This is a genomic window from Curtobacterium sp. MCLR17_036 (genome assembly GCF_003234445.2).
Taxonomy (GTDB): domain Bacteria; phylum Actinomycetota; class Actinomycetes; order Actinomycetales; family Microbacteriaceae; genus Curtobacterium.
This window is the reverse complement of the sequence record NZ_CP126269.1, coordinates 2,159,251-2,216,921: the sequence shown is the minus strand read 5'-3', so window position 1 is coordinate 2,216,921 and position 57,671 is coordinate 2,159,251. Positions and strand designations below refer to the sequence as shown.

The window sequence follows — 57,671 nt, the reverse complement described above, 5'->3', positions numbered from 1 at the left end:
CCGGCCGAGGTCGCCGGCGGTGGCACCGGCCCAGAGGCCGTCGCCCTCGTGGGTCAGCTCGACGTCGTCGCCGTCGGGGCGGACGATCCGGACGGCGCGGGCCAGGTGGCGGACCACGCGGACGCTCGTGCCGCCGTCGACGGGGTGCGGCCCCAGGACGTCGTGGGGCTGCGACCAGCGGCCCTCGGCGACCTGCTGGCGCAGCCAGTCCTCGATCGGGGCCGGACGCGGGCCGGACACGGCCTCGGAACCGGCAGCGGGGGTGGCGGCCGACCCACCGGGTACGGAGGTCGGCGGCACGACGGGTGTCGGGCCTCCCGGCTGGATCCCGGGGCGCACGGGAGCCGCGGCGGCGACGGGGCCGCGCGGGTGCGCCGCGTCGCCGGGGTGTCCGGCGAGGGTGGCGGACTCGTGCACGTCGCGGTCCGGGGACTCGCGCGGTGCGGCCGGGGCACCGGGCAGGTCCTCGTCCGGAGCGGACACCTTGGGCTCGTACCGGGGCGCCGGTGCGGCGCGCGGCGGGACGGGCGGGGGCGGCGGCTGGACCGGCGGCACGGCCGGCCCCCGGTCCGGGGTCGGGGCGGAGGAGGCGGTCGGGTCGTTCGTCATCGGTGGGGTCCTTCCACGACGAGCAGGTGCACGGGTTCCTGGAACGCGTCCAGGCGGACGTAGTTCGACGATCCCCAGACCCAGCGCTGCCCGGTCACGACGTCGCGGACGTCGAACTGGCCGTCGGCCGGCAGGCCGAGCGCGGCGAGGTCCAGGTGGACCGTCGTCTCGCGGGCCGAGTGGGGGTCGACGTTCGCGACGACGATCACCGTGTCGTCGCGGCCCGAGCGGTTGAACTCGCCGGGCAGGTGCTTCGAGTACACGACGGTCGCCGGGTCCTCGGCGGTGTGCACGTGCAGGTTCCGCAGCTGGCGCAGCGCGGGGTGCGCGGCGCGCAACCGGTTGAGCATCGTCACGTACGGGGCGAGGGACGCGCCCTCGGCCTCGGCGAGCGCGAAGTCGCGGGGCTTGTACTCGTACTTCTCGTTGTCGATGTTCTCCTCGGAGCCGGGACGGGCGACGTCCTCGAAGAGCTCGTAGCCGGAGTACATGCCCCACGTCGGCGCACCGGTCGCGGCGAGCGCCGCGCGCACCTTGTAGCCGGCACGGCCGCCGTACTGCAGGTACTCGGTGAGGATGTCGGGGGTGTTCACGAAGAGGTTCGGGCGCAGGTAGTCGCTCGTCTCGTGCGAGAGCTCCTGGAAGTACTCCTCGATCTCCTCCTTCGTGTTCCGCCACGTGAAGTACGAGTAGGACTGCTGGAACCCGGTCTCGGCGAGGGCACGCATCATCGCCGGGCGGGTGAACGCCTCGGCGAGGAACACCGTGTCGGGGTGCTCGTCGCGGACCTCGCGGATGACGCGCTCCCAGAACCACAGCGGCTTCGTGTGCGGGTTGTCGACGCGGAAGATCTTGATGCCGAACGCCATCCAGTGGCGCAGCACGCGGAGCACCTCGGTGACGAGGCCCTCCGGGTCGGAGTCGAACTGGATCGGGTAGATGTCCTGGTAGCGCTTCGGCGGGTTCTCGGCCGTCGCGATGGAGCCGTCGGCGCGCTGCGTGAACCAGTCCGGGTGCTCGGTGACCCAGGGGTGGTCGGGGGAGCACTGCAGGGCGAAGTCGAGCGCGACCTCCATGCCGGTGTTCTTCGCGGTCTCGACGAAGTCGCGGAAGTCGTCCTCGGTGCCGAGGTCCGGGTGGATGGCGTCGTGCCCGCCCTCGGCGGAGCCGATGGCCCAGGGGCTGCCCGGGTCGTTCGGGCCCGGGGTGAGCGTGTTGTTCGGGCCCTTGCGCGCGGTGGTGCCGATCGGGTGGATCGGCGGCAGGTAGACGACGTCGAAGCCCATCCGGGCGACGGCCGGCAGGCGGCGGGCCGCGGTGCGGAAGTCGCCGCTCTTCCAGGAGCCGTCGGCGTTCTTCTTCGCGCCTTCGCTGCGGGGGAAGAACTCGTACCAGGCGCCGACGCCGGCGCGGGTGCGTTCGACGTCGAGCAGCTGCGTCGGCGAGGACGTGCGGAGCGAGGTGAGCGGGGCGTCCTCGACCTCGGCGACGATGCGCGGGTCGTCGACCGCGGCGAGGCGCTCGGCCGGCTCGAGGTCGGTGTCGCGGACGCGCTCCGCGGCGCGGGTGGCTGCGGGGGAGCCGGTCTCCTCGGCGAGGCGGTCGAACAGCACGGCGCCGTCGAGCAGGGTCGCCTCGGTGTCGACGCCGGCGGCGATCTTCAGCCGCGCGGCGTGCAACCACGTGGCCCAGTCGTCGGAGTACGACTCGACGTGCCAGGTCCACACGCCGACGTGGTCGACCTGCACGGTCGCCTCGTAGCGGTCGGTACCGGCGGAGACGAGCGTCAGCGGAACGGTGCGGGTGCCACCGTCCGGGCGTTCGAGGACGAGGTCGGCGCCGATGATGCCGTGTCCTTCTCGGAAGACGGTCGCACCGAACGTGATCACCTCGCCGTCGAAGGCCTTGGCGGGGAACCCGTTCGGGGTCCGTGGGGCGAGCTCGGTGATCGGGATGCGCCCGATCTTCGGGCGTCGGGGTCGGTCTGCGATGGCCACGGAGGCGACGCTACCCGGAAGGGGGCGTGTGTTCCCCGGAGACGCGCGTCGTGTGGACGGCGCGCCGACCGTCCGTGCTTGTGGAGGGACGGACGGGAGGCGCGGGTCGGGGCCGCCACGGGCCTCCCGTCCGTCCGTCGGCCGGGCCCCGGACCGCGCCCCGCTGTGGTCGTCGCACCCCGTCGCTCCGGGGCACGACGACCGCAGCGGGGCGCGGCGCGCAGGAGGCGCACGCCGCCCCGCCGGCCGGTGCCGCGCGCGCCGGCCCCGGCCGCGGCCCCGGCGCCTACGCCACCTCGAACAGGTGGATGCCCGGGCCGTACGCCGTGAACACCTGGCCGGCGGGCCGGAGTCGCTCGTGGTCGCGGTGCTTCTCGCTCGACCAGGCCAGGCGGTACCCGAGGACGTCCTCGCGCACCGGCAGGGTGAGGTCGCGGGTGCGGCCGCTGCCGTGCACGACGACGAGCACCCGGTCGGCGGGCTCGTGCTCGGGCGTCGACTCGACGAAGTACTGCAGGGCGCGGTGCACCGGCTGGTCCCAGCCCTCGACGGTCATCGGGTGGCCGTCCGGCCCGTACCAGGTCATCCGCGAGGCACCGGGCGTCTCCTGCCCCTCGACGCCGAAGCGGGTGGGGCGGAGCGCCGGGTGCGCCTGCCGCAGTCGGGCCAGGGCCGCGACGGCCTCGGTCATGGTCTCGGCGTCCTCGTCGTCCGACCAGTCGACCGGGGTGAGGTCGTCGGACACCACGTAGGCGTTGTTGTTCCCGTGCTGGGTGCGGCTCCGCTCGTCGCCCGCGGTGAGCATCGGCACCCCGGCCGAGAGCATGAGCGTCGCCGCGAGGTTGCGCATCGACCTGCCCCGCGCGGCCCGGACCCCGCGGTCGGCGGTGTCGCCCTCGGTGCCGTGGTTGAACGAGCGGTTGTCGTTCGAACCGTCGCGGTTGTCCTCGCCGTTGGCCTCGTTGTGCTTGCCGTCGTACGACACCAGGTCGAGCAGGGTGAAGCCGTCGTGGGCGGTGACGAAGTTCACGCTCGCCAGGGGACCGCGGTCGGCACCGAACGTGCTCCGCGACCCGGTCAGCGCCTCGGCCAGCCCGCCGATGCCGGTCTGCGGCAAGCCGGTGCGGCGCTCCTCGGCGATGTCGGTGAGCCAGAACTGCCGGACCGTGTTGCGGAACCCGTCGTTCCACTCGCTCGTCCGGGGCCCCGCGGCTCCGAACGCGCCGGTCTTCCAGCCGTCCGGACCGACGTCCCACGGTTCCGCGATCACCAGGGTGTCCTGCAGGTCGGGGTGGTTCCGGATCCGCTCGAGCAGCGGGTGCGACGGGTCGAACCGGTGCTCGCCGTCGCGGGCCAGTGCGGCCATCAGGTCGAAGCGGAACCCGTCGACCTGCACCTCGCGCGCCCAGTAGACCAGGCTGTCGACGATGAGGTCCGCCGTCGCCCCGACCGAGGTGTCGAGCGTGTTCCCGCACCCGGTGGTGTCGTAGTAGCCGTCCCGGTAGGGCGGCGCGGAAGCCGCCCAGCGGTAGCGGTTCGCACCGTCGATGCCGCGCAGGCTCGTCGTCGGACCGCCGAGGCCCTCTTCCGCGGTGTGGTTGTAGACGACGTCGAGCACCACCTGGATGCCGGCCTCGTGGAGCAGCCGGACCATGCCCTTGAACTCGCGCAGGACGGCGTCGGCGCCCTCCTGCTGCGCGGGCGCCGAGGCGTGCGCCGCGTGCGGGGCGAAGAACCCGAGCGTGTTGTAGCCCCAGGCGTTCTGCCGGCCGGCGTCGCGGAGCCACCGCTCGGTGTCGAACGCCTGCACCGGCAGCAGCTCGAGCGTCGTGACCCCGATGCGGTGCAGGTGCGCGATCGTGCTCTCGTGCGCGACCCCGGCGTACGTGCCGCGCAGGTGCTCCGGCAGGTGCGGGTTCGCAGCGGTCAGGGTGCGGACGTTCGCCTCGTACACGACGGCACGGTCGAGCGGGACCCGCGGCTTCACGACGCCGCCCCAGTCGAATGCGTCGTCCACGACGACGCTCGTCCACCGGGGACCGTCCGCCTCGTCGTCCCCCGTCGGCAGGATCCCGCGGGCGTACGGGTCGAGCAGGGGACGGGCCGGGTCGAACCCGTGCCGCGGCCCGACCGGTCCGTCGACGAGCAGGTGGTAGCGGTCGCCCGGAGCGACGCCGGGGACCTCGCCGGTCCACACGTCGGTCCCCGCCACGCGGTCGAGCGGGTGGCGGGTCACACCGCCGTCGGACGCTGCCGCCACGACGAGCACGACGCTCGTCGCGGTCGCCGAACGCAGGGAGAACCGCGGCACGGAACCCCCGAGGGAGAACCCCGGCGTGTGGTCGGTCGCTGTCTGGTGCACGCGACCAGGGTACGAGGACCGGCGCGTATCCTGGACATCGCTCATCCCAAGGAGTGCTCGTGTCCGTCTACCTCGACCACGCCGCGACGACGCCGATGCTGCCCGCGGCGCTCGCCGCGTTCACCGACGCGCTCGGCACCGTCGGCAACCCCTCCTCGATCCACAGCGCCGGCCAGCGCGCCAAGATGCTGCTCGAGGACGGCCGCGCCGCCGTCGCGCGCTCGCTCGACGCCGACCCGGTCGAGGTCGTCTTCACCTCCGGCGGGACCGAGAGCATCAACCTCGCCGTGAAGGGCCTGTTCTGGGCACGCCAGCGCGACCGCCGGCGACCCCGCATCGTCGTGCCGGGCGGCGAGCACCACGCCACCGTCGACACCCTGACCTGGCTGGAGACGCACGAGGGCGCGGTCGTCGACGTGGTCCCGCTGGACGCGCAGGGTCGCGTCGACCTGGCCGGACTGGAGGCCCGACTCACCGACGCCTCGGACGTCGCCCTGGTCACGTTCCTGTGGGCGAACAACGAGGTGGGCACCATCCAGCCCGTGTCGCGGATCGTCGAACTCGCGCACGCCGCCGGCGTGCCCGTGCACAGCGACGCGGTCGCCGCCTACGGGCAGGTGCCGGTGTCGTTCGCTGCCTCCGGCCTCGACGCGCTCAGCGTGTCCGCCCACAAGATCGGCGGCCCCGTGGGCATCGGCGCACTCGTGCTCGGACGCAAGGCCACGGTCGAACCCCTCATCCACGGCGGCGGGCAGCAGCGGCAGGTCCGGAGCGGCACGCAGGACGCCCCCGCGGCCGCGGCGTTCGGCGTCGCGGCGTCGACGCCACACGCCTCGGTGCAGGCCCTGCGCGACCGCCTGGTCGCCGGTGTGCTCGCGGCGGTGCCCTCGGCCGTGCTCATGGGCGACCCGGTCGACCGGTTGCCGGGCAACGCGCACTTCACGTTCCCCGGCTGCGAGGGGGACTCGCTCCTGTTCCTGCTCGACGCCGCCGGCGTCGCGGTCTCCACGGGTTCGGCCTGCCAGGCGGGCGTGCCCGAGGCGTCGCACGTGCTGCTCGCCATGGGGCTGACCGAGCAGGACGCCCGTGGGGCGCTCCGGATCACCCTCGGCCACACGTCGACCGAGGCCGACGTGGACGCGTTCCTTGCCGCCCTGCCGGACGCCGTCGCGCGGGCTGGTGCCGCCGGCATGGCGTCGCGGGAGCCGTTGCTCGGGCGCTAGCCCGGGGTCCGCGCTCCGTCCCTCCGGCCGAGGCCGCGCTCCCACCGATCGAGCCAGGGGATGAGGTCACGGAGGTCTCCGGTCTCGATCGAGACGGACGCGGCAGCACGCGCATCGGGACCGGCGTTCAGGGCGAACGACGTGGGGACCGAGCCGAAGAGCGGGAGGTCCGACCGGCTGTCGCCGACGGCGCAACACCGGTCCGGCGCAACACCACGCTGCGCGGCCAGCGCGAGCGCGCGGTCCCGCTTGCCGTACTCGTCGAGGTGTTCAGCGACGGTGCCGTCGTGGACCGTGCCGTCGACGCCGACGCGCGGACCGCCGTTCGCCGTGAAGCCGTGACGCCTCGCGATCGACGCACCGACCGGCTCCCAGGCCAGCGACGCCAGGACGGGTTCGACCTCGTGGTGCGCACACCACGCCACGACGTCGTCGATGCCGGCGATGAGCGGGAGCTCGTCGAGCCACCCCGCGATGGTCCGGACCTCCACGTCGCGCCACCCGGCCGCGTCGACCACACTGACCTCGTGGTTCGTGGCCTCACCGGCCGCGTACCGCGCCTCGGCGGCGTTCAGCTCCTCGAGGTGTCCGAGCCGCTCGGCGAGGAAACTGCTGCTCGACCGCGACGGGACGAGCGTGCCGTCGATGTCGAAGAAGACGATGCCGCGCGGGCTCATGCCCGGAGCGTACCGACCACGGCTCCGTCTCGGGGGCGAGGGACGGCGCGCTGTCGGACTCCACTGCCTGCGCTGTCACCACCACGACTGCTCGGCGTCCTGTTCGTCAGGGTCACGATCGCGCTCGTGATCCACGCCGGCCAACGGGCCTTCGGGGCCCTCAGGTCCGTCTGCGCGGCCGTCGTCCTGGTCAGCGCGCGGGTGGGACGACGGCGGTCGCGGTTCCACGGCCGACGCCGGAAGCGTGCGACGAGCACTGTCGGCGCCGCGCGACGTCGGGGAGCATGGGGGCATGGACCGAGTCGCACTCCGTGACCCCGAGGGGGTGCGCTTCGTCCCGGACGTGCCGTCGGGCGACGCAGCCCTCGTCATCGCGGGCTCGAGCGGCCGGGTCGACGTCGACCGCGCGGCCTGGTTCGCGGCGCACGGCTTCGTCGCCGAGTCCTTCCGGTGGTTCGGCGGCCCCCGACAGCACGACGGTCCGTGGGAGGTCCCGCTCGAGTCCTTCGTCGACCGAATCGAACGCCTGCGGACCACGAGCGACCGGGTGTGGGTCGTCGGGACGTCGCTCGGGTCGGAGGCCGCCCTGCTCGTGGGCGGGCAGCCGGGGGTCGCCGGGGTCGTCGCGTTCGCGCCGTCGGACGTCGTCTGGTCGTGGCCGGACGCCAGCGGCGTGCCACGCTCGCACTGGACGCTCGGGGGCGAGCCGCTGCCCTTCGTCGCCGTCGACCCGGCCGACTCCGACCGGGAGGTTCCGCCGAGGTTCCGACCGCGCTACGAGCGCTCGTACCGACGGGACCCGGCGCGCACAGAGCGTGCCACGATCCGTGTGGACGGCATACGCAAGCTCCTGCTCGTCGCAGGCGGGGACGACCAGGTCTGGCCGAGCCGCGACAGCGCCGACCGGATCGTGGCCCGGCGGTCCGCCGCAGGGCTCGGGACGGTCCTCGTCACCGCAGCAGCAGCAGCCGGTCACCGTACGGTGCTGCCCGGGGAACCGGTCCTCACAGGCGGGCAGACGATGCAGCGCGGCGGCAGCGGGGGGGGGGGCACACGCCCCCGCGTCCGGACCGGTGCGTAGGGTCGAGAGCGTGATGGCGACCTCGGACAGCGGTGCCGCGCGGGACGGCCGGTGGGCGGTCCCGCTCCGACGGGTGTTCCCGTGGTGGAACCTCGGCGGAGCGGTGGTGACGTTCGCCGCGCTGGTGCTGCTGGAGCCGTCGGTCAGCACGGCGTTCGTGGCCTTCTGGGGTCCGGCGACCGGGCTCGCGATCCAGGACCGACAGCGAGCCGCGCGGGACCGAGCCGACCGGGGGCTCTCGCTGGACCGACGGTCCCTCGCCGGTCCGCCGTGGCGTGAGCCGCTGTACGCCGCGCTGCTGACGGCGTTCGCGGTCGGGGCCGGCCTGCTCGTCCACGCGGTCTTCATCGGGTGGTCCGGGACGGCGGCGCTCGGTGCCGGCCTCCTGCTCGCGAGTGCGGCCGCGGGTGCCGCGCTCGTGCTGGTCGCCCGGGCCCGCCACCGGCGTCGGCCGACCGGACCGGAGGCGTGACCCGCACCGCTCGGTGCGGGCGCGGGGCGGACGCACCACGGCGCGGACCGCGACCGGCGTGCCGGAGCCGCACCGGGCCTCCCGACCGGTCCGACGTCTCGGCCGTCGCTCGGTACGACCGGCGCGTCGCTGGCGCGACGCGAACCCGCCGGCCACGCCGGTAGGATCGATGACCATGGTCGAACTGGACTTCTCCGAGCAGCTCTCCGCCCTCCGCGTGACGTTCGGCAACATCCGCTCGGTGGTCGACGTCGACCGCCTGCAGCGCGAGATCGCCGAACTCAGCGAACAGGCCGGGGCCCAGGACCTCTGGGACGACGTCGAGCACGCGCAGCAGGTGACGAGCGCGCTCTCGCACCGGCAGGCCGAGCTGAAGAAGATCACCGACACCGAGGCACGCATCGACGACCTCGAGGTGCTCGTCGAGATGGCGAACGAGGCCGAGGACCAGGAGGCCGCGGACGAGGCGGCCGCCGAGCTCAAGGCGATCCAGAAGACCATGGGCGACCTCGAGGTGCAGACCCTGCTCGACGGCGAGTACGACGACCGACCGGCCGTCATCACGATCCGTGCCGGTGCCGGTGGCGTCGACGCCGCGGACTTCGCGGACATGCTCATGCGCATGTACCTGCGCTACGCCGAACAGCACGGCTACAAGACGACCGTGATGGAGACCTCCTACGCGGAAGAGGCCGGCATCAAGTCGGCCACCTTCGAGGTGGACGCTCCGCACGCCTTCGGCACGCTGTCGATCGAGGCCGGCACGCACCGACTCGTCCGCATGTCGCCTTTCGGCGCCGCCGGCAAGCGCCAGACCTCGTTCGCCGCGGTCGAGGTCATCCCGCTCATGCCGGAGACCGCCGTCATCGACATCCCCGAGAACGACATCCGCGTCGACGTGTTCCGCTCGTCGGGGCCCGGTGGGCAGTCCGTCAACACGACCGACTCCGCGGTGCGCCTGACGCACATCCCGACCGGCACCGTCGTCTCGATGCAGAACGAGAAGTCGCAGATCCAGAACCGTGCGGCCGCCATGCGCGTGCTGCAGTCGCGCCTGCTCCTGCTGAAGAAGGAAGAGGAGAACGCGAAGAAGAAGGAGCTCGCCGGCAACATCACGGCGAGCTGGGGCGACCAGATCCGCTCCTACGTCCTCGCGCCCTACCAGATGGTGAAGGACCTGCGGAGCGAGCACGAGGTGAACAACCCCTCAGCCGTGTTCGACGGCGACCTGGACGGGTTCATCAACGCCGGCATCCGGTGGCGGAAGCAATCCGACGGCTCCTGAGCCGCGCGCCTCGCTCGTGTTCCAGGCAGGGCGACCTACCCTGATCCGGTCATGATCAAATTCGACCAGGTCACCAAGGTCTACTCGGGCAACCCGAGTCCGGCACTCGACAACCTCACCCTCGAGATCCTCAAGGGCGAGTTCGTGTTCCTCGTCGGCGCCTCCGGGTCCGGCAAGTCCAGCTTCCTGCGCCTCGTGCTCAAGGAGGAGAAGCCGACGAGCGGGCAGATCCACGTGCTCGGGCAGCGGCTCGGCGCACTCGCGTCCCGCAAGGTGCCGTACTTCCGGCGGAACCTCGGCGTCGTCTTCCAGGACTTCCGCCTGCTGCCGAACAAGAACGTCTTCGACAACGTCGCGTTCTCGCTGCAGGTGATCGGCAAGAGCAAGGGCTTCATCAGCGAGGCCGTCACCGACGTCCTCAAGCTCGTCGGGCTCGCCGGCAAGGCCACGCGCATGCCGCACGAGCTCTCCGGTGGTGAGCAGCAGCGCGTCGCCATCGCGCGCGCCGTGGTGAACAAGCCGTCGGTGCTCCTCGCCGACGAGCCCACCGGCAACCTCGACCCGACCACGTCGGCGGGCATCATGGCGCTCCTCGAACGCATCAACCAGGGAGGCACCACCGTGCTCATGGCGACGCACGACGCCAGCATCGTCAACCAGATGCAGCGCCGGGTCATCGAGCTCTCGAACGGCACCGTCCTGCGCGACGAGCAGTCCGGCGGCTACCAGACCCAGGCCGTGCCGATCCAGCGTGGTGCCGGTGTCTCGAACACCACCGGCATCCAGACGATCCCGGGGCTCATCCGATGAGGCTCGGACTCGTCATGTCCGAGGTCGGCTCGGGCCTGCGCCGCAACGCCTCGATGGTGGTCTCCGTCGTCCTGGTGACCTTCATCTCGCTCACGTTCGTGGGCACCGCGATCCTGCTGCAGATGCAGATCAACCAGATGAAGGGCTACTGGTACGACCGGGCGCAGGTCGCGGTGTACCTGTGCACCGACACCGACACGACCGGCAACTGCACGGGGGCCAAGGCCACCGAGGACCAGCGGAAGCAGATCCAGTCTCAGCTCGAGTCGTCGACGCTGCAGCCGTACATCGAGAAGACGTACTACGAGGACCAGGACCAGGCGTTCGCCCGGTTCAAGCAGCAGTTCAAGGACTCGGCGGCGACGGAGTTCGTCAAGCCCGAGTACCTCAACGAGACCTTCTGGGTGAACCTGAAGAACCCGTCGCAGGCCGACGTCCTGGTCGAGAGCCTGTCGAAGGTCGCCGGCGTGCAGAGCGTCGTCGACCAACGCGGTTACCTGCAGCCGATCTTCAACCTGCTCAACGCGGCCTCCTACACGGCGATCGGCGTCGCGGCGCTCATGCTCGTCGCCGCGGTGCTGCTCATCGCGACGACGATCCGGTTGTCGGCGTTCAGCCGACGGCGGGAGCTCGGCATCATGCGCCTGGTCGGCGCGTCGAACCGGTTCATCCAGACACCCTTCGTGCTCGAGGGGGTCATCGCGGCCGCCATCGGTGCGGTCCTGGCCGGCGGTGCGATCACCGCCGTGGTCTGGTTCTTCGTCCGGAACTTCCTGGCCGAGCGCTTCACCGGGACGGCCTTCATCGGCATGGGGGACGCGGCGATCGTCGTGCCCGCGGTCATCGTGATCGGGGTGCTGCTCGCGGCGGTGTCGGCGTCGATCGCGATCCGGCGCTACCTGAAGGTCTGAGCGCCGCGCCGCGCCGCCGGCCGCCGTGCCTCGCCGCGACGTCGGCGGCGGTGCCTCGCCGACGGCGGCGTCCTGCCGGCGCCGGCGGTCTCCTGTCGACGCCGGCGGTCTCCTGCCGACGCCGGCGGTCTCCTGTCGACGCCGCCGGTCTCCTGCCGCCGCCGGAGGTCTCCTGCCGACGTCGGCGCGCCGGGAAGGTGCACGGGGCCGACGGTGTTCGGTAGTCTGTAGGGCTGCGCAGTGCAGCGGCCGAATCGAGAGGAGTCCGTCATGGCGAAGGAACGCGGGGAAAAGATCGTCGCGACGAACCGTCGCGCCCGGCACGACTACCTCATCGAGGACACGTACGAAGCGGGCATGGTCCTGTCCGGCACCGAGGTGAAGTCCCTGCGCATGGGACGGGCGTCGCTGGTCGACGGGTACGCCTACATCGACGGTGGCGAAGCGTGGATCGACGCCGTGCACATCCCGGAGTACACCGAGGGCACGTGGAACAACCACTCGCCGCGACGGAAGCGCAAGCTCCTGCTCCACAAGCAGCAGATCGTGAAGATCTCGCACAAGACGGCGCAGGGCGGCTACACGCTCGTGCCCCTGCAGATCTACTTCCACGACGGCCGCGCCAAGGTCGAGATCGCCGTCGCCAAGGGCAAGCGCGAGTTCGACAAGCGGCAGGCCCTGCGTGAGAAGACCGACAAGCGCGAAGCCGAGCGGGCGATGCGCACGCGGAACCGCGTCGGCGAGTAGCGTCGGAACACCTCGGTCGACTAGACTGGGGGACTGCTCCTCCGGGGGCATCGGCAACTCAACAGCGTGACAGCGGCTCGCACGTCCGGCCCGCATGGGGATGATCGGTTTCGACATTGCCTGTGTGCCGACGGGAAGCGGGCCGAGGACCCACGGTCATCTCGTGAACGATCCGTGGAAAACAACAAGTGCCAATTCCAAGCGCACTGACTTCGCTCTCGCTGCGTAAGCAGCCCAGCACATGAAGTCCGTCGGCCAGGTGACCGTCCCCTAACCTGATCCCGGCGTCATCCAGAGGACTTGCTGCACGGTTGCGCCTCAGGGCCGTGCGGGACTTGCACTGAGACTGGGCCCGTCGTCCTAGAAGCCGGTAGCAAAGGACGGGGCCGAGCAGAACGAATCATCCGGATACGCCCGTAGAAGACGTCGAATTGCAGCGATGGACGGGGGTTCGATTCCCCCCATCTCCACCATTCGCCGGCCGTCGAGCCGCTGTCACGCCGAGTCTCCACGACGAACGCCCCGCCACCGTCCTCCCCGGACGGTCGCGGGGCGTTCGTCGTCCTGCCACCCGGCCGGACTACGCTCCGGGGTCGGATGCGGGACCCCGCCCGCGCCGAACCCGAACGAGAGGCCAGCACGTGGTGCAGGAGATCGCGATCCGAGTCCGACTGCAGGAACAGGAGCGGGTGGGACTCGCCGAGTACGAGCGGATCGTCGGGTCGGTCGCCACCGTGGCTGCCCTGACCGCCTGGCTGCCGACGCCCGACGCCCGCCTGGTCGTCCGCGGGCGCGGTGCCGAGCCGGTCCGGCTCGAGACGGTGTCGTACGGATCGACGTTCGAGATGCTCGTCGTGCTCGACCAACGCAGTGCCGCGGTGGAGCGTGCCGCCGCAGCGGTCGCCTCGCTCGTCGCTGCGGTGCGCGACGAACCGGTCGCCGACGACGCCGCCGGTGTCGCGGGGGAGCTCGACCGCCTGGACCGTGCCGCACCCCGGGGCCGCTCGGTGCCGGAGCGGACACTCCGCGCCTTCCTCGAGGGGGCGCGCGCGGACGTGCTCGCCCGGAAGAGCACGACGCGCCTGCGGGCGGCGTCGGCGCTGGTCCGGCTCGCCGAGGACGGAGCCGAGGTGACGGTCGAGCGGGTGGAGGACGCCCTGGCGACCGAGCTCACCGAGGAACCCGTCGACGCGCTCGAGGACACCGGCTCGGTGGTCGTGGTGGAGCCGACCGCAGCCGAGCAGCCCGTGGTCCCGGCGATGGACGAGCAGCAGTCCACCGACGAGCAGGAGCAGTCCGAGCAGCAGGAGTCGGGTAAGGACAAGAAGCCCGGCGGGAAGAAGTCGGACAAGCCCGACAAGAAGAAGTCCGACAAGAAGAAGTCCGACAAGAAGAAGTCGGACAAGAAGAAGTCGGACAAGAAGAAGTCCGACAAGAAGAAGTCGGACAAGAAGAAGTCCGACAAGAAGAAGTCCGACAAGAAGAAGTCGAAGCAGCGCTAGCCGCCCCGCCGCCCTAGAAGTCGAACAGGTTCGCCCGGATCCCTCCGGCGCCGTACTCCCGTCGCAGGAGTCCACGGCGTCGGAGCGCCGGCACCAGGTCCCCGAACATCCGGTGGACCTGCGCCGGGTGCAGGTCGCCGGAGAAGATGATGCCGTCGTTGTCGGCGTCGCTGCCGAGCTCCTCGATGAAGTCCGCGAACTCCTCGGCTGTGCCGACGAAGCCGTCGCGTTCGGACACCCGCCCGAGCCGGGCCTTCCGCGTGAGCAGTTCCCGCAGCGGGGCGTCCGGGGTGTCACCGACCAGGCCACGGACGGTGCCGGCGGAGACGTGGTCGCCGAAGGTGCCGGCCGGGATCGGAGCGTCGAGGTCGAGCGAGAGCAGGTCGGTCTCGGAGTCGCTCGACCAGGCGACCGCAGCGGCCCGCAGGTCGGCGTCCGTCGGGTGCGCGGACGCCTCGACGAGCCGGTCGGCCTCGGCGGACGACGACACGATGACGGGCTTGAGCACGAACAGCACGCGCAGGTCGGACGGGGAGCGGCCGGCCGACGCCGCGGCGTCCGTGACCCGGCTCCGGTACTCGCGGACGGCCGACGCAGACAGCGGAGCGAGCGCGAGCTGCACGTCCGAGTGGGTACCGGCGAACCCGAGGCCTCGGCCGGAGCCACCGGGGGACACCACGACGGGGTCGGTGTCCAGCGGCAGGGCGTTGAGCGGCCCGTCGACCGTGAAGTGGGCGCCCTCGTGGTGGAAGGCGTCGAGCGCATCGCCGTCCGCGAAGGTCCAGTCCGACGCGTCGCCGACGTACCCGGAGCCCCAGGAGTGCCAGAGCCGCCGGACGAGCGTGAGCCACTCCTCGGCCCGGTCGTAGGCCTGGTCGTGCGGGATCGGTGCCAGGCCGACGTGCCGGGCGCTGCCGGTGTCGGTGACGACGTTGATGCCGAGGCGGTCGCCGGACAGGTGCGCGAGCGTCGCGAACTGCCGTGCCGCCAGGTAGGGCGGGGTGATGCCGGCGTTCACGGTCGGGGCGATGCCGATGTGCGACGTCGCGGCGAACAACCACGGCGCGAGCAGCAGCGGGTCGTGCTTCGGGCCGCCGTAGGCCTGCCGAATCCGCAGGTCGAGCGTCGCGGGGTCGCCGAGCGAGACGGCGTCCTCGGCGATGACGAGGTCCATGCCGGCGTGTTCGAGTGTCCGGACCGACTGCTGGTAGAGCTCCGGCTTCGTCCAGTCGTGGCCCCAGTCCCAGTCCGACCGGCCCCACGCCTGCGGTCCGAAGCCGCGCGAGAAGAAGTACCCGAAGTGCTGCAGCGCCGCCACGGTCAGACCGCCCCGGCGACGACGTGCTGCGTGGCGGTGCGCCCCGACGGTCCCCGGACCGCCGCGAAGCCGCGCTCCAGGTCCTCGACCAGGTCCTCGACGTCCTCGATGCCGACGGACAGCCGGACGAGGCCGTCGTGGATGCCCAGGTCGGCACGTTCCTGCGGCGTGCGGCCGGCGTGCGTCGTGGTCGCCGGGTGCAGGATGAGCGAGCGGACGTCGCCGAGGTGGGTCATCCGGCTGAACAGCTGCACCGCGTCGATGAAGGCGTGTGCGGCGGGCTCGCCGCCGGCGAGCGTGAAGGAGAAGACCGACCCGGCTCCCCGGGGCAGGTACCGCTGGGCGAGGTCGTGGAACGGACTGGAGGCCAGGCCTGCGTGGTCGACACCCGTCACGTCCGGTTGCTGGTCCAGGAAGGTCGCGACGGCCAGCGCGTTCGCGCTGTGCCGTTGGACGCGCAGGGACAGGGTCTCGAGGCCCTGGCGGAGCAGGAACGCGTTGAACGGGGACGCGGTCGGCCCCATGCGCGAGGCGACGTCGTCGCGCGTGGCGGTGATCCACGCGCGGGCGCCGTGCCGCTCGACGTAGCTCGCGCCGCCGAGCGACCGCTCCGGGCGGGTCAGGTGGTCGAAGCGACCGGGGGTGGCGGACCAGTCGAACGTGCCGCCGTCGACGACGACCCCGCCGAGGCCCGACCCGTGGCCGGACAGGAACTTCGACGCCGAGTGCACGACGATGTCGGCGCCGTGCTCGATCGGCCGGACCAGGTACGGCGTGGCCAGGGTGTTGTCGACGACGAGGGGCACGCCGGCGCGGTGCGCGGTGCCGGCGACGCCGGCGATGTCGAGGACGTCGTTCTTCGGGTTCGGGATCGACTCGGCGAAGAACGCCTTCGTGGTCGGGCGGACGAGCCGGGCCCACGCGTCGAGGTCGCGCTGGTCGGCGACGAAGTCGACCTCGATGCCGAGTCGGCCGAGGTTCTGCACGAGCAGCCCCCTGGTGCCCTCGTAGATGCTCCGGGCGCTGACGACGTGGTCGCCGGCCTGCAGGAGTCCGAGGAACGTGATCGCCGCGGCCGCTTGACCGCTGCCGACGAGGATCGCCTCGACGCCGCCCTCGAGCAGCGCGATGCGCCGCTCGACGTCGGCGTTCGTCGGGTTGCCGAGGCGCGTGTACGTGTAGCCGTCGTCGGTGCCGGCGAAGCGGTCGCGGGCCTGGGCGGCGTCGTCGAAGAGGAACCCGGAGGACATGTGGATCGCCGGCACGCGGGCGCCGTGGGCGACGTCGGGCACGACGCCGCCGTGCACCTGCTCGGTCGTGAAGCCGCGGTGGTCGTTCGGCACGGGACACCTCCTGGGTCGGGGACGCGGTCAGCCTCGCAGTCCCGGACCGGGTCGTGGTGAACACGACGTCCGGTTACGACGGCGGCCTCCGACGGTCTTCCCAGGCGTGGTGGTGCCCGGGGCTGCGATGCTGGTGCCTTGACCACCGCAGCCCCGCCCCTCGTCTTCGTCGCGCTCGTCGTCGGCGCCGTCCTGCCGTTCGTGCCGCTGGTGGGCCGCGTCGCCCGGATCGCCGCGACCATCGCGCACGAGGTCGGCCACTGCGTCGTCGTCGTGCCCTTCGGCGGGCGCATCCAGCGAATCGACCTGCACCCGGACGGCTCCGGCGAGGCCTGGGTGCAGCTCGGCCGGGTGCCGTCCGGGGTGCGGTGGCTCGTCCGCGTGCTCAACCTGTACGCCGGCTACAGCGCGCCGCTCTGGGCGGGGGTGCTGCTCGTCACCGGGGTGCTGCACGGGTCGCGGTGGCTGCCGGTGGTGGTGCTCGGGGTGATCGGACTCGTCGCGCTCGTCTTCGTCCGGAACTGGTTCGGGGTCCTCGTCGTCGTCGGTTTCGACGCACTGGCGCTGTGGGTGGCGCTCCGGCCGTCGGAGACCACGGTGCTCGTGGTGGCCGCCGTCGGCGCGTTCTTCGTGGTCGACGGGCTGCGGTCGGTCGTGCGGGTCGCCGGGTGGCTGCTGACGGGCGCCCGGGTGCAGACGGACTTCCACATCGCCGCCGCCGAGATGCGGGTGCCGGCCGGGCTATGGTTCCTGCTGTTCGTGCTCGTGAACGCCGGAGCGGTGTGGCTCGCGCGCGGGCCGTTGCTCGCGGTGTGGGACACCGTCGTCAGCGGCGTCCGCGCGCTGACCTGAACGCGCACTGATCTGAACGCGCACTGACCTGATCGAGCGCCGCACTGACCGAGCGCCGCACTGACCGAGCGCCGACCTGGACCGAGCGCCGACCAGACCGGTCACGCGGCGGACCGGCGACTGGCGACCGGCGCGGCTACTCCGCGCTGACCGCGGCGGTCGAGCGGAGCTGCTTGTCGACGGCGCAGCCGAGTCGCAGGGCCAGGCCCCTGGCGAGCATCTGCAGGGGCACGACGGCCTCCACCGGTCCCCACGCGGCGGAGCCGACGCCCCGGGGGCCGAGGGCGGGCACGTCCGAACCCGCCCCGCCGATGGTCACCACGAAGCCCCCGCGCGCCCGGACCGCGGCCACCGCGGCCAGGGTGTCGGGCTCGCCCTGGTCGATGACGACCACCGGTGTGCCCTCGTCGACCAGGGCGAGCGCCCCGTGCTGGAGTTCGCCGACGGGGTGGGCCTCGGCCCACCGCGAGCTCAGCTCGGTGAGCTTCAGCGCGCCCTCGGCGGCGTACGGCAGTGCCGCGCCGCGGGCGGTCACGAGGAACCCGCCCGCCCGTGCCACGCTCGCGACGAGCAGCGGCATCCGGTCGGCGGACACCTGTTCGGCGTGGACGAGCCGGGCGGGCAGGTCGGCGAGCTCGTCGACCAGCAGCCGCGCACGTGCCGGTTCGATGCGGCCGGAGGCGACCATCGCCGCGACCATCGCCGTGATGCCGACCACGACCTGCGCCGTGAACGTCTTCGTCGGCGCGATGCCGACCTCGGCTCCGGCCCGGGTGTCGAGCACGGCGTCCGCCCGGTTCGCCAGGGACGAGTCGGGGGTGCTCGTCAGGGCGAGCACCGGGTACCGGTCGTCGAGGACGTCGAGCGCGCGGAGCACGCCAGCGGTCTCCCCGGACCGGCTCACCGCGAGGACGAGCGTGCTCGGCCCGAGCACGGCCTGGTCGGCCTCGCTGGCGACGACGACGTCCGTGGGGACGCCGCCGATGCCGCGCACCGCCGCGGCGATCGCCTCGCCGGCGTGCCGGGAGCTGCCGCACGCGACGACGGCCAGGCGGTGGAAGCCGGGCAGCCCGAGGCGCACCCACGCGCTGCCGTCGGCCGTGTGCGGTGCGACGCGCCGCAGGATCGACGCGACGACCGCGGGCTGCTCCGCGATCTCCTTCGCCATGTGGTCCGGGTGGTCGCCGCGGCCGGGCGTCGTCGCCGCGAAGGGTGTGGGGGTCGGGAACGGCACCGGGACGGCGACCCCGCCGGACGACCAGTCCCAGGCGTCGCCGAGCTCGACGACGTCGCCGTCGCGCAGCGCCACGAACGTCTCGCACCACGGGGCGATCGCCGCGACGTCGCTCGCCACGAAGTCGCCGAGCAGCGACCGAGCCGCCACGAGCGGGGAGCCGTCGGCGGCGACGACCATCCGTCCGTCCCGTGCGTCGAGCACGGCGACCGCCCACGACCCCTCGAGCTGTGCGGTCGCGACCTGCACGGCGAGCATCAGGTCGGGATCGACCGCGAGTGCCCGACCCACCAGGTGCGCGACGACCTCGCCGTCGTCCGCGGTCCGGAACCGGTGCCCCTGGGCGGTGAGCGTCCGGCGCAACCGTCCGGCGTTCGCGACCACGCCGTCGTGCGCCACGCTGATCCGGTCGGAGCAGCCGCCGTGCGGGCGTGCGGAGCCCACCCCGGCGACCGAGCGGGTCGCCCCCGTGCCGCCCCGGACGGTCCGGACGGCGGTGGCGGCGGAGACGCCGGCGGGGTGTCCGAGCCGGGCGAGCCCGTCGAGCAGGTACGGGGTGGCGTCGTCGGTGACGCGGACCGCGATGATGCCGCACATCTGCTGTCCCTTCGGTGGGGAGCGTGGGGTGGTGGACCAGGAGCGGGGCGGCACCGACCGCCGTCGGGTCTGCCGCGGGTCCGGGACCGCCCGTCCGGCGGTCACCGCCCGGGGATCAGGGTCGGACGGGTCGTCGGGTCGAGCGGTTCGGGTACCGGACTCGGGTACGCGGTCGGGCCCCACGAGGGGGCACGGCGGTCGGTGCAGGAGCAGCATCGCCGCGCGCCGCGACGGCGGCAACGGCCGCGCGCGCCTCTTGCGGTTCACCGCGCCCGGCGTGCGACGGGCCGCGGGCCCGTGCGGGGTCCCGCAACGCGACCGGTCCCGCGGGATGGCCGGGGGTCGCGGAGACGGGTCGTGACGGACGGGAGGCCCGGTACCAGCTGGCACCGGGCCTCCCGTCCGTCCGTCGGTCGCCCGGGGCGACCCGTGGTCACCCCAGCAGCGCGACCAGGTGCGAGCGCGAGCGCGCGCCGACCTTGCGGTAGATCTGCGTGAGCCGCAGCTCCACCGTCCGCTGCGACATGAACAGCGACGAAGCGATCTCGCGGTTGCGGTAGCCCTCGGTGACCTTCTGCACGACGGCGCGCTCCTCGGCGGTGAGCGACGTCAGCACGGCCGACGCGTCCGGAGCGCTCCGCGGCGTGCCAGGGGACGTCGGCGCGGACGCGAAGCCGGACCGCAGCGACGACACCGGACCGGACTGGGGGAGCACCATCGTCGGCGAGGGCGTCACGAGCGGACGTCGCAACCCGGCGGCCTCGTACGCCGCCGCCGCTGCCGCGCCCAGCCGAGGACGCTCGGCGGGGCTGCCGACCGCGGCGAGCGCCGCGAACGTCCGGGCACGCTCGAACTGCGAGTCGTGCGGCTGGAACAGCTCGAGCGCGCGGCGCCTGGCGGTCTCCCGCGTGGCGTCGTCGGCGACGAGCGCCAGGCTCCGTGCGAGCACCAGTGCGCCCCACCGACCCGGGCGGGCGTGGTGGTCCGCCGCGAGCCGCGCGGTCACCGCACGGGCGTCGTCGAGGCGCCCGAGCCGCGCGTAGGCCTCGACGAGGTCCCCGAGGTGGCGCAGCAGCGCCGGGTTCCGCAGCGGGCGTCCGATCGCGTCGGCCGCCTCGAGGGCGGTCACGGCCTCGTCGAGCCGGCCGTCGAGCAGCAGGATCCGCCCGCGGAGCGCGTGCAGCTTCGCCGTCGCCCCCCACAGCCGGCTCGTCGTGCGGTGTCCGAGGCAGCGCGCCAGGACGTCGAGGGCGTCGGTCGACCGGCCCTCGGCGAAGTGCCGCCACGCGATCGCGATCGCCCGCGACGGCTCGCGCAGTCGCTCGACCACCGGCGACCCGGCCTCCCACACGTCGATCGCGCGGAGTGCCTGGCGGAAGTTCCCGGAGCGGAGCTCGTTCTCGGCCGACAGGTACCGTGCGGCCTCGGTCCAGACCGGGGCCACCTCCTGCCCCCGTGACAGCACGAGTGCGAACACCCGTCGGGCGCTGCGGTACCGCTCGCCGATGCTCAGCGCGTGGGCGAGCAGCAGCAGGGCCGGTTCGGACATGGCCAGGAGCTCGGACGTCGCGAGCCCGTCGTGCAGCTCGACGTCCGGCGGCAGGACACCGTCCACCGCGGCGATGAACTCGCGCACCGAGGTGGTGACCTCGAGCGTGTGCGCGGACGCCGCGGGGGCGAGCGCGTCGGACCGGGCCAGCAGGTCCTTCGCCTGGTCGAGCTCCCACGCCTCGGCACGGAACGACGCGACCATCGTCAGCAGCCCGGCGATCCCGCCGACCTCGTCCCGGTCACCGCCGCTCACCGGGAACAGGAGCTCGTCGGCGTGCACGGCGTCGCCGCTGAGGTACTGCACGGAGTACTGCAGACGGAGCCGTCGGGTCTCGTGCGCCGTCGTGCGGAACGGCCGGATCGCCGCGAGGTACCGCGCCGCGGAGCCGAGCAGCCGGTTGGCGAGCAGGACCTCGGCGACACCGAGCAGCGCCACCTGTTCGGGCTCGCCGCCGTCCCCGACGTGCAGGGCGCGCTCGGTGAGGGTGATCGCTGCGTGCAGGTTGCCGTCCACCACGTAGGAGCGTGCGGCACCGAGCAGGGCGACGACGTCGGGGACGCCGTCGACGAAGCTCCGGTGCCACGCGGCGGCGCGCGGGTCCACCTCGGTGCTCGCCGTGGCGAGCGCGGTGTGCGCGGAGCGGCGGTCGCGCGCCGGCATGCGCCAGTACAGCGCGGACCGCACGAGCGGGTTCCGCACCGTGACGCTCTGGCCACGGACGGTCACGAGTCCGGCGCCGACCAGGTCGTCGAGCTCGTCGCGGTCCCACGCCGAGGTCTTCGCGACCGGCACCAGGGACAGCTTCGCGAGGACGTCCAGGTCGCGTCCGTCGGCCGACCCGAGCGCGCGGGCCGCGACGGCGAGCGTCGTCGGCGTGGGACGGAGCGGCAGCACGACGGGCTCGACGCCCGTGAGCTGGTCGTGGGTGAGCGCCGCGAGCTGTTCGCGGAGCGCGCCGGGGTTGCCACCGGTCTCGTCCGCGATGACGGCGAGCACGCCGTCGTTCGCGTCCGTGGGGGCCATCGCCCGGGCGAGGGCGAGGGCTTCGTCCGCGGCGAGCGGCTCGACGCGGAGCACCGGCAGGGCCGCGAGCGGACCGTCCGAGGGCACCGAGCGGACCGTGGCCACGACCCGCAGGGCGGTGCCTGCGAGCCGGCCGGCCAGGAAGGCGATGAGCTCCTGGCTCTCGGCGTCCATGCGGTCGAGGTCGTCGATGAGCACGAGCGTCGGGGGCAGGGTGAGGGCGTGCACGGCGTCGAGGAAGTGGTGCGCCGCCGCCAGGCCGGGGGCAGGGGCAGCCGGCACGCCGTCCACCTGCAGCAGGTGGGCGATGTGTGCGGTGGCGCGGGGGTCGTCGAGTGCCGTGAACAGGGAGGTCACCCCGGCCAGCGGCCAACGGGACTCACTCCCGTTGACGCCGACCCGGACGACCGGCAGGGAGACGCGGTTCGCGACCGCGTCGAGGACGCTGCTGCGTCCGGAACCAGGATCGCCGACCACGACCATCGCGGACTCCCGGGGGAGTACGGCGAGGGTCGCGATCCGGTCGACCTCGAGGCGTCGACCGGTGAGTGCCATGACTCACCGGCCTCCGGGTCCGGAGGCGGAGACGACGCGGGGGATGCCCGGCGACGCGGCGACCGGGGAGGTCGCGGAGACGGTGCGCGGGCGGGAACTGTCGTGGATCGGATGCGGTCGTCGAGTGAGGGTGCACTCGGTTCCGCGTGGGAACGATGATGTCATCGTCTGTATCACCCCTCGGGTTAGGGTCTTCCGGACGAATCGACGGGTCCGGGTCGGCCGAGGATCTAGGGAATCCCCGGGCTTCGTCGAACACGCCGTCGGATGCACGATAACCCAGGTCCCGCCCGTCCGAGCCATCCGCCAGGACACCCGTCCCCCTGGCGTGCCCCCAGTCCGGGGGGTCTGTGTGCGGGGCGTCGCGGGTGGCCGTCGGGCTGTTCGCTCGGGCGTGTCGCGATGTGGGGTACAGACCTGTCCGGTCCCCGTCACGACCACCGGGGTGTACCACGGACGTGATGTCCACCGCTGACCAGACCGACGCCCACCTCGACGACCGGACGAAGTGGCGTGCCTTCGCCGTCTGCGTCGCTGTCGCCGCCCTGACGATCCTCGACCTGTCCAAGGTCAACGTCGGCCTGCCGTCGATCGAGCAGTCCCTCGGGGCGTCGAGTTCGTCGCTGCAGCTCATCGTGGCGGGGTACGCGCTCGCCTTCGGGCTCGCCCTCGTGCCGGCCGGTCGGCTCGGCGACCTGAAGAGCCGGCGCCTGCTCTTCATCGTCGGACTCGTCGCGTTCACCGGATCGAGCCTGCTGTGCGCGATCGCCCCGACGATCCAGGTCCTCATCGTCACGCGCATCCTGCAGGGCTTCGCCGCGGGCACCCAGATGCCCCAGGTGATCGGCCTGGTGCAGCAGCTCTTCCGGGGCCCCGAGCGCGGCCGGGCGTTCGGGCTGTTCGGCGCGATGATCGGCATCTCGACCGCCCTCGGCCCCACCATCGGCGGCGGCCTCATCGCCATCGGCGGCGAGGCGTCCGGCTGGCGGCTGCTCTTCTGGATGAACGTGCCGCTCGGCATCGCCGCCCTCGTCTTCGCGATCCGGCTGCTGCCGAAGGGCGCGCAGGGGCAGGCGCGCGACCGCGAACTCGACATCGTCGGCATCCTGCTGCTCGGTGCCGCGATCATCACGCTCATGCTGCCGTTCGTGCTCACCACCGGGTCGGGCGACTCGGGCGTGCGCTGGTTCTGGCTCGTCGGCTTCGCGGTGTTCCTCGGCCTGTTCCTGCTCTGGGAGCGTCGCTACCGGCAGCGGGGGAAGTCGCCCGTCGTCCACTTCGAGCTGTTCCGACTGTCCTCGTACCGCAACGGGCTGTCGATCGTGGCGGTGTACTTCGCGGCGATCCCGGCGTCGTTCCTCATGGTGACGCTGTTCCTGCAGGAGGGGCTCGGACTCTCGCCGCTGTTCGCCGGCATGGTGAGCATCCCCTTCGCCGCGACGAGCGCCGTCGGCTCGTACGTCGGCGGCCGCATCGTCGACCGCGTCGGCCGGGCGCTCGTCGTGTTCGGCTTGTCGGTGGTCGTCATCGGGTTCGTGCTGCTCATGCTCGCGGCGACGCTCACCCCGCCGTCGGTCACGCCCTGGGCGATGGCCGGCGCCTTCCTGGTCGGCGGCCTCGGCGGCGGCTTCGTCGTGTCGCCGAACCAGACCCTGACCCTCGCCGAGATCCCGGTCGAACAGTCCGGGGTCGCCGGGTCGATGCAACAGCTCGGGCAGCGCGTCGGCACCGCCATCGGCACCGCGGTCGCGACGAGCGTGTTCTACGGCATCGTCCGCGGAGCCGCGTCGGGCTCCGGCTCCGGCTCCGGCGGACGGCTCGACGCGTACCACGACGCGTTCCGGAGCGGGACGACGTTCACGGTGTCCTTGATGGGGCTCGCCCTCGTGCTCGCGGTGGCGGACCTGGTGGTCCGGCGGCGTGCGGCTCGGCGTTCGGAGGCGGCGGCCGCCTGACGGCGCTGCGCCGTCCGCCTGGCGGCGCTGCGCCGTCCGGCGGGCGGACTGCTCGCCGTGGGGCTCCTGCGCGCCGTGCGTGGTGCCGGCGGCTGCGTCGGGGTGCCGGTGGGTGCTCCGGGGTGTTGGTCGGTCCGGCGTGGTGCGTGCGTTGCCGCTGCGTGTCGTGCGTCGGGCAGCGTCCGCTCGTCGGTCAGCGGCGGATGAGCTCGACGACCGCGTCGTGCACCAGGCCGTTCGTCGCGAGCGCGCTGCCGTGCCACGGCCCGGGGTCGCCGTCGAGCGACGTGAACCGGCCGCCGGCCTCTTCGACGATGGGCACGAGCGCCGCCATGTCCCACGGCTTGAGGTCGGGCTCGCCCGCGATGTCGAGCACCCCCTCGGCGACGAGCATGTACGACCACATGTCCCCGTACGCCCGGGTCCGCCACACCCGTCGGGACAGCGCGACCAGGGTGTCGAGGCGGTCGTCGTCGTCCCACTGCTGGATGCTGTTGTAGCTCAGGCTGGCGTCGGCCAGCTCGGCGACGCCGGACACCCGCAGCACGCCGTCGAACGAGTGCGCGCCGAGCCCCTCGGCGGCCCACCAGCGCTTGCCGAGCGCCGGGGCGCTCACGACGCCGAGGACCGGGCGGCCGTCGACCGCGAGCGCGATGAGCGTCGCCCACACCGGCACCCCGCGCAGGTAGTTCGCGGTGCCGTCGATCGGGTCGACCACCCACTGGCGGTGTCCCTCGCTCGTCGCCTCGGCCCCGGTGTCGGCGGTGGTCTCCTCGCCGAGGAACGCGTCGTCCGGTCGCTCGGCCGCGATGCGCTCGCGCAACGCGCGCTCGACGGCCTGGTCGGCGTCCGTGACGTGCGTGCTGTCGGCCTTCCTCGACACGTGCAGGTCCGCTGCGCGGAACCGCTCGAGGGCGATGCCGTCGGCGGTGTCGGCGAGGGAACGGGCGAAGTCCAGGTCGGCGCGGAGGTCCACGGGTCGAGCGTAGCGGGCGCGACCGCTCAGGCGGCGACGACCTCTTCCTCCTCGAGCCGGCTGACCTCGCGTTCCCGGGCGATCCGGGCCCGGCGGGCCACGAGGCCGTGCACGAGGACGCAGAGCAGGACGGCAGCGGCCAACCACAGCCCGAGCACCAGCCCGCTCCGGCCGAGCGACGCCCCCGGGAAGTACTGCAGGTCCTGCGCAGCACGGAGCCACGCGGCACCGCTCCAGAAGGTGTTGAGGGCCGCGAAGAACCCGGGCTGGAACGCCGGCTGGAAGATCCCACCCGACGACGTGAAGTTGAGCATCACGAACAGCATCGTCAGCACCGGCGTCGTCCACCGGCCGAGCAGCGGGTGCAGGCCGACCCCGAGCGCCACGATGACCGCGTCGTACAGCCAGGCGAACAGGAACACCTGCCACTGGTGCGTCGTGAGCACCCCGTAGACCGGCCCCGCGACGACGACACCGATGCCCGCGACGACGCCCGAGGTGGCGAGGCCGATGACCACGGTCCAGAGCGGACGCAGCCGCGTGGCGAAGGCAGCCACCGCGATCGCCGAGGCGTAGCCGCCGACGCTCAGGGCGACGAGCAGGAAGAACAGGCCCTGACCGGTGGTGTCCTGCTCGCCGGTCGGCACGACGTCGACGACGCGGAACGGCACGTGCTGCTCGAACGCGATCGGCAGGAACACCTTCTGGGCGGCGCTCGCGGTCGTCTCCGACGCGGCGGTCGACACGTACAGCGTGGCCGCGGTCGTCGTCGGGGCGTAGACCGCCGCGAGCTCGCGGTCCCGCACGAGCCGCTCCGCCTCGCCGGTGCTCCCGACGACGTGGGCGACGAGGGCGCCGTCGGACCCGTCGGTCACGGTCTGCGCGAACACCTGCGTCGCCGCGCCCTGCCCGACGACGCCGACGGGGAGCTCGTGCGGGGTCGGGGCGTGGAACGCGCCGAGGTAGGCCAGCCCCATGCCGGCCGCCAGGAACAGCGGCACGAGGATGTGCGACCCGAACGTCAGCAGCATCCGCCCGAGGCCCGCGGGGCGCAGCACGTCGTTCGGGCGCTGCGGCCTCGGGGCGCGGGAGGACTTGTGGGTGGGGGTGTGGTGCGTGTGCGACGTCGTCGTCGGACCGGTGGAGGACGGGGCGTCGACAGCGGGGGTCGGCGCAAAGTTGTACTTTGCAACTTCAGACACGAGGGCCAACTGTACACCGCGGGGTCCGGGGTGCGGCCCCGTGCGCCGGTCCTGTCCCGTCCGGTGAGATCGCACATGCGCCCGGTACCGCTCGTGCTCAGCGGCCAGAAGTGCGATCTCAGCGACGGCGGACGGCGGACGGCGGACGTCGGCCGAGGTAGCACGACCCGCCGCGGGTCGGGCGCCGAGGTCGCGCAGAGTGCCGGCCGTCGGGGCCGAGGGGAGCACATTTCGCGACCCCGACCCGCCAGCGCCTCGAGGCCCGGCACCGGCCGTCCCGAGCCCGAGCCCGAGCCCGAGCCCGGCGGCCGCGCCCGAGGTCGCACGACCCGCCGCAGGTCGAGCGCCGAGGTCGCTCGGAGTGCCGGCTGCCGGCGCCGAGCGCGGCACATTTCGCGACCTCGCGCCCGCGCACGCCAGCCGACCCGACCCGCACCCTGGCCGCTTACACGGCGCCCGAGGTCGCACGACCCGCCGCCAGTTGCGCGCCGAGGTCGCACGCAGTGCCGGCTGCCGGGGCCAAGGAGCGCACATTTCGCGACCTCGCGACCACGACCCTCGGCGCCCAGCGACCCTCGGCGCCCAGCGACCTCGGCGCCCGTGACCTCGGCGCCCGTGACCTCGGCGCCCCCAGCGGCGACCCCGCCCCGGCGCCCTACTCCGACCCGGGGTCGGCGGCGCCCATGCCGGTCAGCAGCGCGCGGAACGAGTCGAGCCGCTCGACGCCGGTCGGGCCGAGCTCCCCGTCCTGCACCCGGTCGACGATCTCCCAGTCGTGCGCCTGCGCCAGCGGGATGCCGTCGCGTGCGGGCAGCACCGGGACGGCGTGCGACGCGAACGCGCGGAAGACGTTGGCAGGGTCGACGTGGCCGAGGCCGAACGACCGTACCCCCGGGGTGTCGATGATCCAGCCGCCGTCGCGCACCTGCAGGGCGATCGACGACGACGAGGTGTGGCGGCCGCGGCCGGTCACCGCGTTCACGACGCCGGTCGCCCGCGTGGACCCGGTGATCGCGTTGACGAGGGTCGACTTGCCCACGCCGGAGTGCCCGACGGTGACGGTGACCTTGTCGTCGAGGACCTCGTGCAGGGCGTCGAACGGCACGTCGTCGGACCGGCTCGTCACGATCCGCAGGGAGAGGCACGCGAAGTGCGCCAGGAACGCGGTCGGGTCGGCGAGGTCCGTCTTCGTGATGCAGAGGACGGGGTCGAGCCCGGCGTCGAACGCCGCGACGAGGTACCGGTCGATGAGCCGGGTGCGCGGCTCGGGGTCGGCGGCGGCCACCACGATGAGCATCTGGTCGGCGTTCGCCACGATGACGCGCTCGACCTCGTCGGAGTCGTCGGCGCTCCGGCGCAGCAGGGTCGTGCGCTCCGCGACCTTCACGATCCGCGCCAGCGAGCCCGGATCGCCGGAGACGTCGCCGACCAGGGAGACGCGGTCGCCGGTGACGACGGACTTCTTGCCGAGCTCGCGGGCCTTCGTGGCGGTGATGACGCGGTCGTCGACCAGGACGCCGAACCGCCCGCGGTCGACGTTCGTCACCCACCCGACGGGGGCGTCGTCGTACGTCGGCCGGGTCTTCGTGCGGGGCCGGTTGCCCTTCGGGTTCGGGCGCACCCGGACGCTCGACTCGTCGTACTGCCCGTACGGCTCGTCCGCTTCGGAGTCGTCGCCGTCGACGTCGTCCCACCAGCTCACGGTCGGTCCCCGTCCGTCGCGGGAGCCGACGACGCCACCAACGCCGCCCACAGCTCCGGGAACTGGGGCAGCGTCTTCGCGGTCGACCCGATGTCGTCGACGGCGACGCCGTCGACGACGAGGCCCACGATCGCCCCCGCGGTCGCCATCCGGTGGTCGTCGTACGCGCCCCAGTCGCTGCCGTGGAGCGGCGCCGGCTCGATCCGCAGGCCGTCGTCGAGTTCGTGCACCGTGCCTCCAGACCGGTTGACGTCCGCCGCGAGCGCGGCGAGCCGGTCCGTCTCGTGCCCCCGCAGGTGGCCGATCCCGGTGACCACGCTCGGTCCGTCCGCCAGCGCGGCCAGCGCGACGAGGGCCGGGGCGAGTTCGCCGCCGCGGCTCAGGTCGAGTTCGAGCCCCGGCAAGGAGGCCCCACCCCGGATCCCGACGCCGCCGTCGACGACCAGGTCGTCACCGTCACGGGCCACGCTCGCCCCCCACAGGGGCAGGAGCGTCTCGAGGTCGGCACCGACCTGCGTCGTCTCGGTGGGCCAGGTGCGGATGCGGACGGTGCCGCCCGCGACGAGCGCGGCGGCCGCGAACGGCGCGGCGTTCGACAGGTCGGGTTCGATCGTGACGTCGCGGGCCGCGATCGGCCCGGGGTGCACGACCCACTCGCCGACCGACGGCTCGTCGACGGTGACGCCCCGGGCACGGAGCGCGGCGACGGTCATCTCGATGTGGGGCAGGCTGGGCAGTCGTTCGCCGACGTGGGTGAGGTGCAGGCCCTCGTCGAAGCGCGGCGCGGAGAGCAGCAGCCCGGACACGAACTGCGAGGACGCCGACGCGTCGATCTCGAGCGCCCCGCCGCGGACCGACCCGGTGCCGGTCAAGGTGAACGGCATCGCCCCGTCGCCGTCGTCCGTGACGGCGACGCCGAGGTCGGCGAGCGCGCGGATGATCGCGTGCATCGGACGCTTGCGGGCGTACGGGTCGCCGTCGACCGTGACGGGGCCGACCGCCAGGGCGGCGAGCGGCGGGACGAACCGCATCACGGTGCCGGCGAGGCCGCAGTCCAGGCGGACGTCGCCGTGCATCGGGGCCGGCGTGATCCGCAGGTCGGGTCCGTAGGGGTTCGGGGCCGCGCCGTCGACGGGGGCGACCTCGTCGATGCCGACGCCGAGCTGCCGGAGCGCGGCGATCATGAGGGCCGAGTCGCGCGAGTGCAGGGGGAGTCGGATGACCGACGGGCCGTCGGCGAGGGCGGCGAGCACGAGCTCCCGGTTCGTCAGCGACTTCGACCCGGGCAGCGACACGTCGCCGCGCAGGGGCCCGCGGGCGAGCGGGGCGATCCAGGGCCGTGCCCCGTGCTGGGAATGCGTCGTGTCTGCCATCGGTTCACCAGGGTACTGAACGCACCGGGAGGATCAGTGGCGACAGCAACACTCGTGCGAGCGCGCACCGGCACGGCCACCGTGCTGACCGCCGTGCCGACGACGCTCGGCCTAGACTTGGCCGCGATGACGACCGACGAACCGCAGGCAGCACCGCACCACCTGGTCGAGGAGACCGAGGTGCAGCTCGACGCCGTGGCCGAGGAACAGGCGGCGGCTGAGCCGGTCGACGCGAAGACCGTGTCCGAGTCGGAGCTCCGGACCCTGTTCGAGGACCAGGCCCTGCCCTTCATGGACCAGCTCTACGGTGCGGCGATGCGGATGACCCGCAACCCGGCCGACGCCTCCGACCTGGTGCAGGAGACCTTCGTCAAGGCGTTCGCCGCGTTCCGCCAGTTCAAGCAGGGCACGAACCTGAAGGCCTGGCTGTACCGGATCCTGACGAACACGTTCATCAACACGTACCGCAAGAACCAGCGGAACCCGTACCAGGGCACCATCGACGAGCTCGAGGACTGGCAGCTCGGCGGCGCCGAGAGCGTCACCCAGTCGATCTCCGCCCGGTCGGCCGAGGCCGACGCCATCGACCACCTGCCGTCGTCCGCCGTGAAGGACGCCCTGCAGTCCATCCCGGAGGACTTCCGGATGGCGGTCTACTTCGCCGATGTCGAAGGGTTCTCCTACCAGGAGATCGCCGACATCATGAAGACCCCCGTGGGGACGGTCATGAGCCGCCTCCACCGTGGTCGCCGGCTCCTGCGCGGGCTCCTGGCGGACCACGCCCGTGAGACCGGCATCGTCCCGGACGCAGCGTCGACGGCGACGATGCGCGGACGAGGCCGCAAGACCGCCGCGGCCCAGGGTCGCGTCGAAGGGAAGGAAGCACGATGAGCGGGTGCGACTGCTCGAAGGCGAAGGCCGAGCTCGAGGAGTTCCTGCACGGCGAGCTCTGCCGCGAGGACGCGGCGGACATCCGTGAGCACATGGACGGCTGCGAGGACTGCACGACCGAGCACCGCGTCGGCGTGGTGCTCATCGAGACCGTCCGCCGCGCCTGCAAGGAGACCGCTCCGGAGCAGCTGCGCGGCGAGGTCCTCGCACGCATCCGCCAGGAGCAGGCGACGCACTGACCGTGGCTGCACGGCGCCGCCGGGTTCAGCGCCCGGCGGCGAACCGCTCGGCGACCTCGTCGGCGGTGAGCGCGTGGTCGTGCACCCTGGCGGTGTCGACGTCGCCGTCGAACGCGTAGCCCGCGCTCGCCGGCCAGCCGGACAGTGTCTGCCGCCCGGCGCGCCAGTGGCCGCTGTACTGACGGAGCGTGACGGCATCCGCTCTCGTGCCCTGTTGCACCCCGTCCAGCCAGAGGGTCATCGAACGGGGTTCGAACGCCCCGACGGCGTGGTGCCACTCGCCGTCGGCCACCACAGTGCCCGACAGCAGCGTGAACTTGAACTGCGAGCCGGATTCCTCGACCCCGAAGCGCAGGCGGCCGGCACCGTCGACGTACAGGTGGCGGTCGCGGTGGGTCGAGGCGGCAGAGCGGTCGGACCCGAACCCGAACACCCTGCCGCCGCCCGTGTCGGTGGTCCGGAACCACACCTCGATGGTGAACGCGTTCGGGGCGTCGACGGCGGTGTCGGTGACGGCCCATCCCTCCAGGCCGTCCTGCGTCCGGAACGACGCGTACGGGTTGGCGAGGCAGTCGCCGTCCACCCGGGAACCGGCTGACGAGGAGAACGCACCGTCGGCGCCCGACCCGCTCGAGTCGGTCACCTGCGGACCGTTCTTCTCGGCGAAGTCCCACGCCAGGACGGCGCTGTCCTCCGGGCGGTGGAAGCACGGGAACGTCTCGGTGCCGAGCACCGAGGCCGTCGCCGTCGTGCCGCTGAAACCCGCGCCCGCGACGAGTGTCGACACGGCCGTGATCGCGGCGAGGGTGGTGACCGTCGCGACGACGGCAGGCGCGCCGCCGGTCGCGGAGTCGGGCCGACGTGCCGATCCCGGTTCTCCGACGACGGGCGAACGGAGGTCTCGGCGCGGGGCCCCGCAGCGTCGACACGGCTGGCCGTCGGCGACGTCGCGATCGAGTCGCGTGGCGGCGAGGAGGAGTGCTGCCACCGCTGCGGTGAGCAGCAGGGGCACGGGTGCGCCGGTCCGGAGCCAGACCCCCGGCAGCCCGACCCACGGGAACCGCAGCACCCCGATGCCGAGCACCGCGTCGGGGGCGACCGGCGTGCGGTCGGCAGCGGGGTTCGCGTCGCCGCGGAGCCGGAGGTCGCCGTCCTGCTCGATCCGCTCCAGGCGGTGGAGCCGGAGGCGGTCGTCGTGGTCGGGGTCGTCGACCAGCAGGACCCGCCCGGGCTCGACCGCGTCCGCGTCGGCGGGCATCGCCGCGACGACGTCCCCGGTGCGGATCCCTGGTGCCATCGAGTCCGAGACCACCGTCGTGACGTGCCAGCCGAGGGCCGCCGGCAGCGACGCCCAGACCGCGAGCAGGAGCACGGACCAGAGCACGGTGCGAGCCGTGACCGCGAGGAGCAGCCGGGGCAGGTCGCCGATGCACCGGACGGGTCGTCGGGTGACGGTGCTCGGCATGGGCTGCTCCTCGGTGTCGTCGGGCGGTGGTCGTCGTCGGGCGGTGGTCGTCGTCGGTCGGTCGGGGGCCGGGACGCGGGAGCGTCAGTCGGTCTGGGCCTCCCAGACGAACGTCGTGCCGGCCTCGGAGGACTGCACGGTGTTCGGGGCGTCCTCCGACAGGTCGTAGCTGAACCGGTAGGTCGTGCTCGTCGTGCCGGTGGCGGGCTTCCACGAGTCGAGCCCGGTGCCGAACGCGTCGTGCGCCATGAGCTCGGCGAGCGTGCCGTCGTGGACGGTCGTCGACGCCGTGAAGGTGCTGCAGTCGCCGGCGGTCCCGAGCGAACCGCGCTCGACCTGCATGCCGAGGTACTGCGCGAGGGCGTCGTCGTCGGCCTGCTCGTCGGCGTACAGCTTGACGGTCGACGCGTTCGTGGTCGCGGCGGTGACGGTGATGCAGTTCGTGCCGGACGAGCCGGGCACCAGGTCGTCGACGTCGAACATCGCCACGCCCTGGTCGTCGTCCGTGAGGGAGACGGCACCGGTCCGCCAGGCGTTGCCGGCGTTGTCGGTGCTGCTCGAGAAGGCGGCGTACGAGGCGGTGGCGATGACCGCGCCACTCGCGACGACGGCGAGGGGAACGGCGATCCAGGCTGCGGTGCGGCCGTGGCGGGAGGTGATGTGCATGGCTGTCCTGTCGGTCGGAACCACCCCGAGCGGGTGATATGCGAATAGCATATATGAATATCAGTTGATCGGGAAGGTGTCGCAACAGGACGGTCGGCCCCGGTAGGGTCGCCGACATGACCCTCACCGTCGAGTCGATCACCACGTGGTCCGACACGGACGTCGCCGACGTCGCCGCCCTCGTCCGTCTGCTCGGCCACGAGGTCGACGAACCCTCCATGCGGGCCCGCCTCGAGCGGCTCACGCCCGAGGCCGGGCACCACACCTGGGTGGTCCGGGACGGCGACGGACGGCCGGTCGCCGTCGCCGGGGCGCAGGTCACGTGGGCCTACGCGAGCGACGAGCCGACGGCGCAGCTGCTCCTGCTGGTGGTCGACGAGGCGGCCAGGAGGACCGGCACCGGTTCCGCGCTCCTCGGCACCTTCGAGACGTGGGCGCTCGAGCAGGGCGCGCGTCGCCTGAGCGCCGTGAGTGCGGCCGCGACCGACAGCGCGCACCGGTTCTACCAGAAGCGCGGCTACCACGACGCCGGGGTGCGGTACACGAAGCTCAGGTGAGCCGCGCGCGCTCGACACGCCCCGGAACGACCACTGCGCCCCGTCGTGACGGGGCGCAGTGGTCGTTGCGGGTGTGCTCTCGGTAGTGGCTAGCTCAGTGCTCGGCCGATGACGTCGGAGGCCTCCTGGGCGGAGCGCTTCGACGACCCGGTGGCCGGTGCGGCACTCGCCGGACGAGCGGCGACCGACAGCGGCCGGCCATCCAGGTGCGGCGACAGGTTCATGCACACGAACGGCCACGCGCCCTGGTTCTCCGGCTCCTCCTGCGCCCAGACGACGTCGGCGTCCGGGTAGCCGGCGAGCACCTCGAGGATGCGCTCGAGGGGGAGCGGTGCGAGCTGCTCGAGCCGGACCAGCGCGACGTCGGTGACGCCACGCTTGTCGACCTCGGCACGCAGGTCGTGGTGCACCTTGCCGGAGTGCAGCACGACGCGGCGCACGGCGGACCGGTCGACGATGCGGTCGTCGTCGAGGACGGTCTCGAACGTGCCGGTCGTGAAGTCCTGCACGGCGCTCGTCGCCTGGCGCAGCCGGAGCATGGCCTTCGGCGTGAACACCACGAGGGGCTTCTGCGGCCGCGCCCAGGCCTGCCGGCGGAGCAGGTGGAAGTACGACGCCGGCGTCGAGGGCCGGGCGACGATCATGTTGTCCTCGGCGCACAGCTGCAGGTAGCGCTCGATGCGTGCCGACGAGTGGTCCGGCCCCTGGCCCTCGTAGCCGTGGGGGAGCAGGAGCACCAGGCCGGAGCGCTGCCCCCACTTCTGCTCGGCGGACGAGATGAACTCGTCGATGACGGTCTGGGCGCCGTTCGCGAAGTCGCCGAACTGGGCCTCCCACATGACCAGCGCCTCGGGCCGCTCGACCGAGTAGCCGTACTCGAACGCCATCGCCGCGTACTCGCTGAGCAGCGAGTCGTAGACGTAGAAGCGGGCCTGGTCCTCGGTGAGGTTCGACAGCGGCAGCCACTCCTGGCCGTTCGACCGGTCGTGGAACACCGACTGCCGCTGGACGAAGGTGCCGCGACGGGCGTCCTGCCCGGCGAGCCGGACGGGCTTGCCCTCGACCAGGAGCGAGCCGATCGCCGTCAGCTCCGCCATCGCCCAGTCGATTCCGCCGTTGCGCGTCATCTCGGTGCGCTTGGCGAGCAGCTGCTGCAGCTTCGGGTGGATGGAGAAGCCGGCCGGCGGGTTGCTGTGCGCGTCGCCGACGGCCCGGACCAGGTCCTCGGAGACCGCGGTCTCGTGCACCTCGACCTCGGAGTCGTCCCGCTGGGCGGCGGGGCGCTCGAGGCCCTGCACGGCACCGTCGTCGTCGACCTCGATGACCGGGATCGTGCCGGTCTGCGCCTCGTGGGTCTCGGCGAAGGCACGCTCCAGGCGGTCCTGGAAGTCGCGGTGCGCCTCGTCGTACTCCTCTTGCGTGATGTCGCCGCGGCCGACGAGGGCCTCGGTGTACAGCGTGCGGACGGAGCGCTTCGCCTCGATGAGGTTGTACATGAGCGGCTGGGTCATCGAGGGGTCGTCGCCCTCGTTGTGCCCGCGGCGCCGGTAGCAGATGAGGTCGATCACGACGTCGCGGTGGAACTGCTCGCGGTAGGCGAAGGCGAGTTCGGCGACCCGGGCGACGGCCTCGGGGTCGTCGCCGTTCACGTGGAAGATCGGCGCCTGGATCGTCTTGGCGACGTCCGTGGAGTACACCGAGGTCCTGGCCGACTCCGGGGGTGTCGTGAAGCCGACCTGGTTGTTGATGACCAGGTGGACGGTGCCGCCGGTGCGGTACCCGCGCAGCTGCGACATCTGCAGCGTCTCGACCACGACACCCTGACCGGCCATGGCCGCGTCGCCGTGCACCAGGACCGGCAGCACCCCGAAGGTGCCGGGGGCCTCGCGGTCCTGCTTCGCACGGACGATGCCCTCGAGCACGCCGTCGACGGCCTCGAGGTGGGACGGGTTCGCGGCGATCGTCACCGGGATGGCGCTGCCGTCGCTCGCGCGGAACACGCCCTCGGTGCCCACGTGGTACTTGACGTCGCCCGAACCCTGCCCGGACACCGAGCCCGGCAGCGACGACCCCTCGAACTCGCGGAAGATCTGGCCGTAGGTCTTGCCGGCGATGTTCGTCAGGACGTTGAGGCGGCCGCGGTGCGCCATGCCGATCGCGACCTCGTCGAGCCCGGTCGCGGCGGCGTGCTGGATGAGCGTGTCGAGGAACGCGATCGTCGACTCGCCGCCCTCGAGCGAGAAGCGCTTCTGGCCGACGTACTTCGTCTGCAGGAAGGTCTCGAACGCCTCGGCCTCGTTGAGCTTGCCGAGGACGCGCAGCTGCTCGTCCTTCGACGGCTTCGAGTACGGCACCTCGATGTGCTCCTGCACCCAGCGCCGCTGTTCCGGGTCCTGGATGTGCATGTACTCGATGCCGACCGTGCGGCAGTAGGCGTCGCGCAGGATACCGAGCACGTCGCGGAGCGGTGCCGAGGTCGTGCCGGCCAGGCCGCCCGTGACGAACTCGCGGTCGAGGTCCCAGAAGGTCAGCCCGTGGCTCTCGATCTCGAGGTCGGGGTGCGTGCGCTGGCGGTACTCGAGCGGGTCGATGTCGGCCATCAGGTGCCCGCGCACCCGGAAGCTGTTGATGAGCTCCTGGACGCGTGCCGTCTTGTTCACGCGGTGCGCGAGGTCGACGTTGATGTCGTTCGCCCACTGGATCGGCTTGTAGGGGATCCGGAGCGCCGCGAAGATGCCCTCGTAGAAGCCGTGCTCGCCGATGAGCCGCTCGTGCACGTGCTTGAGGTACTCGCCCGACCCGGCGCCCTGGATGACCCGGTGGTCGTAGGTGCTCGTCAGGGTGATGGTCTTGCCGATGCCGAGCTCGACGAGCGTCTTCGCCGCCGACCCCTGGAACTGCGCGGGGTACTCGAGCGCGCCCGCGCCGATGATCGAGCCCTGCCCCTTCGTCAGGCGGGGGACCGAGTGCACGGTGCCGATGCCGCCCGGGTTCGTGAGCGAGATCGTCGTGCCCTGGAAGTCGGCCGGGGTGAGCTTGTTGTCGCGGGCGCGCTTGACGAGGTCCTCGTAGGCCGAGAGGAACTGCCCGAAGGTCAGGGTCTCGGCGCGCTTGATGCTCGGCACGAGGAGCGAGCGCGTGCCGTCCTTCTTCGGGACGTCGATCGCGATGCCGAGGTTGACGTGCGCCGGGGTGACGACGAACGGCTTGCCGTCGCGCTCCTCGTAGAACACGTTCTGGCTCGTGAAGTCCTTGAGCGCCTGCACCATCGCCCAGCCGATCAGGTGCGTGAACGAGATCTTGCCGCCGCGGGCCCGCCGCAGGTGGTTGTTGACGACGATCCGGTTGTCGATCATCAGCTTCGCCGGGATCGTCCGGACGCTCGTCGCGACCGGCACGGACAGCGAGGCGTCCATGTTCGAGGCCAGGGTCTTCGCCATGCCGCGGAGCGGGGTCGCCACGTCCTCGTGGGTCTCGTCGTGGTCGTCGGCGGCGTCGTTCGCCTCGGCCGGGATCGGCGGCGGCGTCGGCTGGCGCGACGTGGTCTTGGCCTGGATCGGTCCGCCCTGCTGCGGCGCGTTCGACTGCGGCGCTGCCGGCTGCTCGGCGGGGGCGGCCGGCTGCTGGGGGGCGGGCGGGGCGTCACCGGTCTGCGTGCGGTGGTAGCTCTCGAGGACCGGCCACCAGGACTTGTCGACCGACTCCTTGTCCGCGACGAACTGCTCGTAGAGCTCGTCGACGAGCCACTCGTTCGCCCCGAATTCGCCCGCGGTCTCGTCAGTTCCCGTCAGATGGCTCGACACAGCCGATCGCCCACTCTCCGTCGATAGATGCTCGTGTGTGTCGTGCGGAGCAACCCTGCCCCGCACAGGTGCCAAGCCTAGCCGCTCGGACATGTCCGTTCCGTGTCAGCAGCGGCGCGAGTCGGCAGCGGTCGGGCACCCGGTCGGGGCCCCGACGGGAGCCGTACAGTGGCTCCCATGAGGTTCTACGAGACCCGGCCGACGCACGACCTGACCTACTCCGACGTCTTCCTCGTCCCGAGCCGTTCCGCGGTGACGAGCCGGTTCGACGTCGACCTCTCGGCGGGCGACGGCAGCGGTGCCACCATCCCGATCGTCAGCGCCAACATGAACTCGGTCACCGGTCCGCGCCTCGCTGCGACGCTCGCCCGCCGTGGTGGCCTCGGGGTGCTCCCGCAGGACATGCACCTGCAGGACCTCGCCGCCGCGATCCGCTGGGTGAAGGACCAGCCGGTCGCGTTCGACACCGCCTACGACATGGGCGCGTCGACCACCGTCGCCGAGGCCCTCGAGCAGCTCCTGCCCGTCGCCGGCCGCGGGGTCGTCGTCCGCGACGCCGACGGCGAGTACCTCGGCTGCGTCCCCGCCGGTCGGCTCGGCGACGCCGGCCCCGACGCGACCCTCGGCGACCTGCTGCACGGTGCCTCGACGGCGATCGACGCGGACGACGCCGGGACGCCCCGCCACGTGTACGACGTGCTGAGCGCCGCCGGCGTCGACTTCGCACCGGTGGTCCGGCACGGCAGGGTCGTCGGCACGGTCAGCCAGACGAGCGCGATCCGCTCCGACATCTACACGCCGGCGGTCGACGCCTCCGGGCGCCTGCGCGTCGCCGCCGCGGTCGGCATCAACGGCGACGTCGCGGCGAAGGCCCAGGCCCTCGCCGCCGCCGGCGTCGACGTCCTCGTGCTCGACACCGCGCACGGCCACCAGGAGGGGATGCTCCGCGCACTGCGCACCGTCGCCGGACTCGGCCTGGGGATCCCGCTCGTGGCGGGCAACGTCGTCACCGCCGACGCGGTCGCCCACCTGGTCGCCGCCGGCGCCGACATCATCAAGGTCGGCGTCGGACCGGGCGCCATGTGCACCACCCGCATGATGACCGCGGTCGGACGCCCCCAGTTCTCCGCCGTGCTCGAGACCGCCGCGGCCGCCCGGTCGCTCGGCGCGCACGTCTGGGCCGACGGCGGGGTCCGGTACCCGCGTGACGTCGCCCTCGCGCTCGCGGCCGGCGCGTCCGCCGTGATGATCGGCTCGTGGTTCGCCGGCACCCTCGAGGCGCCGGGCGTGCTCCGCCGCGACGCCGCGGGCAAGGCGTACAAGGAGAGCTGGGGCATGGCCTCGGCGAAGGCCGTCCGCGAGCGCTTCGAGCGGCTCGACCCGTACGAGCGGGCCCGCAAGGCGCTCTTCGCCGAGGGGATCTCGTCCTCGACGATCTACCTCGACCCGGAGCGTCCGAGCGTCGAGGACCTGCTCGACATGATCACGACCGGCGTCCGCAGCTCCGCCACCTACGCCGGGGCGTCGTCGATGGCCGAGTTCGCCGAGCGTGCGCTGGTCGGCATCCAGTCCGCCGCCGGCTACGAAGAGGGCAAACCGCTCCCCGTCAGCTGGTAGGAGCTCCCTCTGTCGCTCCCGCGGGGGTGGACGCGGCCAGGCGACGGACGGGAGGCACGGTGCCAGCTGGCACCGTGCCTCCCGTCCGTACTCCGGTCGCGTCTACCGGCGTCGGGTCGCGTCCTCGACCTCGCCGACGAGCTCCTCGAGGATGTCCTCGAGGAAGAGCACGCCGGTGGTGCGGCCGTCCGCGTCGAAGGCGCGCGCCACGTGGCGGCCGGCCGCCCGCATGGTCGCGAGCGCGTCCTCGAGGTCCATCTCGGTGTAGAGCGAGATGAGCTGGCGGATGCGCTTCGGCGGCACCGGGTCGTCGAACTCGTCCGGGCGCAGGTCGATGACGTCCTTCACGTGCACGTAGCCGGTGGGGGAGCCGTCGTCGCCGACGAGCACGTACCGCGAGAACCCGCGCTGCGCCACCGCACGCTCGACGTCGCCGGGGGTGGCGTCCTCGGGCAGGGTGACGAGTTCGGCCATCGGCACGGCGACGTCCTTGACCTTCTTCTCGGTGAACTCGAACGCCAGGGCGAGCTTGCCGTCGTCGGTCAGCGTGCCCTCGCGGCGGGACTGCTCGACGATGGTCTGGACCTCCTCCACCGTGTAGGCGCTGACGGCCTCGTCCTTCGGCTCGACCCGGAACACGCGGAGCACGGCGTTCGCGACCTCGTTCAGGCCGACGATGACCCAGTGCAGGCCGTGGCCGATGTACCAGAGCGTCGGCACGAGCAGCAGCGCGGCGCGGTCCGGCATCGAGAACGAGATGTTCTTCGGGACCATCTCGCCGAACACCACGTGCAGGAACGACACGAGCAGCAGCGTGAACACGAAGGCCACGGTGCCGATCACCTCGACGCTCCAGCCGGTCAGGTGCAGCGGCACCTCGAGCAGGTGGTGGATCGCCGGCTCGGAGACGTTCAGGATGAGCAGCGAGCAGACCGTGATGCCGAGCTGGGTGGTGGCGAGCATGCGGGTGGCGTGCTCCATCGCCCACAGGGTCATCTGTGCGGCCTTCGAGCCCTCTTCCGCCCGCGGCTCGATCTGCGAGCGGCGCGCGGAGATGACGGCGAACTCGGCCGCGACGAAGTACGCGTTGCCCAGCAACAGGACGACGAGCCAGAAGATGCCCCACCAGTCCGAGCTCATCGGGTGCTGCCCTTCGTCGTGGTCTTCGCCGGCGTGGTCTTCGGGGTGCTGCGGGTGGACGGGATGATGATCGCCGTCGCTCCGGTGTCGTCGGACGGGGGCGTCGGGGTCCACCGGATGCGGTCGATCCGTCGGCCGTCGAGTCGTTCGACGCGGAACACGCCGCCGTCGAGCGGGACCTCGTCGCCGACGACGGGCAGCCGGCCGAGCGTCGACATCACGAAGCCACCGACGGTCTCGTAGGGGCCGTCCTCGGGGACCTTCACCCCGGCGCGGTCCTCGAGCTCGTCGGGACGGAGCAGCCCGGGGAAGGTCAGCCAGTCACGGGAGCGCACGACGTCGATCCGGGCGCGGTCGTGCTCGTCCGAGACCTCGCCGACGATCTCCTCGACGAGGTCCTCGAGGGTGACGACCCCGGCGGTGCCGCCGTACTCGTCGACGACGATGACCATCTGGTAGCCGCGGCCGCGGACCTCGGCGAGCAGGGTGTCGCCGGGCATCGTCTCGGGCACGCGCTCGGCGTCGGTCATGAGCGCGCCGACGGGGACCTCCGGGCGCTTCTCGCGCGGGACCGCCACGGCCTGCTTGACGTGCACGATGCCGACGACGTCGTCCGCGTCCTCCTCGATGACGGGGAAGCGGCTGAAGCCGGTCCTGCGAGCCAGTGCGATGACGTCCTCGGCGGACTCGGACACCCGGATGGTCGAGAGCCGCGGGCGCGGGGTCATCACGTCGCTGGCGCTCAGCTCGGAGAACGAGATCGTGCGTTCGAGCAGCGTCGCGGTGTCCTGTTCGAGGGACCCCTCGGACGCCGATCGGCGCAGCAGCGACGTGAGCTCCTCGGCGCTGCGGGCACCGGACAGCTCTTCCTGCGGCTCGATGCCCATCGACCGGAGCACGGCGTTCGCGGTGCCGTTGAGCAACGCGACCGCCGGCTTGAAGACCGTCGTGAACGCGATCTGCAGCGGCACGACGAGCTTCGCGGTCTGCAGGGGCAGCGCGAGCGCGAAGTTCTTGGGCACGAGCTCGCCGAGGATCATCGACAGCAGGGTCGCGATGACGAGCGCCACGATCGAGCCGACGGTCTCGACGACGCCCTGCGGCAGGTCCATCGCGAGGAACGGGGCCTCGAGCAGCTTCGCGATCGAGGGCTCGAGCAGGTACCCGGTCAGCAGCGTGGTGAGCGTGATGCCGAGCTGCGCGCTCGACAGGTGCGTCGAGGTGACCTTCAGCGCGCCGATCACCGGCGACAGGCCGGACTCACCGCGGTCGCGGCGTGCCTCGACCTCGGCGCGGTCGAGGTTGACGAGCGCGAACTCGGACGCGACGAACACGCCGGTGCCGAGCGTCAGCAGGATGCCGCCGATCAGCATGACGACGTCGATCGGACTCATGATTCACCTCCCGCCGGGCGCGAGGCAGTGCAGCTCACCGAGTGAGCGACGGATGAGTGAGGCGAAGAACTGTTCGGGGGATCGTCCACAGTGTTGCTCATCGTACTGCCTGCTCCGTCGCCCGGCCGAGAGTCCGTACAGGAACCGGGCTCAGGCCGTCACCCGGGCGCGGTGGTACTGCTGCGGCTCGTAGTCCACCGACACCCCGAGCTCGACGGCGGCGCGCAGGGCGAAGCCGGGGTCGCGGAGCATCTCGCGCCCGATCATCACGACGTCGGCCTGGCCGGTCGCGACGATCTGCTCGGCCTGGAAGGCCTCGGAGATCATGCCCACGGCGATGGTGCCGATGCCGGCATCGCGCTTGACGGCGGCGGCGTGCGGCACCTGGTAGCCGGGGCCGACCGGGATCGGCGCGCTCGCGACGTTGCCACCGGTCGAGACGTCGGCCAGGTCGGCGCCGTGCTCGGCGACCCAGCGGGCGACCTGCGTGGTCTCGTCGAGCGTCAGCCCGCCGTCGACCCAGTCGGTCGCCGAGAAACGGACGACGATCGGGAAGCCCGCGCCGACCTCGGCGCGGACGGCGTCGACGACCTCGAGGAGCGCACGGGCGCGGTTCTCGAGCGAGCCGCCGTACGAGTCGGCGCGGTGGTTGCTCAGCGGCGACAGGAACTGGTGCAGCAGGTAGCCGTGCGCGGCGTGCAGCTCGACCAGGTCGAACCCGGCCTCGACGGCCCGGCGGGCGGCCTGCGCGAAGGCGAGCACGACGACGCGGATGTCCTCGGTCGCGAGCTCGCGCGGCACGTCGTAACCCTCGAACGCCTCGGCCGAGGGTGCGACGGTGCTCCAGCCGCCCCGGTCGGCGGGGACGGTGCCGCGCTCGGTGTCCCACGGGCGGAAGGTCGACGCCTTGCGGCCGGCGTGCGCGAGCTGGATGCCCGCCGCCGCGCCCTGCTCGTGCAGGAAGTCGACGATCGGCGCGAAGGCGTCACGCTGCTGGTCGTTCCAGAGGCCGAGGTCCTGCGGGGTGATCCGCCCCTCCGGCACGACGCCCGTGGCCTCGACGACGACCGCGCCGGCCCCGCCCTTCGCGAACCCGCCCAGGTGCACGAGGTGCCACGGCGTCGGGACGCCGTCCTGCGCGTCGACCGAGTACTGGCACATCGGCGAGACCCAGATGCGGTTGCGGACGGTCAGGTCGCGGATGGTGATCGGTTCGAACAGGGCGTGCGTCACGCGGGACTCCTCAGATGACGGGCGCCGGCTGCTCGGCCAGTTCCGTCAGGAACGACCGCAGTGACGCCGACGACGTGTAGTGGTGGCCGACCGCCCCGATCGCTTCCGCGCCGGCGGCGTTCTCGGCCCTGTTGTCCACGAACACCATCTGCGCGGCGTCGATTCCCAGTCGCGCGCAGGTGTCGCGGTAGATGGACGCGTCGGGCTTGAGGACGTGCTCCTCGGCGCTCACCACGACGGTCTCGAACAGCGAGCCCATCGGGGAGCGGCGGTACGGGTCACCGAAGTCGAAGCCCGCGTTCGACAGCAGTGCCAGACGGGTGCCGGCATCGTGCAGCTCCTCGACGATCTCGAGGGTCGCCGGCTCGACCTCGAACCACCCGGTGAAGTCGACCGCCCAGAACCGGTGGATCTCGGAGATGCTCCAGGTCCGTCCGGTCCGTTCGGCGATGGCACGCCAGTACGCCACGACGGACAGGTCGCCGCGGTCCAGGTCGTGCCGGAGCTCCTGGTACACGGGGAACAGCTCGTCGGCCGGCACACCGGTCAGCTCGACGAGGGCGTCGCGCGAGGCGTGCGGCGTCCGGCTGATCACCTCGCCGTAGTCGAAGACCACCACGCGACCGGGCAGGAACAGGCTCATGCGCTCCACCGTAACGTGGGCGCGGTGAACGACTTCGTGCCCGTCCGTCCGTCCGATGCCGCCGCGTGGGTCACCGCGCCGACCGGGGAGTCCACCAAGTACCGCCGCGGGGTGCTCGGCGTGGCGACCGGCTCGGACCGGTACCCCGGCGCCGCGGTGCTGGGCGTCGACGCCGCCGTGCACACCGGCGTCGGCATGGTCCGCTACGTCGGACCCGACCGCGCGTCCGACCACGTGCTCACCCGCCGCCCGGAGAGCGTCGTCGGCGTCGGCCGCGTGCAGGCCTGGCTGGTCGGTTCCGGGATCTCGGCCGGGTCCCTCGGCGAACTCGACCCGGCGACCGCCGACGCCTTCGGCCACGCGTCCGACGACGGCGTCCCGGTGGTCGTCGACGCCGGCGCGATCCCGCTCGTCGACCTCGGGCCGCTCGCCGTGCTGACCCCGCACGCGGGCGAGGCCGCGACGCTGCTCGGCGACTCCCGCGAGTCCGTCGAGGCCGACCCCGCCGCTGCGGCGCTCCGTGCCGCCGAGCAGACCGGCAGCGTCGTGCTCCTCAAGGGCGAGCGGACCCACGTGGTCACCCCGGACGGTTCCGTGCGGCTGGTCGCTTCGTCGGCGACGCCGTGGCTCGCGGCCGCCGGCGCCGGGGACGTGCTCGGCGGGGTGCTCGGTGCGCTCGTCGCCGCGCGGCAGGGTGCGGCGGAGGCATCCGGCTCGTCGCTGACGCCGTCCGACCTCGCCCACCTGGCGGCCTCCGCCGCGGTGGTGCACGGCCTGGCCGCCCGGCGGGCGTCCGGCGGGGGACCCTTCCCGATGACGGCGCTCGTCGCGGCGCTGCCCGGCGTCGTCCGCGACCTCGTGGTCGACGGCGACGCACGCGGGTAGCGGTCGGTGCGCGTGCACCTTCCGACGAACCACGAGGTGATCGACGCGTGCGCCGTCGGAACGTGCACACGGATCAGATGCACGTACAGGTTCCGACGGGACACCGGCGGATCGACGCGTGCTCGGTCGGAAGATGCGCTCGCAACGAGTGCGCGTGACGGGACGTGACCACACGGCGGACGGGAGGCCCGGTGCCAGCTGGCGCCGGGCCTCCCGTCCGCCGGTGCGCACGCCACGGACGTGCGGTGCGTTGCCGGCGAGCGGTGCGTCGCGGACGCGTCGTGCGTTGCCGGCGAGCGGTGCGTCGTGGACGCGTCGTGCGTCGCGGACGTCAGCTCGCGGGGGTGGCGTGCACCAGGAACTCGACCGCGCCCGAGTCGTCGACCGTGACGAAGCCGAGGCTCGGGGCCTGCACGTCGAAGTCGGAGAAGGTGACCGGGATCGATCCGGAGATGTCGACACCGTCGCCGTTCAGACCGATCTGGAGCTCCGCGGTGACGTCCTTCGTGACGCCGTGCATCGTCAGCTCGCCGGAGGCGCGGACCGTCTTGGTGTCCGAACCGCTCGGCACCGCGTCGGCGACGGGCTCGGTGAGCGTGAAGGTCGCCTCCGGGAAGGCGGAGGTGTCCAGGGCCGAGTCGCGGAAGTACGAGTCGCGCTGGTCGGAGTCCGTGGCGATGTCGGCGACCTGCACCGTGATCGTCGCCTTCGTGATGGACGTGCCGTCGACGGTCGCGCTGCCCGAGACGCTGTCGGTGCGGCCGGTGACCGTCACGTCCGAGCCGTTGAGGACCTCGTGGACGCGGTAGCCGGCCTCGGAGTCGCCGCCGACGGTCCACGCCCCGGACAGGTCCGCTGTGTCGAGGGTGGAGGCCTGACGGCTGGCCGCGACGGACGGGGCGGCCGAGGCCTTCGCGTTCTCGCTGTTCGTGTACACCTTCGTGCCGACGACCACGCCGACCACGGCGAGGACGACGACGGCGGCGACGACGGAGATCCAGATGACGGCCTTGCGGCGCTTGCGCGGGGTGTCGGTGGTCACGGGCAGAACGGTGACACGTCATGGTTGGGGGAACCTGTGGATCCCGGCCGCTACGCTCGTCCGGTGCAGAGGACGCGGTGGATCGAGCTCGGGGGCTTCGTGGCCGCGTTCGCCCTCGTGCACGCCGTGCTGTGGTGGCTCACCTGGACGTCGGCGAACCTGCCCCTCGGGGACGTCACCATCACCTACCGACGGTGGATCGAGACCGGCCACTCGGCCCACTTCTGGGTCGGGATCGACGGCGAGTGGGTCTACCCGATCCTGGCGATCGTGCCGATGGCCGCCGCCGCGCTCGGTGGCACCCCCTCGATCGCCACGGGCTGGATGCTGCTCATGGTGCTGCTCGACGCGGTGGCGTGCGCGTTCCTGTGGCGCTTCCGGGTGGGCGTGCCGATGCGCTCCCGGCCGGTCGGTCGCACGGCGCCCGGTGTCCGCGTCGTCTGGTGGTGGCTCGTCTTCCTGCTCGCGCTCGGGCCGATCGCGCTCGGCCGCATCGACACGGTCGCGACCGTGCTCGCGCTGATCGGCGTCGCGTTCGTCGTCACACGGCCGGCCGTCGCCTCCGCGCTCTTCACCGCCGGGGCCTGGACGAAGGTCTGGCCCGCCGCCCTGGTCGCCGTCCTGCTCCTGCTGCGCCGCGGACACCGCGGGCCGGTGCTCACCGGTGCCCTCGTGGTCACCGGGCTCATCGTGCTCGTCGACGTGCTGTGGGGTGGCGCGCCGTACCTGCTGTCCTTCGTGACCGAGCAGACCGGCCGCGGGCTGCAGATCGAGGCCCCGCTCGCGACCCCCTTCCTGTGGGCGGCCGCCGCCGGGGCGTCCGGCGCCGCCGTGTTCTACGACCAGGACATCCTGACCTTCGGCGTCTCCGGAGCCGGCACCCACCTGGCCGCGGCGGTGTCGACACCGCTGATGGCCGTCGTCGTCCTCGCCGGCGTCGCGCTCGCGCTCTGGGCAGCGCACCGCGGCGCGCGACGGGTCGAGCTCGCGCCGGTGCTCGCGCTGCTGTTCGTCGCCGCGCTCATCGCGACGAACAAGGTCGGGTCGCCGCAGTACATCGGCTGGTTCGCCGTGCCCGTCGTCTGGGGGCTGGTGGCCGGATCGCCGAGCGCGCGACGGTTCGTGCCGGTGGCGATCGCCGCACTGCCGACCGCCGTGCTGACGCAGCTCGTCTACCCGGGCTTCTACGACCAGGTGCTCACGCTGCAGCCCTGGATCCTCGTGGTGCTCACGGTGCGGAACGCCCTCGAGGTCGCGGCCCTCGTCTGGGCCGTGGTCGTGCTCGTGCGGATGGGGCTGCGCGGCCCCGACGTGGCCGTGGTGCCGGGACGCCGCGTCGGAGCGCGAGGGCCGGGCGCGGTCGACGCGCGGGGCGACGGCTCGCTCGCGCGCTGACGGCGCCCACGCGGCCACCGCGCGCGCCGACGGTCGGCGGGGCAGGATGGACGCATGATCGTCGCCTTCTCCGTCGCTCCCTCTGGTGGTCCCGCTGCGCAGTCGGACGGCTCCGTGCACGACGCCGTCGCTGCCGCCGTCCGCATCGTCCGCGAGAGCGGTCTGCCGAACCGGACCTCGTCGATGTTCACCGAGCTCGAGGGGGAGTGGGACGAGGTCATGGCCGTCGTCAAGCGTGCCACCGAGGCCGTCGGGCAGTACGGCACGCGGGTGTCCCTCGTGCTGAAGGCCGACATCCGGCCGGGTCACACCGGCGAGATCGACGGCAAGCTCGACCGACTCGAGGCAGCACTCGGCGAGTAGCCCCGCAGGCGCCGTGCCCGCAGGTCGTCGGTCAGCGCCGGCCGCGGCGACGTGCCGGGATCGCGCGGCGGCGGCCCGGCCGCCCGGCCACGAGGAGCACCACGAGCGTGGCGACGACCACGACGGCGACGACGCCCACCACGAGCATGCCGATCGGGTCCGTTCGGTCCTCGCAGTTCGCCGGCGCGCCCACGGCGCACGAAGCGAGGACGGTCATGGTCGAGTCCGTGGCGACATCCAAGCGCAGGCCGGACCGCGACACGCCGACGGAGGCCCGTCGGATGTCAGGGGTCGGGTGTCTCATGGGCGCATCGGGTCACGTCGGGTGGCCCGCCCCGAGACGACGAGGAGCGCGTGATGATGCACGACGGCTGGTGCCCCGACTGCGACCTTCGGACGGTCGTCATCGACACGGACGAGACCGGCGAGAACGCCTGGGCGACGTGCGCCGAGTGCGGCACCGGGTGGGTGCACCGCGACGAGCTGCCCGAGCTGCGGTCCGCGTCGAGCGCCCCCGCCGAACAGGACCGCCGCGCGGCCTGACCACGTCGACGGTGCGGACCGGCCATCGGACTTCCGATCAGGGGTTGGAGCGGTCTACACTGCTCGGACCGGTCGGTCGACGACCGAACCGCCCCGTTCGCTGCTGAACCCGGACCGGCTCCACGTCCCGCACGTGACCGCGCAGCCTGATCGGCGGCGCGGAGCACCCGGACAGCGGACCCCGGACCGACCAGCCCCGCCCGCTCGAGAACAGGCTCCATGACCACCCTCAGGCCGGCGCGCCGCACCCTCGCCCTCGTCTCGCTCGCCCTCGGCGGTTTCGCCATCGGCTCGACCGAGTTCGTCGCCATGGGCCTGCTGCCGAACATCGCGCAGGCGCTCCTGCCCCAGCAGTACGGCGCGGACCCCGACGCCGGCATCGCGCAGGCGGGCTGGCTCGTCAGCGCCTACGCGCTCGGGGTCGTCGTCGGCGCCCCGACCATCGCCGCGGTGTCCGCTCGGTTCCCGCGCAAGGGCCTGATCCTCGTGCTGCTCGTCGGCTTCGTGCTGGCGACGGTCGCGAGCGCGCTGTTGCCGTCCTTCGGGCTGGTGCTCGTCGCGAGGTTCGTCGCCGGGCTGCCGCACGGGGCCTACTTCGGCATCGCATCCATCGTCGCGGGCGACATGATGGGGCCGGGCAAGCGCGGCAAGGGCATCGCGATGGTGCTGCTCGGCCTCAGCGTCGCGAACGTCGTCGGCGTCCCGGCCATCACCTGGGTCGGGCAGGTCGCCGGGTGGCGCGTCGCCTACGCGGTGGTCGCGGCCCTGTTCGCGCTCACCTTCGTCGCGGTGGCGGCGTTCGTGCCGACGAGCCCCCGCGACGAGCACGCGACGATCGGCCGCGAGCTCAGCGCCTTCCGCGTGCCCCAGGTGTGGATCGTGATGGGCCTCGGCGCGGTCGGCTTCGGCGGGTTCTTCGCCGTCTACTCGTACATCTCGCCGCTCGTGCAGAACGTCACCGGCATGCCGGAGTCCTTCGTGCCGGTCGTCCTCGTGCTCGTCGGCCTGGGCATGGTCGTCGGCGGGGTCCTCGGCGGTCACCTCGCCGACCACAGCGTCAAGCGCACGATCTACGTCGGCATGTTCGCCCTCATCGGCGCGCTCCTGTTCACCGTCCTGACCGCGCAGTGGGTCTGGGGCGTCCTCGCCGGGGCGTTCCTGCTCGGCGCGACCTCGTCGGCCATCCCGCCCGCGGTGCAGTCCCGCCTGATGGACGTTGCCGGGGACGCCCGCACGATCGCCGCAGCGCTTAACCACTCGGCGTTCAACATCGGCAACTCGCTCGGCGCCGCCCTCGGTGGCGCGGTCATCGCCGCGGGCTTCGGCTTCCTCGCGCCCGGCTGGCTCGGCATCGGCCTCGCGCTGCTCGGCGTCGTCGTCACGATGATCAGCTACGGCGTCGAGCGGCGGAGCACCCGTCGTGCATTGCTGCGGAGGGCGTCGACCGGCCCGATCACGGCGCCGGTCCCGACGGTCTGAGGGACAGTCGCTCGGCGCGGGGCCGCCCCGTGCCTCCCGTGGGTGGTGTGGTGCGGCAGGCTGCGCATGGTGAGCAGAAGATGTCGGGTCTCGGTGGCGGACCCGACCTTTCCTGCTCACGAAGCGGGCGTGCGTCGCGTCTGACGGGTGGGAGGCCCATGGCGGGGCCGCCCCGTGCCTCCCGCGGGTCGTGTGGTGCGGCAGGCCGCGCATGGTGAGCAGAAGAGGTCGGGTCCGGGTGGCGAACCCGACGTTTTCTGCTCACGAAGCGTGCGTGCGTCGCGTCTGACGGGTGGGAGGTTCGTGGCGGGGCCGCCCGTGCCTCCCGTGGGTCGTGTGGTGCGGCAGGCTGCGCATGGTGAGCAGAAGATGTCGGGTCTGGACGCCGGACCCGACGTTTTCTGCTCACGAGGCGTGGCGGGGCCGCCCCGCGCCTCCCGTCCGTCGCGTGGTGCGGCAGTCCGCGCATGGTGAGCAGAAGAGGTCGGGTCCCGACACAGGACCCGACCTCTTCTGCTCACGAAGCGCGCGAAGCACGAAGCGCGCGAAGCGAGAACCGCGCGCCGCACCCCTACAGCCCCAGCGGGCTGCCGTCCTGCACGATGATGCCGTCGGTGATGGCGCGCTTCCGCAGCGCCACCTTCGTGCCGACGTCGAAGCCGGCGACGCGGTACTTCTCGCGGATGCGCTTGAGGTAGCTCTTCGCGGTCTCCTCCGAGATGCCGAGCTGGTAGGCGACGCTCTTCACCGGCTCGCCGCCGCCGTAGAGCGCCATGACGCGACGCTCCTGCGCGCTGAGCTTCGGCACGCCGCCGACGTCGCCGCTGTTGATGGCCAGGTCGAGCTCGGCGGAGACGTACTGCTCGCCGCGCTGGGCCGAGCGGATCGCCTCGACGATCATGTCGGCGTCCTCGCTCTTCACCAGGTAGCCGAGGGCGCCGGAGGCCAGGGCCTCGCGCACGACGTTCGGCTCGGAGTAGGTGCTCATCACGACGGTCTTCACGCCGGCGGTCTTGAGCGTCGAGATCTTCAGCGACACGGGGATGGAGTCCTTAAGGTCCAGGTCGAGCAGCACCACGTCCACCGGGAAGGCCGGGCTGGTGAGCAGCTCCGGCCAGGTGGTGACCGCGGCCACCAGGGTGATGTCGTCGGCTGCGCTGCGGATCCACTCGGTGAGGGCCCCGAGGAGCATCCTGTGGTCGTCGACGAGTGCGAGTCGGATGGGTTCCTCTGGAGTCGCCATGCTGGCGTCCTTTCTCGGGGGCTGTACGAGTCGATCCTAGGAGGCGCGCGTACCGGTCACGGGCAGGTCGGACGGGTGTCCGCTACATCGACGGATGTCGGCTGACGACGCAGTGCACGACGATGTGCAGCGCGCCCTCGCGGACCGTCGCGGTGTACGGGCCGATGCGCTCCAGGGCGCTCCAGGCGGTCGGGCCGAGCCGGCGGCGCTGCACGCCCCGCGAGTCGATCACCACGGGGACGTCCATCGTCTCGTCGCTGACCGGGTGGCCGTCGGAACCGACCGGGCCGAGCGTGACGGACACCACGGGCATGCCGGGCTGCGCGGTGCGGCCGTCGCCCACCATCTGCCAGATCGCCTGCAGCAGGCCGTCGCGCTGTGCGGGGGACAGATGGCCGGCGAGGGCTGCGGGGTCGGCGACGCTCACCGAGCGGCCGAGGTGGTCGGACTCGGTGATCGCGTGGTAGAGCCAGGTCTCGCGGCGGCCCTCGATGAGGTGCAGGCGGAGCTCGGTGGCGAGCGAGGCGGCGACGGAGCTCGAGGCGTCGGACAGCGGCAGCGGGTCGGTACCGTTCGCGACGGCGTCGAGGAGCTTCTCGGCGGCCAGGTCGAGGCGGGCGAGCTCGTCCGAGGCGAGCATGCCGACGGCGAACTGCGGCGCCTGCACGTTGCTCTGCACGAGCACGCGGTCGAGTTCGCGCTGCACGAACTGGCGGAAGCGCTGCACCACGTGCAGGGAGATCGCCGGCGGCGCGACCACGAGCGCCAGGAGCGTCACGATCCCGGGCAGGGTCTCGGGCGTGATGGGCGTCGACAGCGCGGCCATGACGACGAACGCGACGCCGAGGACGGCGATGGCCGCGGCGACCTCGCGTGCGGGCCGCAGCGTCGTGATGGGCAGCAGCGCGAACCCCGCCGCGACCGAGGCCGAAGCGGTGGCCGCGATGTCGTGCTCGGCCCACACGGCGGTGAAGTCGAGGGCGACCACGCCGGCCAGGACCACGCAGATGAGCGCGAAGGCCGGTCCGGTGAGCCGTTCGCCGTAGGTCAGGACGCTGAGCCCCACACCGACGGCCGCCAGGACGTAGAGCCCCCACGCGGCGGTCGTCAGCCACGGGTTGGCCGCGTCCGGCCAGCGTGCCAGGAAGAACGCGATGCCGGCGACGGCCTCGATCGCGGTGAGGATCGCGGCGCCGAGGCCGAGGTACCCGGCCCCGAGCGAGGCGCCGGGCTTCGCGGCCTGGCGGAGCGACCGGGCTCCGGTGGACGTCGAGGGCAGGCCACGGGCCTGGCGACGCTCGCTCGAACGGGTGCGTTCGCGGGCCTCGCGGCGGGTGCGCGGCGCGGACGACGTGATCTCGCCGGGCAGGCCGCGGCCGATGGTGTCCTCGGGGACCCGGGTCATCGCGGTGCCTCCAGGACGACGGTGGTGCCGGAACCCGGCGCCGAGAAGAGCTTGGCGTCCCCGCCGACCTCGCGCAAGCGGCTCACGACGCTCTCCTTGAAGCCGAGCCGTTCCGCGCTGACGTGGGTGAGGTCGAACCCGACGCCGGAGTCGGTCACCATGGCGCGCACCATCTCGTTGTCGTGCACGATCGTGACGTGCGCCTCGCCGACGCCGGCGTGGCGACGGACGTTCTCGAGGCACTCGCCGAGGGCCAGCAGGAAGGCGTCGAGGACGTTCGACGGCAGGAGCACCTGGCCGGTGCCGTGCCAGCTCACCTCGAGGCCCATCCGGCCGAAGCGCTGCTTCACCGACTCGAGGGTCTGCCCGAGGGGCGACTCCTCTTCGCGCGTGAGCGAGTAGTCGCCGGACTGCGACGGCTGCGGGGTCGCGCCGAGTCGCAGGTGGCGCAGGAGCCGGGCGTCCTCGGCGGCCTGCTCGCGCATGGCCTGCTCCGAGACGCCGACGCCGGAGTGTGCGAGGAGGGTCAGGGTCGCCAGCACGGTGTCGTGCAGGAGACGCGCGCCCTGGCGCCGCTGCGCCTCGGTCTCGCTCGCCTGTCGCTCGGCGCGGTGCGCGTTGCCGATGCTGTAGATGCGGCGGGCCACACGGGGGATGCTCCGGGCGATCCAGACGGCGACCACCGCGATGAGGACCCAGACCAGGACAGCGACGCCGACCGGCGTCGACAGCGGGTCGCCCGTCGCCCAGACCATGAGGGCGACGACACCAGCCCCGGCGGCGACGGTGATGCCGAGTCCGATCGGCTTGCCGCGCTGCGCCATGAGCGGCGCCGCCATCCCGCCGGCGAGCGGCACGAGGGCGCTCGCGATGATCGGTCGGGTGTCCACGTCGACGCCGGCGAACAGCACCGTCATGGCGGCGAGTCCGGCGAGCAGGACGGCGGCGGTCCACCACTCGCTGCCGCTGCGGCCGAAGACGACCAGGGCGGCGACCATCGCGGCGATGCACAGGAGCGCGAGGACGAACGGCAGCGGCGGGACCGCGAGTGCCGAGGCGACGCCGACGATGCTCACGAGCGCGCAGACGATGCCCACGACACGGGTCGTCGACCGTAGCAAACGGTCGCGTTCCTGTGCGATGAGTTCCATCGGTGTCCTGGTTGGTGACGTTCTGGTGTGGCAGGGAAAGCGAGCGTCGGTCAGCCGAGCTCTCCGCCATCATTCCACGGGAGGCACCCGTTGGGGGGTGTTCGGCGCGCCCGGTCGCGTCGGATGGCTGCCGGATCGTTACGGCGCGTCGCTCGACCGCACCGCAGGAGCCCCGGACGTCACCTGTCGAACAGCCGACGCAGGTGGCCCCCGACCTGCTCGTGCTCGATGAGGAAGCCGTCGTGCCCGTACTCGCTCTCGATGACCGCGGCGCCGTCCCCGTCGAGCGTGTCGGGCACCCCGGCGGCGATCCGGTGCTGGTCCTCGAGGGGGAACAGCCGGTCGCTCGACACCCCGAGCACGAGCGTCCGAGCGGTGATCCGCCCGAGCGCCGCCTCGACACCACCGCGGCCGGCCCCGACGTCGTGCGAGTCCATCGCCTGCGTCAGGGTCACGTAGCTCGACGCGTCGAAACGCCGGGTGAACTTGTTGCCGTGGAAGTCGAGGTAGCTCTCCACCGAGAACCGGCCGTCGTCGCCGAGCGGGGAGACGTCGCTCTGCCAGGACCGCGCGAACCGGCCGTTCAGCTCGTCCGGCGCCCGGTACGTCATGAGCGCCATCCGACGGGCGAGCGCCAGCCCGCGGTGCGGCCCCTCGCCGGCGTGCGCCTCGTAGTAGTCCCCGCCGGCGAAGCCCGGGTCCATCTGGATCGCCGCCCGCTGCAGCGAGTTCGCCGCGATCTGGTCGGCGGTGGTCTGCGCCGTGGTGGCGAGGACCGCCAGCCGCTCGACACGCTCCGGGTGGGTCGCCGCGAACTCGAGGGCGTGCATGCCGCCCATCGACCCGCCGACGACCGCCGCGAACACGTCGATGCCGAGGCGGTCGGCGAGCTGCACCTGCACGGCGACCTGGTCGCGGATCGTGACGAACGGGAAGCGTGACCCCCACTCCGCCCCGGACGGCGACACCGAGGACGGCCCCGTCGTGCCCTGACAGCCCCCGAGCATGTTCGGCACGAGCACGAACCACCGGTCGGTGTCGATCGCCCGCCCCGGCCCGACGACGTCGCCCCACCAGCCCGCGGTGCGGTGCCCGGGGCCGGCCTCGCCGGTGACGTGCGAGTCACCGGTCATGGCGTGGAACACGAGCACGGCGTTGTCGCGCGCCGCGTTGAGGGTGCCCCACGACTCGTACGCCACGCGGACGGACGGCAGCCGTCCGCCACGGACCCACTGCTCGCCGAGCGGTTCGAACGCCCGCTCGCCGGGGTGGTCGCCCGGCCGCCAGGCTCCGGTCACGGGCGGCCCGCCGAGCGTGCCGAGTTCGGAGCCGGGCACCAGGGTGGACGGCACGGAGTCCTCGGGGGTCGTCTGCCAGTCCATGGTGCGTCCAGTCTGCCGGGAGGCACGGCTCGCCGCCGCCGTGTTACGTCACGCCCGTCGCGGGGCCGGGTTCGCGGCCGCGCTCGCGTCGTCCTGGTCCGCGCGTCGGCGGGTCGGTGCGTGGGCGGGTGCGACATCGTCGACGTCGCACGACGTCGAGGAAGTCGCACCGCGCCGTCGGCAACCGTCGCCCGGGCGGGCAGACGACGTGGTCGACGTCGTGGGACGTCGACCTCGTCGTTCCGAGTCGGTGCCCGGGAGCTGCGGCGGCGGGAGCTGCGCGGCGCGCTACGCCCGCTGTCCCTGCTGCGCGACCGCGCGGGCCGCGGCGAGCCCCGCCTCGAGGTCGGCCTTCAGGTCCTCGACGTTCTCGATGCCGACCGACAGGCGCACCAGGCCCGGCGTCACCCCGGTGGTGAGCTGCTGCTCGGGCGTGAGCTGCGAGTGCGTGGTCGACGCCGGGTGGATGACGAGCGAGCGCACGTCACCGATGTTCGCCAGGTGCGAGAACAGGCGCAGGTTGTCCACGAACGCCTTTCCGGCGGGCACGCCGCCCTTCAGCTCGAACGACAGCACCGCACCGACGCCCTTCGGCGCGTAGCGGTTCGCGGCGGCGTACCAGGGCGACGTCGGCAGCCCGGCGTAGGCGACGGTGGCGACGTCGGGGTGCTGGTCGAGCCACTCGGCGACCTCCTGGGCGTTCGACACGTGCCGCTCGATGCGGAGCGACAGCGTCTCGATGCCCTGCAGCAGCGCGAACGCGGTGTCCGCCGAGTTCGACGCACCGAGGTCGCGGAGCAGCTGCACGCGGGCCTTCACGATGTAGGCGAGCTCGTTGCCGACCGCCTCGGCGAAGACCGCGCCGTGGTACGACGGGTCCGGCGTGTTGAACTCCGGGAACCGGTCCGCGTGCTGCGACCAGGGGAACCGGCCGCTGTCGACGATGATCCCGCCGATGACCGTGCCGTGGCCGCCGAGGAACTTCGTCGCGGAGTGCACGACGACGTCGGCCCCGTGCTCGAAGGGGCGGATGAGGTACGGCGTCGCGATCGTGTTGTCGACGATGAGCGGGACGCCGGACTCGTGGGCGACGTCGCTGACGCCCGTGATGTCGAGCACGTTGATGCGCGGGTTGCCGATGGTCTCGGCGAAGAACAGCTTCGTGTTCGGGCGGACGGCGCGCCGCCACTCCTCGAGGTCGTCCTGGTCCTCGACGAAGGTCGTCTCGATCCCGAGCTTCGCGAGCGTGTACTTGAACAGGTTGTACGTGCCGCCGTAGATCGACGACGACGACACGATGTGGTCCCCGGCGCCCGCGATGTTGAGCACCGCGTACGTCTCGGCCGCCTGGCCGCTCGACACGAGCAGTGCGCCGGACCCGCCCTCGAGCGCGGCGATGCGCTGCTCGACGACGTCGTTCGTCGGGTTCATGATCCGGGAGTAGATGTTGCCCGGCTTCGCCAGCGCGAACAGGTCACGGGCCTCGTCCGAGTTCGCGAACACGTACGACGTCGTCTTGTAGATCGGCGTCGCCCGGGCCCCCGTGGTCGGGTCGGGCTGCGCACCCGCGTGCACCTGCGTGGTCTCGAACCGCCACTGCTCGGCGTCGTGCTCGGTCATCTCGGTGCTCCTGTCCGGTGCGGGTCGTGGGGTGCGGGTCGACGGGTTCGGGTCGACGGGTGCTGGTCGCGGTGCGCCCGGCCGGGAGGCACGGTGCGGCGCTGCGACGGAGGCCACGGTACGCAGGTGGTCGCGCCGGTACCAGCGCGACCGCCTCGCGACGTAACGCGCGCGCCCGGGGCGACCCGTGCCTCCAGGCCGAGCCTGCGCACCGGTCCGACGGAGGTGACACGCAGGACGGTCAGGCGACGAGGACGCCGGCCGGTGCGCGGGGAGTCACGCGTCGCGGCGGAACAACCAGCCGACCCGGGGCTCGAGCAGCCAGCGCATGCCGCGCCGCACGAACGGCTGCGCGAGGAACAGGGTCACCGCGCAGGCGATGACGACCATCAGGAGCACGTAGGGCCAGGCCGAGTGCTCCCCGGCGAGCACGCCGGACTCGCGGATCGGGTACAGCACGAACGTGTGCAGCAGGTACACGTACATCGTGGCGGCGCCGAAGCGGGTGATCCACACCGTCCGCCGGGGGATGAGCAGCAGGAACGACGCGGTGAGCAGCGTCGCCAGCAGCATCAGGCCGAAGCGCACGCCGCCCGCCCACCAGGCGTCCTCGCCGAGGCCGGAGTACGAGTCGTCGTAGAAGAACCAGTGGTGCAGGTCGAACTGCTTGAACTGCGGGATCCAGATCGCACACGACACCGCCCACGCCGCGAAGACCGCCGCGGCGGCGATCCGCACCCGCACGACGATGCGGCGCGGTGCCTCGTACCAGCGGTCGAACACGCCCCACTGCTTGACCTGCCAGCCGAGCAGGAAGAACGGCAGCAGGCTGATCGCGCGGGACAGCGACAGCGTGGAGTCGACGTTGTCGAAGTAGCCGACCCCGATGCTGAACACGACCGCCCAGAACAGCGGCCACCGCAGCTGCGCCAGGTACGGCAGGATCAGCTTGAAGATCCCCAGGGCCAGCAGGAACCACAGGGTCCAGGTCGGCTTCGTCGGGTTGAAGTCCTTCCCGCCCTCGACGATGCCCTGCACCACGGTCCAGATCGTCTGCATGATGATGTACGGCACGACGATGTCGGTGATCGTCCGGCGCATCCGCTTGGCGGTCGGGGTGTCCGCCGACGAGAAGTACCCGCTGATCACGCCGAACGCGGGCATGTGGAACGCGTAGATGAACGTGTACAGCGCCAGGGCGTGCTCACTCGCCGGCGTCTGCCGCTGGATCGCGTGGCCGATGACCACGAGCGTGACCGCGACGAACCGCGCGGTGTCCCACATCGGGATACGGCGCGGTGCCCGGCCGGGTTCGAGCTGCGTCGCCGGGGCCGAGGGAGCGGGGGGAGCGGCGTCCGTCGTCATCGCGGGTCACGTTACCGGACCGTGACCTTGACGGTCCGGGTGCGGAGGCGGGTCGTGCCGCTCGGGCGGGGTCGGCTGGTGGTGCTGCTCGGGCGGGCCCGCTGGTGGTGCTGCTCGGGTGGGACGGATCGGTGTGGCGTCCGTGGTGCCGCTCGGTACGGTGGACGTCCACTCACCCAGGAGGCAGATCACATGGCAGCACGACGCGCAGTCGTCACCGGAGCGAGCTCGGGCATCGGGGCGGCCACCGTCCGGCTGTTCCGGTCGCGGGGGTGGGACGTCCTCGCGGTCGCCCGCCGCGCCGAGAAGCTCGAGGCGCTCGCCGCGTCCACCGGTGCCGACGTCCTGGTCGCCGACATCACGAGCGCGTCCGACGTCGAGGCGCTCGCCGCCCGCGTCGGGGAGCTCGGTGGAGCGGACGTGCTCGTCAACAACGCCGGCGGTGCGTTCGGGTCCGCGTCGGTCGAGGAGTCCGACGTCGAGGACTGGCGCGCCATGTTCGAGGTCAACGTGATCGGCACGAAGCGCGTCGTGGCCGCGCTGCTGCCGCACCTGCGGGAGCGGGCGCGCGCCGGCGGGGGTGCGGACATCGTCACCGTGACGAGCACCGCGGGCTTCGTGGCGTACGAGAACGGCGGCGGCTACAACGCGGCGAAGTTCGCCGAGCACGCCCTCGTTGGCGCGCTCCGGCTCGAACTGAACGGCGAACCGATCCGCGTGGTCGAGGTCGCCCCCGGCCTGGTGAAGACCGACGAGTTCGCGCTCACCCGCTTCCGCGGCGACGCCGAGAAG

Annotated in this window: 47 protein-coding genes and 1 other RNA gene (2 of these 48 only partly in view); 21 read left to right on the top strand and 27 right to left on the bottom strand. The window is 72.6% G+C overall.

Annotation, left to right across the window (positions count from 1 at the left end; all coding sequences use genetic code 11):
* The 3 genes from glgB to DEI99_RS10375 form a co-directional block, all read right to left on the bottom strand.
* Nucleotides 1-609, bottom strand: partial view of a 1,4-alpha-glucan branching protein GlgB gene (gene glgB / locus DEI99_RS10385; protein WP_284180797.1) — the start only. 1,941 nt of this gene lie to the left of the window's left edge; 609 of the gene's 2,550 nt are visible here — the first part of the coding sequence; the start codon lies at nt 607-609; the stop codon falls past the left edge of the window.
* Nucleotides 606-2,606 (bottom strand): alpha-1,4-glucan--maltose-1-phosphate maltosyltransferase, encoded by a 2,001-nt coding sequence (locus DEI99_RS10380; RefSeq protein WP_258369472.1) that lies wholly within the window; start codon nt 2,604-2,606, stop codon nt 606-608. Before DEI99_RS10380 ends, glgB begins: the two co-directional genes overlap by 4 nt.
* Nucleotides 2,607-2,892: 286 nt before the next feature.
* Complete coding sequence (locus DEI99_RS10375; RefSeq protein WP_111042265.1) at nt 2,893-4,968, bottom strand: glycogen debranching protein; 2,076 nt, start codon at nt 4,966-4,968, stop codon at nt 2,893-2,895.
* A gap of 59 nt (nt 4,969-5,027) precedes the next feature.
* On the opposite strand from DEI99_RS10375, the gene DEI99_RS10370 reads away from it, so the two are divergent.
* Complete coding sequence (locus DEI99_RS10370) at nt 5,028-6,191, top strand: cysteine desulfurase family protein (protein ID WP_111042305.1); 1,164 nt, start codon at nt 5,028-5,030, stop codon at nt 6,189-6,191.
* Here DEI99_RS10370 and DEI99_RS10365 read toward each other — a convergent pair.
* Nucleotides 6,188-6,868, bottom strand: a complete 681-nt coding sequence (locus DEI99_RS10365; protein ID WP_111042267.1) for an HAD family hydrolase — start codon at nt 6,866-6,868, stop codon at nt 6,188-6,190. The genes DEI99_RS10370 and DEI99_RS10365 overlap by 4 nt on opposite strands.
* 292 nt (nt 6,869-7,160) lie before the next feature.
* On the opposite strand from DEI99_RS10365, the gene DEI99_RS10360 reads away from it, so the two are divergent.
* The 8 genes from DEI99_RS10360 (at nt 7,161) to DEI99_RS10325 (ending at nt 13,676) form a co-directional block, all read left to right on the top strand.
* Entirely contained in the window at nt 7,161-7,949 is a 789-nt protein-coding gene (locus DEI99_RS10360) for an alpha/beta fold hydrolase (RefSeq protein WP_111042269.1), read from the top strand.
* A 10-nt stretch (nt 7,950-7,959) separates the two neighbouring features.
* A complete protein-coding gene (locus DEI99_RS10355; protein WP_146247153.1) occupies nt 7,960-8,421 on the top strand; it encodes a hypothetical protein in 462 nt (153 codons plus the stop codon).
* 175 nt (nt 8,422-8,596) lie between these two features.
* Nucleotides 8,597-9,706, top strand: a complete 1,110-nt coding sequence (prfB, locus tag DEI99_RS10350; RefSeq protein WP_071253906.1) for a peptide chain release factor 2 — start codon at nt 8,597-8,599, stop codon at nt 9,704-9,706.
* Nucleotides 9,707-9,757: 51 nt separating this feature from the next.
* Nucleotides 9,758-10,516: a cell division ATP-binding protein FtsE gene (gene ftsE / locus DEI99_RS10345; RefSeq protein ID WP_071253760.1), complete on the top strand. Its 759-nt coding sequence runs from the start codon at nt 9,758-9,760 to the stop codon at nt 10,514-10,516.
* Nucleotides 10,513-11,427: a permease-like cell division protein FtsX gene (gene ftsX, locus DEI99_RS10340; RefSeq protein WP_111042273.1), complete on the top strand. Its 915-nt coding sequence runs from the start codon at nt 10,513-10,515 to the stop codon at nt 11,425-11,427. The genes ftsE and ftsX overlap by 4 nt, the downstream gene beginning before the upstream one ends.
* Before the next feature lie 270 nt (nt 11,428-11,697).
* A complete protein-coding gene (gene smpB / locus DEI99_RS10335) occupies nt 11,698-12,174 on the top strand; it encodes an SsrA-binding protein SmpB (RefSeq protein WP_111042275.1) in 477 nt (158 codons plus the stop codon).
* 96 nt (nt 12,175-12,270) lie between these two features.
* Nucleotides 12,271-12,647: a transfer-messenger RNA gene (gene ssrA, locus DEI99_RS10330) on the top strand.
* Nucleotides 12,648-12,815: 168 nt separating this feature from the next.
* On the top strand, nt 12,816-13,676 hold the full coding sequence (locus tag DEI99_RS10325; RefSeq protein ID WP_181434489.1) for a hypothetical protein: 861 nt from the start codon (nt 12,816-12,818) through the stop codon (nt 13,674-13,676).
* 13 nt (nt 13,677-13,689) lie between these two features.
* On the opposite strand, the gene DEI99_RS10320 is transcribed toward DEI99_RS10325, so the two are convergent.
* Entirely contained in the window at nt 13,690-14,994 is a 1,305-nt protein-coding gene (locus DEI99_RS10320; RefSeq protein ID WP_111042277.1) for an LLM class flavin-dependent oxidoreductase, read from the bottom strand.
* Between the two features lie 2 nt (nt 14,995-14,996).
* Complete coding sequence (locus tag DEI99_RS10315) at nt 14,997-16,337, bottom strand: O-acetylhomoserine aminocarboxypropyltransferase/cysteine synthase family protein (protein WP_258369476.1); 1,341 nt, start codon at nt 16,335-16,337, stop codon at nt 14,997-14,999.
* 138 nt (nt 16,338-16,475) lie between these two features.
* Between DEI99_RS10315 and DEI99_RS10310 the strand changes: the two genes are divergently transcribed.
* Complete coding sequence (locus DEI99_RS10310) at nt 16,476-17,189, top strand: M50 family metallopeptidase (protein ID WP_111042279.1); 714 nt, start codon at nt 16,476-16,478, stop codon at nt 17,187-17,189.
* Nucleotides 17,190-17,325: 136 nt separating this feature from the next.
* Here the strand turns inward: DEI99_RS10310 and DEI99_RS10305 are convergent, their stop codons facing one another.
* Together DEI99_RS10305 and DEI99_RS10300 are read right to left on the bottom strand one after the other, a co-directional pair.
* A complete protein-coding gene (locus tag DEI99_RS10305) occupies nt 17,326-19,020 on the bottom strand; it encodes an SIS domain-containing protein (protein WP_111042282.1) in 1,695 nt (564 codons plus the stop codon).
* A 433-nt stretch (nt 19,021-19,453) separates the two neighbouring features.
* On the bottom strand, nt 19,454-22,150 hold the full coding sequence (locus DEI99_RS10300) for a helix-turn-helix transcriptional regulator (protein ID WP_111042284.1): 2,697 nt from the start codon (nt 22,148-22,150) through the stop codon (nt 19,454-19,456).
* 461 nt (nt 22,151-22,611) lie between these two features.
* Between DEI99_RS10300 and DEI99_RS10295 the strand changes: the two genes are divergently transcribed.
* Nucleotides 22,612-24,105 (top strand): MFS transporter, encoded by a 1,494-nt coding sequence (locus DEI99_RS10295; RefSeq protein WP_111042286.1) that lies wholly within the window; start codon nt 22,612-22,614, stop codon nt 24,103-24,105.
* 193 nt (nt 24,106-24,298) lie between these two features.
* On the opposite strand, the gene DEI99_RS10290 is transcribed toward DEI99_RS10295, so the two are convergent.
* The 4 genes from DEI99_RS10290 to aroA all read right to left on the bottom strand — a co-directional run bounded on the left by DEI99_RS10290 (nt 24,299) and on the right by aroA (nt 29,358).
* A complete protein-coding gene (locus DEI99_RS10290; protein WP_111042288.1) occupies nt 24,299-25,081 on the bottom strand; it encodes an inositol monophosphatase family protein in 783 nt (260 codons plus the stop codon).
* 26 nt (nt 25,082-25,107) lie between these two features.
* On the bottom strand, nt 25,108-26,283 hold the full coding sequence (locus DEI99_RS10285) for a hypothetical protein (protein WP_146247154.1): 1,176 nt from the start codon (nt 26,281-26,283) through the stop codon (nt 25,108-25,110).
* Nucleotides 26,284-26,938: 655 nt separating this feature from the next.
* Nucleotides 26,939-27,985: a ribosome small subunit-dependent GTPase A gene (rsgA, locus tag DEI99_RS10280; RefSeq protein WP_111042309.1), complete on the bottom strand. Its 1,047-nt coding sequence runs from the start codon at nt 27,983-27,985 to the stop codon at nt 26,939-26,941.
* Complete coding sequence (gene aroA / locus DEI99_RS10275) at nt 27,982-29,358, bottom strand: 3-phosphoshikimate 1-carboxyvinyltransferase (RefSeq protein WP_111042292.1); 1,377 nt, start codon at nt 29,356-29,358, stop codon at nt 27,982-27,984. Before aroA ends, rsgA begins: the two co-directional genes overlap by 4 nt.
* 126 nt (nt 29,359-29,484) lie before the next feature.
* Between aroA and DEI99_RS10270 the strand changes: the two genes are divergently transcribed.
* Nucleotides 29,485-30,249: a sigma-70 family RNA polymerase sigma factor gene (locus DEI99_RS10270; RefSeq protein ID WP_111042311.1), complete on the top strand. Its 765-nt coding sequence runs from the start codon at nt 29,485-29,487 to the stop codon at nt 30,247-30,249.
* Nucleotides 30,246-30,488 carry a zf-HC2 domain-containing protein gene (locus DEI99_RS10265; RefSeq protein WP_071253739.1) on the top strand — a complete coding sequence of 81 codons (243 nt, stop codon included), beginning with the start codon at nt 30,246-30,248 and terminating at the stop codon, nt 30,486-30,488. The genes DEI99_RS10270 and DEI99_RS10265 overlap by 4 nt, the downstream gene beginning before the upstream one ends.
* Before the next feature lie 25 nt (nt 30,489-30,513).
* On the opposite strand, the gene DEI99_RS10260 is transcribed toward DEI99_RS10265, so the two are convergent.
* Together DEI99_RS10260 and DEI99_RS10255 are read right to left on the bottom strand one after the other, a co-directional pair.
* Nucleotides 30,514-31,953, bottom strand: coding sequence for a LamG-like jellyroll fold domain-containing protein (locus DEI99_RS10260; RefSeq protein WP_111042295.1), 1,440 nt, complete (start codon nt 31,951-31,953; stop codon nt 30,514-30,516).
* An 84-nt stretch (nt 31,954-32,037) separates the two neighbouring features.
* Entirely contained in the window at nt 32,038-32,619 is a 582-nt protein-coding gene (locus tag DEI99_RS10255) for a hypothetical protein (RefSeq protein ID WP_111042297.1), read from the bottom strand.
* A gap of 116 nt (nt 32,620-32,735) precedes the next feature.
* On the opposite strand from DEI99_RS10255, the gene DEI99_RS10250 reads away from it, so the two are divergent.
* On the top strand, nt 32,736-33,176 hold the full coding sequence (locus DEI99_RS10250; RefSeq protein WP_111042299.1) for a GNAT family N-acetyltransferase: 441 nt from the start codon (nt 32,736-32,738) through the stop codon (nt 33,174-33,176).
* A gap of 89 nt (nt 33,177-33,265) precedes the next feature.
* On the opposite strand, the gene DEI99_RS10245 is transcribed toward DEI99_RS10250, so the two are convergent.
* Nucleotides 33,266-36,979 carry a multifunctional oxoglutarate decarboxylase/oxoglutarate dehydrogenase thiamine pyrophosphate-binding subunit/dihydrolipoyllysine-residue succinyltransferase subunit gene (locus DEI99_RS10245; RefSeq protein ID WP_284180796.1) on the bottom strand — a complete coding sequence of 1,238 codons (3,714 nt, stop codon included), beginning with the start codon at nt 36,977-36,979 and terminating at the stop codon, nt 33,266-33,268.
* Nucleotides 36,980-37,156: 177 nt separating this feature from the next.
* Between DEI99_RS10245 and guaB1 the strand changes: the two genes are divergently transcribed.
* A complete protein-coding gene (gene guaB1 / locus DEI99_RS10240) occupies nt 37,157-38,596 on the top strand; it encodes a GMP reductase (RefSeq protein ID WP_111042732.1) in 1,440 nt (479 codons plus the stop codon).
* Nucleotides 38,597-38,698: 102 nt separating this feature from the next.
* Here the strand turns inward: guaB1 and DEI99_RS10235 are convergent, their stop codons facing one another.
* The 4 genes from DEI99_RS10235 to DEI99_RS10220 form a co-directional block, all read right to left on the bottom strand.
* Nucleotides 38,699-39,736: a hemolysin family protein gene (locus tag DEI99_RS10235; RefSeq protein WP_071256150.1), complete on the bottom strand. Its 1,038-nt coding sequence runs from the start codon at nt 39,734-39,736 to the stop codon at nt 38,699-38,701.
* The gene (locus DEI99_RS10230) at nt 39,733-41,130 is read right to left on the bottom strand and encodes a hemolysin family protein (RefSeq protein WP_111042733.1); all 1,398 of its coding nucleotides are present in this window, start codon (nt 41,128-41,130) and stop codon (nt 39,733-39,735) included. Before DEI99_RS10230 ends, DEI99_RS10235 begins: the two co-directional genes overlap by 4 nt.
* Before the next feature lie 150 nt (nt 41,131-41,280).
* The gene (locus tag DEI99_RS10225) at nt 41,281-42,363 is read right to left on the bottom strand and encodes an NADH:flavin oxidoreductase/NADH oxidase (protein WP_111042734.1); all 1,083 of its coding nucleotides are present in this window, start codon (nt 42,361-42,363) and stop codon (nt 41,281-41,283) included.
* 10 nt (nt 42,364-42,373) lie between these two features.
* Nucleotides 42,374-43,006 (bottom strand): HAD family hydrolase, encoded by a 633-nt coding sequence (locus DEI99_RS10220; protein ID WP_146247178.1) that lies wholly within the window; start codon nt 43,004-43,006, stop codon nt 42,374-42,376.
* Nucleotides 43,007-43,030: 24 nt separating this feature from the next.
* Between DEI99_RS10220 and DEI99_RS10215 the strand changes: the two genes are divergently transcribed.
* A complete protein-coding gene (locus DEI99_RS10215; protein WP_111042748.1) occupies nt 43,031-43,891 on the top strand; it encodes an ADP-dependent NAD(P)H-hydrate dehydratase in 861 nt (286 codons plus the stop codon).
* A 331-nt stretch (nt 43,892-44,222) separates the two neighbouring features.
* On the opposite strand, the gene DEI99_RS10210 is transcribed toward DEI99_RS10215, so the two are convergent.
* Complete coding sequence (locus tag DEI99_RS10210; protein ID WP_111042736.1) at nt 44,223-44,933, bottom strand: YceI family protein; 711 nt, start codon at nt 44,931-44,933, stop codon at nt 44,223-44,225.
* 63 nt (nt 44,934-44,996) lie between these two features.
* On the opposite strand from DEI99_RS10210, the gene DEI99_RS10205 reads away from it, so the two are divergent.
* Nucleotides 44,997-46,328, top strand: coding sequence for a glycosyltransferase family protein (locus DEI99_RS10205; protein WP_111042737.1), 1,332 nt, complete (start codon nt 44,997-44,999; stop codon nt 46,326-46,328).
* Between the two features lie 54 nt (nt 46,329-46,382).
* Complete coding sequence (locus DEI99_RS10200; RefSeq protein ID WP_111042738.1) at nt 46,383-46,691, top strand: thiamine-binding protein; 309 nt, start codon at nt 46,383-46,385, stop codon at nt 46,689-46,691.
* A gap of 31 nt (nt 46,692-46,722) precedes the next feature.
* Here DEI99_RS10200 and DEI99_RS10195 read toward each other — a convergent pair whose 3' ends face one another.
* Nucleotides 46,723-46,908 carry a hypothetical protein gene (locus DEI99_RS10195; RefSeq protein WP_146247179.1) on the bottom strand — a complete coding sequence of 62 codons (186 nt, stop codon included), beginning with the start codon at nt 46,906-46,908 and terminating at the stop codon, nt 46,723-46,725.
* 140 nt (nt 46,909-47,048) lie between these two features.
* Here DEI99_RS10195 and DEI99_RS10190 point away from each other — a divergent pair, with 140 nt between their 5' ends.
* Together DEI99_RS10190 and DEI99_RS10185 are read left to right on the top strand one after the other, a co-directional pair.
* Entirely contained in the window at nt 47,049-47,234 is a 186-nt protein-coding gene (locus tag DEI99_RS10190; RefSeq protein WP_071256072.1) for a hypothetical protein, read from the top strand.
* 219 nt (nt 47,235-47,453) lie between these two features.
* Nucleotides 47,454-48,713: an MFS transporter gene (locus tag DEI99_RS10185; protein WP_111042740.1), complete on the top strand. Its 1,260-nt coding sequence runs from the start codon at nt 47,454-47,456 to the stop codon at nt 48,711-48,713.
* Nucleotides 48,714-49,284: 571 nt separating this feature from the next.
* Here the strand turns inward: DEI99_RS10185 and DEI99_RS10180 are convergent.
* The 6 genes from DEI99_RS10180 to DEI99_RS10155 all read right to left on the bottom strand — a co-directional run bounded on the left by DEI99_RS10180 (nt 49,285) and on the right by DEI99_RS10155 (nt 56,879).
* Nucleotides 49,285-49,956: a response regulator transcription factor gene (locus DEI99_RS10180; protein WP_058726372.1), complete on the bottom strand. Its 672-nt coding sequence runs from the start codon at nt 49,954-49,956 to the stop codon at nt 49,285-49,287.
* Nucleotides 49,957-50,038: 82 nt separating this feature from the next.
* On the bottom strand, nt 50,039-51,361 hold the full coding sequence (locus DEI99_RS10175) for a hypothetical protein (protein WP_111042741.1): 1,323 nt from the start codon (nt 51,359-51,361) through the stop codon (nt 50,039-50,041).
* Complete coding sequence (locus DEI99_RS10170) at nt 51,358-52,512, bottom strand: sensor histidine kinase (protein ID WP_111042742.1); 1,155 nt, start codon at nt 52,510-52,512, stop codon at nt 51,358-51,360. The genes DEI99_RS10175 and DEI99_RS10170 overlap by 4 nt, the downstream gene beginning before the upstream one ends.
* A 179-nt stretch (nt 52,513-52,691) precedes the next feature.
* Entirely contained in the window at nt 52,692-53,894 is a 1,203-nt protein-coding gene (gene metX / locus DEI99_RS10165; protein WP_111042743.1) for a homoserine O-acetyltransferase MetX, read from the bottom strand.
* 288 nt (nt 53,895-54,182) lie between these two features.
* Nucleotides 54,183-55,514, bottom strand: a complete 1,332-nt coding sequence (locus DEI99_RS10160) for a bifunctional o-acetylhomoserine/o-acetylserine sulfhydrylase (protein WP_071256039.1) — start codon at nt 55,512-55,514, stop codon at nt 54,183-54,185.
* A gap of 276 nt (nt 55,515-55,790) precedes the next feature.
* Nucleotides 55,791-56,879: an acyltransferase family protein gene (locus DEI99_RS10155; RefSeq protein WP_111042744.1), complete on the bottom strand. Its 1,089-nt coding sequence runs from the start codon at nt 56,877-56,879 to the stop codon at nt 55,791-55,793.
* Between the two features lie 192 nt (nt 56,880-57,071).
* Here DEI99_RS10155 and DEI99_RS10150 point away from each other — a divergent pair, with 192 nt between their 5' ends.
* Nucleotides 57,072-57,671, top strand: the 5' portion of a protein-coding gene (locus tag DEI99_RS10150; protein WP_111042745.1) for an SDR family oxidoreductase. Its footprint extends 177 nt past the window's final position; the window shows 600 of its 777 coding nt (coding positions 1-600); it begins with the start codon at nt 57,072-57,074; the stop codon falls past the right edge of the window.

Excerpts from the sequence above, each read along its gene's own strand:
- DEI99_RS10200 (WP_111042738.1), top strand. The coding sequence starts at position 46,383 with ATGATCGTCGCCTTCTCCGTCGCTCCCTCTGGTGGTCCCGCTGCGCAG.
- DEI99_RS10155 (WP_111042744.1), bottom strand. The coding sequence starts at position 56,879 with ATGACGACGGACGCCGCTCCCCCCGCTCCCTCGGCCCCGGCGACGCAG.
- DEI99_RS10300 (WP_111042284.1), bottom strand. The coding sequence starts at position 22,150 with ATGGCACTCACCGGTCGACGCCTCGAGGTCGACCGGATCGCGACCCTC.
- DEI99_RS10185 (WP_111042740.1), top strand. The coding sequence starts at position 47,454 with ATGACCACCCTCAGGCCGGCGCGCCGCACCCTCGCCCTCGTCTCGCTC.
- ftsE (WP_071253760.1), top strand. The coding sequence starts at position 9,758 with ATGATCAAATTCGACCAGGTCACCAAGGTCTACTCGGGCAACCCGAGT.
- ftsX (WP_111042273.1), top strand. The coding sequence starts at position 10,513 with ATGAGGCTCGGACTCGTCATGTCCGAGGTCGGCTCGGGCCTGCGCCGC.
- prfB (WP_071253906.1), top strand. The coding sequence starts at position 8,597 with ATGGTCGAACTGGACTTCTCCGAGCAGCTCTCCGCCCTCCGCGTGACG.
- DEI99_RS10190 (WP_071256072.1), top strand. The coding sequence starts at position 47,049 with ATGATGCACGACGGCTGGTGCCCCGACTGCGACCTTCGGACGGTCGTC.
- DEI99_RS10365 (WP_111042267.1), bottom strand. The coding sequence starts at position 6,868 with ATGAGCCCGCGCGGCATCGTCTTCTTCGACATCGACGGCACGCTCGTC.
- DEI99_RS10255 (WP_111042297.1), bottom strand. The coding sequence starts at position 32,619 with ATGCACATCACCTCCCGCCACGGCCGCACCGCAGCCTGGATCGCCGTT.
- guaB1 (WP_111042732.1), top strand. The coding sequence starts at position 37,157 with ATGAGGTTCTACGAGACCCGGCCGACGCACGACCTGACCTACTCCGAC.
- DEI99_RS10360 (WP_111042269.1), top strand. The coding sequence starts at position 7,161 with ATGGACCGAGTCGCACTCCGTGACCCCGAGGGGGTGCGCTTCGTCCCG.
- DEI99_RS10295 (WP_111042286.1), top strand. The coding sequence starts at position 22,612 with ATGTCCACCGCTGACCAGACCGACGCCCACCTCGACGACCGGACGAAG.
- aroA (WP_111042292.1), bottom strand. The coding sequence starts at position 29,358 with ATGGCAGACACGACGCATTCCCAGCACGGGGCACGGCCCTGGATCGCC.
- DEI99_RS10265 (WP_071253739.1), top strand. The coding sequence starts at position 30,246 with ATGAGCGGGTGCGACTGCTCGAAGGCGAAGGCCGAGCTCGAGGAGTTC.
- DEI99_RS10180 (WP_058726372.1), bottom strand. The coding sequence starts at position 49,956 with ATGGCGACTCCAGAGGAACCCATCCGACTCGCACTCGTCGACGACCAC.
- DEI99_RS10160 (WP_071256039.1), bottom strand. The coding sequence starts at position 55,514 with ATGACCGAGCACGACGCCGAGCAGTGGCGGTTCGAGACCACGCAGGTG.
- DEI99_RS10235 (WP_071256150.1), bottom strand. The coding sequence starts at position 39,736 with ATGAGCTCGGACTGGTGGGGCATCTTCTGGCTCGTCGTCCTGTTGCTG.
- metX (WP_111042743.1), bottom strand. The coding sequence starts at position 53,894 with ATGGACTGGCAGACGACCCCCGAGGACTCCGTGCCGTCCACCCTGGTG.
- smpB (WP_111042275.1), top strand. The coding sequence starts at position 11,698 with ATGGCGAAGGAACGCGGGGAAAAGATCGTCGCGACGAACCGTCGCGCC.
- DEI99_RS10170 (WP_111042742.1), bottom strand. The coding sequence starts at position 52,512 with ATGGAACTCATCGCACAGGAACGCGACCGTTTGCTACGGTCGACGACC.
- DEI99_RS10220 (WP_146247178.1), bottom strand. The coding sequence starts at position 43,006 with ATGAGCCTGTTCCTGCCCGGTCGCGTGGTGGTCTTCGACTACGGCGAG.
- DEI99_RS10230 (WP_111042733.1), bottom strand. The coding sequence starts at position 41,130 with ATGAGTCCGATCGACGTCGTCATGCTGATCGGCGGCATCCTGCTGACG.
- DEI99_RS10305 (WP_111042282.1), bottom strand. The coding sequence starts at position 19,020 with ATGTGCGGCATCATCGCGGTCCGCGTCACCGACGACGCCACCCCGTAC.
- DEI99_RS10175 (WP_111042741.1), bottom strand. The coding sequence starts at position 51,361 with ATGACCCGGGTCCCCGAGGACACCATCGGCCGCGGCCTGCCCGGCGAG.
- DEI99_RS10260 (WP_111042295.1), bottom strand. The coding sequence starts at position 31,953 with ATGCCGAGCACCGTCACCCGACGACCCGTCCGGTGCATCGGCGACCTG.
- DEI99_RS10270 (WP_111042311.1), top strand. The coding sequence starts at position 29,485 with ATGACGACCGACGAACCGCAGGCAGCACCGCACCACCTGGTCGAGGAG.
- DEI99_RS10195 (WP_146247179.1), bottom strand. The coding sequence starts at position 46,908 with ATGACCGTCCTCGCTTCGTGCGCCGTGGGCGCGCCGGCGAACTGCGAG.
- DEI99_RS10250 (WP_111042299.1), top strand. The coding sequence starts at position 32,736 with ATGACCCTCACCGTCGAGTCGATCACCACGTGGTCCGACACGGACGTC.